General features: G+C 58.2%; 60 protein-coding genes (1 of these 60 cut by a window edge). 25 read left to right on the top strand and 35 right to left on the bottom strand.

All coding sequences use genetic code 11. The features are described 5' to 3' along the window. Positions 1-7: 7 nt before the first annotated feature. The 5 genes from RA27_RS15885 to RA27_RS15905 are packed head-to-tail and all read left to right on the top strand — an operon-like array spanning position 8 to position 5017. Complete coding sequence (locus tag RA27_RS15885; protein ID WP_052265321.1) at positions 8-694, top strand: lytic transglycosylase domain-containing protein; 687 nt, start codon at positions 8-10, stop codon at positions 692-694. Between the two features lie 9 nt (positions 695-703). Continuing rightward, positions 704-2788, top strand: coding sequence for a flagellar biosynthesis protein FlhA (gene flhA, locus RA27_RS15890; protein ID WP_039541089.1), 2085 nt, complete (start codon positions 704-706; stop codon positions 2786-2788). Beyond that, on the top strand, positions 2785-3558 hold the full coding sequence (locus tag RA27_RS15895; protein ID WP_082025157.1) for a flagellar biosynthetic protein FliR: 774 nt from the start codon (positions 2785-2787) through the stop codon (positions 3556-3558). The genes flhA and RA27_RS15895 overlap by 4 nt, the downstream gene beginning before the upstream one ends. After that, positions 3555-4643 (top strand): flagellar type III secretion system protein FlhB, encoded by a 1089-nt coding sequence (locus RA27_RS15900; RefSeq protein WP_039541091.1) that lies wholly within the window; start codon positions 3555-3557, stop codon positions 4641-4643. The genes RA27_RS15895 and RA27_RS15900 overlap by 4 nt, the downstream gene beginning before the upstream one ends. Further along, entirely contained in the window at positions 4640-5017 is a 378-nt protein-coding gene (locus tag RA27_RS15905; protein ID WP_039541093.1) for a hypothetical protein, read from the top strand. The genes RA27_RS15900 and RA27_RS15905 overlap by 4 nt, the downstream gene beginning before the upstream one ends. 41 nt (positions 5018-5058) lie before the next feature. On the opposite strand, the gene RA27_RS15910 is transcribed toward RA27_RS15905, so the two are convergent. From RA27_RS15910 to RA27_RS15950, 9 genes are read right to left on the bottom strand one after another with little or no spacing between them, the layout of a single operon-like run. Beyond that, a complete protein-coding gene (locus RA27_RS15910; RefSeq protein ID WP_343294163.1) occupies positions 5059-5553 on the bottom strand; it encodes a flagellar basal body-associated FliL family protein in 495 nt (164 codons plus the stop codon). Between the two features lie 11 nt (positions 5554-5564). Beyond that, the gene (gene flgH / locus RA27_RS15915; protein ID WP_039541336.1) at positions 5565-6296 is read right to left on the bottom strand and encodes a flagellar basal body L-ring protein FlgH; all 732 of its coding nucleotides are present in this window, start codon (positions 6294-6296) and stop codon (positions 5565-5567) included. Beyond that, positions 6296-6709: a flagellar basal body P-ring formation chaperone FlgA gene (gene flgA, locus RA27_RS15920; RefSeq protein ID WP_039541096.1), complete on the bottom strand. Its 414-nt coding sequence runs from the start codon at positions 6707-6709 to the stop codon at positions 6296-6298. Before flgA ends, flgH begins: the two co-directional genes overlap by 1 nt. Further along, positions 6709-7494, bottom strand: coding sequence for a flagellar basal-body rod protein FlgG (flgG, locus tag RA27_RS15925; RefSeq protein ID WP_039541097.1), 786 nt, complete (start codon positions 7492-7494; stop codon positions 6709-6711). Before flgG ends, flgA begins: the two co-directional genes overlap by 1 nt. Positions 7495-7515: 21 nt before the next feature. Further along, positions 7516-8226 carry a flagellar hook-basal body complex protein gene (locus RA27_RS15930; RefSeq protein ID WP_193746531.1) on the bottom strand — a complete coding sequence of 237 codons (711 nt, stop codon included), beginning with the start codon at positions 8224-8226 and terminating at the stop codon, positions 7516-7518. Further along, entirely contained in the window at positions 8226-8498 is a 273-nt protein-coding gene (locus RA27_RS15935; RefSeq protein ID WP_039541098.1) for a flagellar biosynthetic protein FliQ, read from the bottom strand. The genes RA27_RS15930 and RA27_RS15935 overlap by 1 nt, the downstream gene beginning before the upstream one ends. A 3-nt stretch (positions 8499-8501) precedes the next feature. After that, positions 8502-8792: a flagellar hook-basal body complex protein FliE gene (gene fliE / locus RA27_RS15940; protein WP_039541099.1), complete on the bottom strand. Its 291-nt coding sequence runs from the start codon at positions 8790-8792 to the stop codon at positions 8502-8504. 12 nt (positions 8793-8804) lie between these two features. Further along, a complete protein-coding gene (gene flgC, locus RA27_RS15945) occupies positions 8805-9191 on the bottom strand; it encodes a flagellar basal body rod protein FlgC (protein WP_039541100.1) in 387 nt (128 codons plus the stop codon). A 12-nt stretch (positions 9192-9203) separates the two neighbouring features. Next, positions 9204-9590, bottom strand: a complete 387-nt coding sequence (locus tag RA27_RS15950; RefSeq protein WP_039541342.1) for a FlgB family protein — start codon at positions 9588-9590, stop codon at positions 9204-9206. Positions 9591-9678: 88 nt separating this feature from the next. On the opposite strand from RA27_RS15950, the gene RA27_RS15955 reads away from it, so the two are divergent. The 6 genes from RA27_RS15955 (at position 9679) to RA27_RS15980 (ending at position 16925) form a co-directional block, all read left to right on the top strand. Then, a complete protein-coding gene (locus RA27_RS15955) occupies positions 9679-11016 on the top strand; it encodes a FliI/YscN family ATPase (protein ID WP_082025158.1) in 1338 nt (445 codons plus the stop codon). A gap of 89 nt (positions 11017-11105) precedes the next feature. Further along, complete coding sequence (locus RA27_RS15960) at positions 11106-11945, top strand: flagellar motor protein MotB (protein ID WP_039541101.1); 840 nt, start codon at positions 11106-11108, stop codon at positions 11943-11945. Between the two features lie 98 nt (positions 11946-12043). Beyond that, positions 12044-13339, top strand: a complete 1296-nt coding sequence (locus RA27_RS15965; RefSeq protein ID WP_039541102.1) for a flagellar hook-basal body complex protein — start codon at positions 12044-12046, stop codon at positions 13337-13339. 33 nt (positions 13340-13372) lie between these two features. Next, positions 13373-14824 (top strand): flagellar hook-associated protein FlgK, encoded by a 1452-nt coding sequence (gene flgK / locus RA27_RS15970; RefSeq protein ID WP_039541348.1) that lies wholly within the window; start codon positions 13373-13375, stop codon positions 14822-14824. Between the two features lie 2 nt (positions 14825-14826). Further along, a complete protein-coding gene (locus RA27_RS15975; protein WP_039541103.1) occupies positions 14827-15834 on the top strand; it encodes a flagellin in 1008 nt (335 codons plus the stop codon). Continuing rightward, positions 15831-16925 (top strand): flagellar basal body P-ring protein FlgI, encoded by a 1095-nt coding sequence (locus RA27_RS15980; RefSeq protein ID WP_039541104.1) that lies wholly within the window; start codon positions 15831-15833, stop codon positions 16923-16925. The genes RA27_RS15975 and RA27_RS15980 overlap by 4 nt, the downstream gene beginning before the upstream one ends. Before the next feature lie 34 nt (positions 16926-16959). Here the strand turns inward: RA27_RS15980 and RA27_RS15985 are convergent, their stop codons facing one another. From RA27_RS15985 to RA27_RS16065, 14 genes are all read right to left on the bottom strand, one after another. Then, positions 16960-17604 (bottom strand): DUF1523 family protein, encoded by a 645-nt coding sequence (locus RA27_RS15985; protein WP_039541105.1) that lies wholly within the window; start codon positions 17602-17604, stop codon positions 16960-16962. A 10-nt stretch (positions 17605-17614) separates the two neighbouring features. Continuing rightward, on the bottom strand, positions 17615-17881 hold the full coding sequence (locus RA27_RS15990) for a hypothetical protein (protein ID WP_039541107.1): 267 nt from the start codon (positions 17879-17881) through the stop codon (positions 17615-17617). Position 17882: 1 nt separating this feature from the next. After that, positions 17883-19220 (bottom strand): DUF6638 family protein, encoded by a 1338-nt coding sequence (locus RA27_RS15995; RefSeq protein ID WP_039541109.1) that lies wholly within the window; start codon positions 19218-19220, stop codon positions 17883-17885. A gap of 662 nt (positions 19221-19882) precedes the next feature. Beyond that, a complete protein-coding gene (locus RA27_RS16005) occupies positions 19883-21814 on the bottom strand; it encodes an ATP-binding protein (protein WP_039541113.1) in 1932 nt (643 codons plus the stop codon). Between the two features lie 75 nt (positions 21815-21889). Further along, positions 21890-23008, bottom strand: a complete 1119-nt coding sequence (locus tag RA27_RS16010) for a hypothetical protein (protein ID WP_039541115.1) — start codon at positions 23006-23008, stop codon at positions 21890-21892. Positions 23009-23384: 376 nt separating this feature from the next. Further along, a complete protein-coding gene (locus RA27_RS16020) occupies positions 23385-23702 on the bottom strand; it encodes a hypothetical protein (RefSeq protein ID WP_039541122.1) in 318 nt (105 codons plus the stop codon). Next, positions 23692-24771 (bottom strand): hypothetical protein, encoded by a 1080-nt coding sequence (locus tag RA27_RS16025; RefSeq protein ID WP_039541125.1) that lies wholly within the window; start codon positions 24769-24771, stop codon positions 23692-23694. The genes RA27_RS16020 and RA27_RS16025 overlap by 11 nt, the downstream gene beginning before the upstream one ends. 338 nt (positions 24772-25109) lie before the next feature. After that, positions 25110-25541: a hypothetical protein gene (locus tag RA27_RS16035; RefSeq protein ID WP_152610717.1), complete on the bottom strand. Its 432-nt coding sequence runs from the start codon at positions 25539-25541 to the stop codon at positions 25110-25112. A gap of 225 nt (positions 25542-25766) precedes the next feature. Next, positions 25767-26234, bottom strand: coding sequence for an Hsp20 family protein (locus tag RA27_RS16040; protein WP_039541135.1), 468 nt, complete (start codon positions 26232-26234; stop codon positions 25767-25769). A 122-nt stretch (positions 26235-26356) separates the two neighbouring features. After that, positions 26357-27175 (bottom strand): trypsin-like serine protease, encoded by an 819-nt coding sequence (locus tag RA27_RS16045; protein ID WP_039541138.1) that lies wholly within the window; start codon positions 27173-27175, stop codon positions 26357-26359. Continuing rightward, positions 27172-27915 (bottom strand): trypsin-like peptidase domain-containing protein, encoded by a 744-nt coding sequence (locus RA27_RS16050; RefSeq protein WP_241484091.1) that lies wholly within the window; start codon positions 27913-27915, stop codon positions 27172-27174. The genes RA27_RS16045 and RA27_RS16050 overlap by 4 nt, the downstream gene beginning before the upstream one ends. Positions 27916-28074: 159 nt before the next feature. Continuing rightward, positions 28075-29391 carry a glycolate oxidase subunit GlcF gene (gene glcF / locus RA27_RS16055; RefSeq protein WP_039541144.1) on the bottom strand — a complete coding sequence of 439 codons (1317 nt, stop codon included), beginning with the start codon at positions 29389-29391 and terminating at the stop codon, positions 28075-28077. Between the two features lie 3 nt (positions 29392-29394). After that, positions 29395-30489, bottom strand: a complete 1095-nt coding sequence (locus RA27_RS16060; RefSeq protein ID WP_039541147.1) for an FAD-binding protein — start codon at positions 30487-30489, stop codon at positions 29395-29397. 46 nt (positions 30490-30535) lie between these two features. Next, the gene (locus RA27_RS16065; protein WP_039541150.1) at positions 30536-31975 is read right to left on the bottom strand and encodes an FAD-linked oxidase C-terminal domain-containing protein; all 1440 of its coding nucleotides are present in this window, start codon (positions 31973-31975) and stop codon (positions 30536-30538) included. An 81-nt stretch (positions 31976-32056) separates the two neighbouring features. Here RA27_RS16065 and RA27_RS16070 point away from each other — a divergent pair, with 81 nt between their 5' ends. Together RA27_RS16070 and RA27_RS16075 are read left to right on the top strand one after the other, a co-directional pair. Beyond that, positions 32057-32767, top strand: a complete 711-nt coding sequence (locus tag RA27_RS16070; RefSeq protein ID WP_039541152.1) for a DUF599 domain-containing protein — start codon at positions 32057-32059, stop codon at positions 32765-32767. Positions 32768-32802: 35 nt separating this feature from the next. Beyond that, on the top strand, positions 32803-33150 hold the full coding sequence (locus tag RA27_RS16075) for a hypothetical protein (protein WP_039541155.1): 348 nt from the start codon (positions 32803-32805) through the stop codon (positions 33148-33150). A gap of 3 nt (positions 33151-33153) precedes the next feature. Here RA27_RS16075 and RA27_RS16080 read toward each other — a convergent pair whose 3' ends face one another. From RA27_RS16080 to RA27_RS16095, 4 genes are all read right to left on the bottom strand, one after another. Continuing rightward, positions 33154-33639, bottom strand: a complete 486-nt coding sequence (locus RA27_RS16080) for an NAD(P)H-dependent oxidoreductase (RefSeq protein ID WP_039541158.1) — start codon at positions 33637-33639, stop codon at positions 33154-33156. 1 nt (position 33640) lies between these two features. Further along, on the bottom strand, positions 33641-34111 hold the full coding sequence (gene rlmH / locus RA27_RS16085) for a 23S rRNA (pseudouridine(1915)-N(3))-methyltransferase RlmH (protein WP_039541162.1): 471 nt from the start codon (positions 34109-34111) through the stop codon (positions 33641-33643). Positions 34112-34155: 44 nt separating this feature from the next. Beyond that, on the bottom strand, positions 34156-34515 hold the full coding sequence (gene rsfS / locus RA27_RS16090; protein ID WP_039541351.1) for a ribosome silencing factor: 360 nt from the start codon (positions 34513-34515) through the stop codon (positions 34156-34158). Between the two features lie 164 nt (positions 34516-34679). Then, entirely contained in the window at positions 34680-36047 is a 1368-nt protein-coding gene (locus RA27_RS16095) for a mechanosensitive ion channel domain-containing protein (protein WP_039541165.1), read from the bottom strand. A gap of 224 nt (positions 36048-36271) precedes the next feature. Here RA27_RS16095 and leuC point away from each other — a divergent pair, with 224 nt between their 5' ends. The 5 genes from leuC to RA27_RS16120 all read left to right on the top strand — a co-directional run bounded on the left by leuC (position 36272) and on the right by RA27_RS16120 (position 41095). Next, the gene (leuC, locus tag RA27_RS16100) at positions 36272-37675 is read left to right on the top strand and encodes a 3-isopropylmalate dehydratase large subunit (RefSeq protein WP_039541168.1); all 1404 of its coding nucleotides are present in this window, start codon (positions 36272-36274) and stop codon (positions 37673-37675) included. 37 nt (positions 37676-37712) lie between these two features. Next, positions 37713-38267 carry an HdeD family acid-resistance protein gene (locus RA27_RS16105; protein WP_039541169.1) on the top strand — a complete coding sequence of 185 codons (555 nt, stop codon included), beginning with the start codon at positions 37713-37715 and terminating at the stop codon, positions 38265-38267. Positions 38268-38309: 42 nt separating this feature from the next. Beyond that, positions 38310-38915: a 3-isopropylmalate dehydratase small subunit gene (gene leuD / locus RA27_RS16110; RefSeq protein WP_039541173.1), complete on the top strand. Its 606-nt coding sequence runs from the start codon at positions 38310-38312 to the stop codon at positions 38913-38915. A 330-nt stretch (positions 38916-39245) separates the two neighbouring features. Further along, positions 39246-40076: a hypothetical protein gene (locus RA27_RS16115; RefSeq protein WP_039541353.1), complete on the top strand. Its 831-nt coding sequence runs from the start codon at positions 39246-39248 to the stop codon at positions 40074-40076. Further along, positions 40073-41095 (top strand): endonuclease/exonuclease/phosphatase family protein, encoded by a 1023-nt coding sequence (locus tag RA27_RS16120; RefSeq protein WP_039541177.1) that lies wholly within the window; start codon positions 40073-40075, stop codon positions 41093-41095. Before RA27_RS16115 ends, RA27_RS16120 begins: the two co-directional genes overlap by 4 nt. A 55-nt stretch (positions 41096-41150) precedes the next feature. On the opposite strand, the gene RA27_RS16125 is transcribed toward RA27_RS16120, so the two are convergent. Continuing rightward, entirely contained in the window at positions 41151-42056 is a 906-nt protein-coding gene (locus tag RA27_RS16125; protein WP_039541355.1) for a sugar nucleotide-binding protein, read from the bottom strand. Between the two features lie 83 nt (positions 42057-42139). Between RA27_RS16125 and RA27_RS16130 the strand changes: the two genes are divergently transcribed. Then, positions 42140-43033: a LysR family transcriptional regulator gene (locus tag RA27_RS16130; protein ID WP_039541179.1), complete on the top strand. Its 894-nt coding sequence runs from the start codon at positions 42140-42142 to the stop codon at positions 43031-43033. Between the two features lie 6 nt (positions 43034-43039). Here the strand turns inward: RA27_RS16130 and RA27_RS16135 are convergent, their stop codons facing one another. Next, positions 43040-43567 (bottom strand): redoxin domain-containing protein, encoded by a 528-nt coding sequence (locus RA27_RS16135; protein WP_039541182.1) that lies wholly within the window; start codon positions 43565-43567, stop codon positions 43040-43042. A 91-nt stretch (positions 43568-43658) separates the two neighbouring features. On the opposite strand from RA27_RS16135, the gene leuB reads away from it, so the two are divergent. After that, a complete protein-coding gene (gene leuB, locus RA27_RS16140) occupies positions 43659-44762 on the top strand; it encodes a 3-isopropylmalate dehydrogenase (RefSeq protein ID WP_039541184.1) in 1104 nt (367 codons plus the stop codon). 57 nt (positions 44763-44819) lie between these two features. On the opposite strand, the gene RA27_RS16145 is transcribed toward leuB, so the two are convergent. Beyond that, positions 44820-47009, bottom strand: coding sequence for a PBP1A family penicillin-binding protein (locus tag RA27_RS16145; RefSeq protein WP_039541187.1), 2190 nt, complete (start codon positions 47007-47009; stop codon positions 44820-44822). 258 nt (positions 47010-47267) lie between these two features. On the opposite strand from RA27_RS16145, the gene RA27_RS16150 reads away from it, so the two are divergent. From RA27_RS16150 to RA27_RS16160, 3 genes are all read left to right on the top strand, one after another. Beyond that, positions 47268-47606, top strand: coding sequence for a P-II family nitrogen regulator (locus RA27_RS16150; protein ID WP_039541190.1), 339 nt, complete (start codon positions 47268-47270; stop codon positions 47604-47606). A gap of 33 nt (positions 47607-47639) precedes the next feature. Continuing rightward, on the top strand, positions 47640-48962 hold the full coding sequence (locus tag RA27_RS16155) for an ammonium transporter (RefSeq protein ID WP_039541195.1): 1323 nt from the start codon (positions 47640-47642) through the stop codon (positions 48960-48962). A 159-nt stretch (positions 48963-49121) separates the two neighbouring features. Beyond that, entirely contained in the window at positions 49122-49487 is a 366-nt protein-coding gene (locus RA27_RS16160; protein WP_039541197.1) for an STAS/SEC14 domain-containing protein, read from the top strand. Between the two features lie 58 nt (positions 49488-49545). On the opposite strand, the gene RA27_RS16165 is transcribed toward RA27_RS16160, so the two are convergent. The 4 genes from RA27_RS16165 to RA27_RS16180 all read right to left on the bottom strand — a co-directional run bounded on the left by RA27_RS16165 (position 49546) and on the right by RA27_RS16180 (position 52519). Further along, entirely contained in the window at positions 49546-50730 is a 1185-nt protein-coding gene (locus RA27_RS16165) for an amino acid aminotransferase (RefSeq protein WP_039541200.1), read from the bottom strand. Beyond that, on the bottom strand, positions 50730-51584 hold the full coding sequence (gene sseA / locus RA27_RS16170; protein WP_039541202.1) for a 3-mercaptopyruvate sulfurtransferase: 855 nt from the start codon (positions 51582-51584) through the stop codon (positions 50730-50732). Before sseA ends, RA27_RS16165 begins: the two co-directional genes overlap by 1 nt. 93 nt (positions 51585-51677) lie before the next feature. Then, positions 51678-51947 (bottom strand): hypothetical protein, encoded by a 270-nt coding sequence (locus RA27_RS16175; RefSeq protein ID WP_039541205.1) that lies wholly within the window; start codon positions 51945-51947, stop codon positions 51678-51680. Then, positions 51944-52519, bottom strand: coding sequence for an XRE family transcriptional regulator (locus RA27_RS16180; RefSeq protein WP_039541207.1), 576 nt, complete (start codon positions 52517-52519; stop codon positions 51944-51946). The genes RA27_RS16175 and RA27_RS16180 overlap by 4 nt, the downstream gene beginning before the upstream one ends. Positions 52520-52623: 104 nt before the next feature. Between RA27_RS16180 and ilvD the strand changes: the two genes are divergently transcribed. Beyond that, entirely contained in the window at positions 52624-54456 is a 1833-nt protein-coding gene (ilvD, locus tag RA27_RS16185) for a dihydroxy-acid dehydratase (protein WP_039541209.1), read from the top strand. Between the two features lie 164 nt (positions 54457-54620). Here ilvD and RA27_RS16190 read toward each other — a convergent pair whose 3' ends face one another. Continuing rightward, positions 54621-55439: a sulfotransferase family protein gene (locus RA27_RS16190; RefSeq protein WP_039541212.1), complete on the bottom strand. Its 819-nt coding sequence runs from the start codon at positions 55437-55439 to the stop codon at positions 54621-54623. Positions 55440-55583: 144 nt separating this feature from the next. On the opposite strand from RA27_RS16190, the gene RA27_RS16195 reads away from it, so the two are divergent. Then, a protein-coding gene (locus RA27_RS16195; RefSeq protein WP_039541215.1) for a DUF5928 domain-containing protein crosses the window boundary here: on the top strand, positions 55584-56105 show its start. 1056 nt of this gene lie beyond the right edge of the window; 522 of the gene's 1578 nt are visible here — the first part of the coding sequence; the start codon lies at positions 55584-55586; its stop codon lies beyond the right edge, outside the window.

A 56105-nucleotide genomic window follows, 5' to 3' on the forward strand; every position in this document is an offset into this window, starting at 1 on the left:
CGGCAGAATGCCAATACAAAAACTCCTGAGTGCGGCGCTTGTGGCGCATGTCTTTCTGGCGCAGGCCGGATACGCAACGCCCAACGGCGGGACCGCGACGCTGTGTGATCGCGCAGCGCGACGTGCGGCACAGGCCGAGGGCGTTCCGCTGGACGTTCTCCGTGCCATCGCTCGCGTGGAAACAGGTCGCGAACTGGATGGAAGGCTTGAACCCTGGCCCTGGACCGTCAATCGAGAAGGTCAGGGATACTGGTTCACCTCAGAGATCGAGGCAAAATCATACGTTTTTAACATCTTCAAATCCGGTGCGCGCAGCTTCGATGTCGGCTGCTTTCAGATCAATTACCGCTGGCATGGCCAAGCCTTCCGCTCTATCGACGCGATGTTCGATCCTGACGAGAACGCGGCCTACGCGGCGCGGTTTCTGGCCCAGCTTTACGCAGAGCTCGGATCATGGCCCGCCGCTGCCGGAGCGTACCATTCACGCACCCGGCACCATGCGGCCGCGTATTCCGACCGCTTTCAGACCGTATTGGCACAGCTGGACGGGCCACACGAAAACCTTGGACGCGACCCTTTCACCGCCTCTGCACGCCCGCTTATCCCTCTGAACGCCCATCCCGCTGGCAAGAACGCATTGGGATCGCTGGTTCCCGACAGCGGCACCGCCACCGCGTTCATCGCCTTCAACTAGGAGCAGACAGTGCCCCGCATCGATCCCCGCACCCTGTTCTCTCCGACCGTCCTGCTGGCTTTGGCGCTGATGGCGGTCATCGTGATGATGATCCTTCCCATGCCCGCCTGGGTGCTGGATGTGGGGCTGGCGGCCTCGTTCGCTCTGGCGATCCTGATCTTCACTTTGACCCTGTTCATCGAACGGCCGCTGGATTTCTCATCCTTCCCGACCATCCTGCTGGCCTCGCTGATGCTGCGCTTGTCGCTGAACGTGTCTTCAACCAAGCTGATCATCGGTCAGGGGCATACCGGCACCAATGCGGCTGGCGACGTGATCGAAGGCTTTGCCCAGTTCGTCATGGGTGGCAGCATCTTCCTTGGACTGGTGGTATTCGGCGTTTTGCTGATCGTGAACTTCATGGTCATCACAAAGGGCGCGGCCCGCATGGCCGAAGTCGGCGCCCGGTTCGCGCTGGATGGGATGCCCGGCAAACAGCTCGCCATCGACAGTGACATGTCCGCCGGGGCCATCGATCACCAGCAGGCCAAAGAACGGCGTGAGCGCGAGCAGCAGGAAACCACCTTTTTCGGCTCGCTCGATGGCGCGTCGAAATTCGTCAAAGGCGATGCGATCGCCGGGCTTCTGATCACGCTGCTCAACCTCGTGATGGGATTGGTGATGGGCGTTATCGTGCACGGGATGCCAGTGTCGTCCGCCTTTGAAACCTACGCCATCCTGACCGTTGGCGACGGGTTGGTTTCCCAGATCCCCGCAGTGATCATCTCGATAGCCTCCGCCTTGCTCTTGGCACGCGGAGGCACGCAAGGCGCGACCGACAACGCAATATTCTCTCAGCTCGGACGACACCCCGCGGCACTGGGAACTGTCGCCGTTCTGATGGTGTTGTTTGCACTGGTCCCCGGGCTGCCATTTCTGCCCTTCATCCTCGGGGCCGGGGTGCTGGGCTATGCCGCTTATTCCGGGCTCAGGAAGCGCGAGGCCGAAGCCGAGGCCGAGCCTCCTGCAGCCGACGCCGACACGCCCGTCTCGCAGGCCATCGGTGACATTCTGGACCTTGATGACGTACATCTGGAGTTCGCGCCTGACCTTGTCAGCATGGTTTTGAACCCCGGCACCGGCCTTGATGCGCGGATCGCCAATATGCGGACCTATGTCGCCTCTAGTTTTGGCCTGATCCTGCCCGAAATCCGCCTGACTGATCGTGCCGATCTGCCAACCGGAACCTATGTCATCAAGGTGCAGGGGGTCGAACAGGCGCGCGGCGTTCTGAATTCCGAACTGGTACTGGCGTTGGTGCAGGACGGGCATGACTTTCTGCCGGACGGCACCGACGTGACCGAGCCGGTCTACGGTGCACCGGCACGCTGGATATTGCCCAAGGATCAGGAAACCGCCGCGTTGAACGGTGCCACCATCGTCACACCTCCTGAAATTCTGGCGACCCATCTGCTTGAGATCATCAAACAGAATTTCTCGCGCCTGCTGACTCTTAAATCCCTGCGGCGGCTGTTGTCAGAAATGACCCGGCTCAGCGATCCGACCCGGGCCGAAGCCAACCGCAAATTATTGGATGAGCTGATCCCCGACAAAGTGCCGATCGATACGCTTCACGCGATCCTGCGGTTGTTACTTGATGAAAGGGTCTCGATCCGCAATATGGCGCTGATCCTCGAAAGTGTGGCCGAGGCACGCCTGACCACAACCCAGCCCGAGGGGATTTGCGAACTGGTCCGCCAGCGGCTGGGCTTTCAATTGGTCGCGGACATGAAACGCGAGGACGGCTCGATCCCCCTGATCCAGCTTGCGCCGGAGTGGGAGGACACCTTTGCCACCTACCAGATAGATGCGCCCAACGCCGGCATGGATGTGGCCTTACCCCCCAACCTATTCAATAAGCTGGCTGATGGTGTCGTCGAGAGCGTGTCAAAGTCAGCCGATCACGGGTTGTTCCCGGCTGTCGTGACATCGACCCGACGACGCCGGTTGTTACGAACGATCATGCACGCACGCGGCGTTGCAAACCCAGTCCTGTCCTTCGAGGAGATCGGGCTCGAAGCGCGGCCTGCATTGGTCGGGACAGTGCCCGCGTGATCTCGGTCCCCGCAGAGCTTTTGCCGTATCTGGGCCACAACATCTGGCATCTGTTTGCCGTATTCCTTCGGGTGTCCGCGCTGGTTTCCCTGCTGCCCGCATTTGGTGAACGCAGTATCCCGGTGCGGGTCAAACTCGGGGTGGCGGTCGCTTTCACGATGATCGTCGTTCCAGCCATCCCTGCGGCAGAGGTTCTGCCGGATTTCTCCGGCATGATCGGTTTGATCGGTATCGAAATCCTGATCGGCCTGATGCTTGGCATCGGTCTGCGCCTGTTTGTCCTTGCCTTGCAAACTGCGGGCTCGATCGCAGCACAGGCTACATCCTTATCTCAGATTCTGGGCGGAGCGGCGGCCGAGCCCGTTCCGGCTATGGGATATCTTCTGACGCTGGCCGGGTTGGCGCTGGCGGTACTACTGGGCCTGCACATCCGAGCCGCGCAATTCCTGATCCACAGCTATACGCTGTTTCCCATCGCAATGCTTCCGTCCGCGCCGGACCTTTCGTATTGGGGTATCACCCAAATCGCCCGCAGCTTTGGGTTGGCCTTCGCACTGGCAATGCCCTTTGTCATAGCATCGCTGATCTACAACCTCGCACTGGGCGTAATCAACCGGGCCATGCCTCAGCTCATGGTCGCCTTTGTCGGTGCCCCTGCAATAACATTCGCAGGCCTTTTCCTGCTTTTCGCGGGTGCACCGCTGATCCTGTCAACTTGGTCTGACGCTCTTTTTGTCTTTCTCCAGAATCCGCTCGGAGGTCTGAGATGACTGCATCGGACGACGACAGCGACAAGTCCTTCGAGGCCACTCCGCAAAAGCTGGAAAAAGCCCGCAAGAAAGGCGAGGTGGCAAAATCCAATGACCTGTCGGTCGTGGCCGCCTATTTGGGGCTGCTGGTAGCGCTTCTGGTCGCAGGCCAATACATGGCGGAGCATCTCGGAACCCTGTTTGTCGTGCTGATCGATCAGTCAGACCAATTTGCGATTTTACTCACCGCCGGACCAGCGGCACCCACCGTGGCTGGCATCTTGACATCGGCGCTGGTTCCAATCGCCGCACTATTCATTGTCCCGGCCGCAGCAGTATTGCTGAACCTGATTGCCCAGCGCGCACTGATCTTTGCACCGGACAAACTGAAGCCTCGCGCTTCGCGTATCTCGATCCTCTCGAACGCAAAGAACAAGTTCGGCCGGGGCGGCCTGTTCGAATTCGCCAAGAGCTTTGTGAAACTGCTGATCTACGGCACCTGCCTTGCCCTGTTCTTGCGCGCGAACCTGCCCGAGATTCTAACGGCCAGCGCTGCACCCGCACGATCCTCTATCCTGTTGATGATGAATTTGCTCACGCGCTTCCTCTTCATCGTCATTATGATCGCATTGGCTATCGGTCTTATCGACTATCTGTGGCAGCAGGCTGAACACATGCGCAAAAACAGAATGTCGCGCAAAGAAATCCAGGACGAGACCAAGGATTCCGAAGGCGATCCGCATGTCAAACAGCAGCGCCGGCAGCGTGCGCAGGACATTGCGACCAATCAGATGATGGCCGATGTCCCCAAGGCTGATGTGGTGATCGTCAACCCGACGCACTATGCGATCGCACTGAAATGGTCACGCGCGACCGGAAGCGCACCGGTCTGCGTTGCCAAAGGGGTTGACGAAGTCGCTGCAACCATTCGCGCAACCGCCGGAGATGCGGGCGTTCCCATTCACTCTGACCCGCCTACGGCGCGGGCTTTGCACGCTACGGTCGAGATCGGGCAGGAGATTGCGGAAGAGCATTATCGCCCCGTCGCCGCGGCTATTCGGTTTGCCGAGGCCATGCGCAAGCGGGCCAGAGGGCAGATCGGATGACACATGACCGCATAGACGATCTTTCGACAGTGGCCGAAGCCGTGTTTCAGCGGGAACACCAAAAGCTACACCCCGTATTGCAGCGTGAAGCCCGACTTCTCCAGCAGCTGGCGCGTCTGGATTCTCAGTTAACCGAGGTGAGGTCGACCAGCACACAGGCGGATGGCTACCACGTTACCGGAGCTGATTTGTTGTGGCACAGTTGGGAATCGGCGACGCGGCGGACCCTGAATATCGAACTGGCCCAACTGCGATCGCAGAAGCTTGAGGCAATGGAACGGCTGCGCGAGGCATTCGGGCGCAAGCAAGCCGTCTCTGATCTGTCGCGCCGTCTACAAGATCACAAACGACGCGGCGCAATCCAAAACCCATGAACCGTAGTCAAAAGCGTCTGCTTGAACGCAAGCGAACCCGCTCAGGTATCCTGACGGCTAACGCTCATTATCAGGACCTGCGAGACATCCTGACCCAGGTCCTTTCTCGCCACCTCCAACAATGCCTGGCGTAATGCCGCAAGATTGTCTGACCGCGTGAAAGCGCCATCAAACCCGCCGATATTGGCATAATCGAACAGGACCTGCAGGAACCGGTCCCTCAGCTTCGGTTCAATCTCATAGAAGGCTTCGGTGATCCCCGGACGCACTTCAAGGCTGAGGGACATGGTGACCAGCGCCGATATCTCATCCTCGGTAACGACGGGGACAACAAACTGCTTGGTGAGTTTCAGATACTCATGAACCTCAGAGCCATCGCCTTTGTCGGGCTTGGACTTATCCGTCTTGTCAGCCTTGGTTTTCGGCGTAACCTCTTTATGATCCTCAGGTTCTCCGGACGGGGCCAGTATGATCCGGGCCCCCACACCGGCGGCCAGGCCGGCCATCAGAAACACGATTGGTAACAGCTTCCCCATCATCCCGGCCCTCAGAACGGCAGCAACGTATCAAGTATTTGCTGGCCATACCGCGGTTGCTGCACATCCGTGATCTGCCCCCGGCCGCCATAAGACACACGCGCAGAGGCGATCTTGTCATAGGTAATTTCATTCTGGCGTGAAATATCCTCGGGCCGGACATACCCCGCGACCAGCAGTTCTCGAAGTTCGAAATTCACCCGCAATTCCTGCGAACCCGAAATCGAGAGCACGCCGTTTGGAAGAACGTCAATGACTGTTGCCGCCACGCGCAGCGTCAGTTTCTCTTTGCGTTTGACAGACCCTTTGCCTTTGCTGACCGAAGCCGAGTCGATCGATACAGCCTCGTCAAGCGAAGCCCCTTCCGGCAAACGTTCGCCCGCGCGCTGTGGCAGGCCAAACAACTCTGGCACGGCAAGGCTTTCAGATCCGGCACGCGATCGATTGGTATCGTTGGAAATCTCAGCTTTTTCGTCCAGTTCGATCACGACGGTCAGAATATCACCTTTCTTCATCGCGCGCTGATCCCCCAACAGCGAATTCTGTCCACCGCTCCACAAAGAAGACTGATCGACCGCTCGCTGTGGTTGGCTGTGTAGCGGTAGCCCAGGCCATAGCATCGCCACATGTTCAGGGGATTCCGTATTTGGCGTCAGGCTGGGAGGCTTGCCCAGATGGTCAAGCCGACCACAGGCCGCGACGCTCAGAACAGCGAATAGAAAGGGTTTTGAAAGGCTCGGCATCATTTAACCTCGATTTGACCATCCGGACGGATAACGCCCGTTACTGTTGTGCGAGACGCCAGGTTCATGACGCGGATACGCTCGCCAACTGCGCCACGACCCAGCGCGCGGCCTTCAGCGGTGATAGAGAGCGCAACGCGATCAAATACCAGCGTCACCAGATCGTTTCGGTCCACGATGGCGGGCGGACCGATATCAGCAGGGCGGATTGGCCGACCCGGATAGAGCGCTACGCGCGCCTCCTGACCGACAAGCATCTCGGGATTGCGAACCGCGCCGGCAACGTCACCAGCTTTGGTTTCCAAGTCCGATGCCGCGATAACCTCTTTCGCACGAATCGTACGGGTCGGCACGGTGATCTCGGCCAGAGTCGCCAGCGGCGTCAAACACAGTATCAGGGTCAAAAGCCGCATCACCGCACCTGTGTGGTTGCGCCCATCATCTGATCGACGGCAGAGATGACCTTGGCGTTCATCTCGTAGCCGCGCTGAGCTTCGATCAGTTCCGTGACCTCACGCACCGCATCGACCGAGCTGTCCTCGAGATACCCCTGCCGCAACGTACCCAGCCCATCCTCGCCCGGGGTACCGACAACAGGAGCACCCGACGCTTCGGTTTCCCTGAACAGATTGCTGCCTACCGCCTCAAGACCCTTGGCATTTGAAAAGCTGGCCAGCGTGAACTCGCCCAGCAACTGCCCCTCGGCAGTGTCGTCGAAATAGGCATAGACCTCGCCCGCAGCATTGATCGATATCGATCTGGCATCGTCCGGAATGGTGATTTCGGGCGCGACAGCAAAGCCGTCCGATGTCACAATCAGGCCCTCGGCCGAACGCTTCAGACTACCGTCGCGGGTAAAAGCAGACTGCCCATTGGGCATCGTCACTTCGAGATAGCCGCGCCCTTCGATGGCAACATCCAGATCACTGCCCGTCGCCGAAAGCCCGCCCTGTTCCAGTTGAACGGTAACCGCAGCGGGCCGCACGCCCAAGCCAAGTTGAATACCGGTCGGAAGGACCGTCCCGTCCGAGGCATTGACCGCGCCGGCACGCGCAATCTGCTGGTAGTGCAGATCCGCAAACTCGGCCCGGCGGGTGTTGTAACCCGTTGTGTTCATATTCGCGAGGTTGTTCGAGATCGTCTCGACCCGCATCTGCTGAGCAGTCATGCCGGTTGCCGCGATTTTCAAAGCACGCATATCGTGTTCTCCTTCAGGTGATCAGCGCATCAGCGCCTTGAGCGCGCCACGCACGCGTTCGTCCTCGGCTTCGAGAAAGCTCTGCCCAAGCTCATATGCCCGCTGAATCTCGACCATCCGGGTCACCTGGCCGATGGCATTGACATTCGACCCCTCAAGAAACCGGTGCAGTACCACCGGCTCGTCCACCGGATCGACCTGACCACCGGGGCGGAAATGCGTATTGCCCTCGCGCACAAGACCTTTGGGGTCGGCGACGTTGTAGACCCCGATCTGACCCAGAAGCTGGCCATCGACGCTCATCGTACCATCGCTGCCGATATCGATCGTTGCGGCATCCGGCGGGATGAAAACAGGTGCCCCGTTGCTGTCCAGAACCCGATGCCCATCCATCGTCACCAGGTCACCCTCGGCATTGGGGGAAAAGCTGCCTGCCCGGGTCAGCCGGTTCCCCGAGGGTGTCTCAATCATAAAGAACCCGTCACCTTCGATGGCAAAATCGAAGGCCCCTCCGGTTTCGGTCAGCACTCCCTGCTGCAGCGAGGTATTACGCGCCTCGGCCCGGGTGAGCGAAAGCGAAGGGTTGCCGGGTATGTCCCGAATAAACTCGGAAAACACCACACCCTGCTGGCGGTAACCGCTTGTGTTGGCGTTGGCGATATTGTTGGCAACCATCCGCATCTCGTTCATCAGACCGGATTGGCGGGACAGGGTGACATATGCGGTGTCCATCAGCGACCTCCGGCGATAAGCGGGATCAGCGTCCCGGTGAAGAATGTGACGAGTGTCTGGGTCATGAACCCCATCGACATCCAGAACACGACAACGATGGCGATCAGCTTGGGCACGAAGGTCAGCGTCATCTCCTGCACCGAGGTCAACGCCTGAAACAGACCCACGGTGAGACCCGAAATCAGCGCCACCGCGAGAATCGGAACTGATGTGATGACCGCGACCCAAAGCGCCTGACGCACGATATCGTAGAACAGACCTTCGCTCAGCATCGCTCAGACCGGCATCCGCAGGATTTCCTGATAGGCCTCAACGACCTTGTTACGAACGATGACCGCCGTTTCCACCGCCAGTTCGGTCTGCGCTAATGCCTGTACCAGAGCATGTGGATCGGCCTGTCCGACCATTGAAGATTGCGCCACCTGCTCGCTGTGTTTCAGCGTTGCGGCAAAATCCTGAAAGGTAGATCGCACCCCTTGCACCGCTCCGTGATGATCCGGGTCGGCCTGTGTAGCGGGGCGCGCACCGGCATAGCTTTGGGCGGCGGTAAGTGATCGGATGTCCATTCTGGCTTTCCTTTATTTGCGAAGTAGATCCATCAGGCTCGACGACATTTGCCGGGTCTGATCGAACATCTTAAGATTGGCTTCGTAGCTGCGCTGCGCCTCGCGGGCGTCGGCGATTTCAATCATCAGATCGACATTGGAGCCCTGGTAGTAGCCGCTTTTGTCTGCCATCGGGTGGCCGGGATCGTAAATCTGGGGCAGGTTACGGCGGTCAAGCCTGACGCGTCCGGCCTGAACCATTTCCTTGCCACCACGCTCGACCGTTTCAAACGGAACCGTTTTGCGGCGATAGCCCGGAGTATCCGCGTTCGAGATATTCTCGGACACATGACGCAGCCGCGCCGCCTGCGCCCGCAGGGCACTGGCCGAGGCCGTCAGGGAATTGGAAAAATCGCTCATACCGATATCCTCTTATGCCCGGCCCAGGCCGCTACGCAGAATTCCGATAGAAGACTTGTAGATCGCCAGAGCGCGATCATGCTGCCGCTTGACCTCGACGGCTTTCAGCATCTCCTCCTCCAGTGAGACACCGTTGCCGTTTGGATCGCCCATCTCGGTGGCTGTGTATTCGGCCCAGGGCTGAGGACGGGCCTCCCCATGCAGATGCCCCGCACGCGTCGCTGTCATCGCGACCTCGCGGCCCGGGTTTTCGAAGGCTTTCTGAAAGGCCTCGATATCGCGGGGCTTGTATCCCGGCGTATCCGCATTGGCCATATTACGCGAGATGACGGCCTGCCGTTGTCCGGCATGGGTTGCCATTGCGTACGCTGTCTTAAAGACGTTCAGGTCAGAGAACATCGGGGCTTCTCCCTCGATCAATTTCAATCAAGGCTTAACCCCGATTCCTTTAGAAACCGTTTTCAGCAAACCAATTGGAGGACCTGCGATGCATGATCTCGATCCGATGCGTCTGAAATGCGAATTCGACAGAATGTCCGCGGTGCGGCACATCGGGCGCGTTACCAGCGTCGCGCGCGGGGTGATCGAAATCGACGGTCTGGCCGCGCGGGCCCGAATCGGAGATCATCTGACCTTGCACCGTCAGAGCGGCCCGGACCTGCAGGGTGAAGTGCTGCATGTCGAATCGGACCAGATTCATATGCTGCCCGCGACTGCCCCCGATGGTGTCTGTCTGGGTGATCGGGTCTCTCTCGAACAGATGCCTGCCTTCGCGCCCGGATTGCATTGGCTTGGGCGGGTGGTCGACCCGTTTGGCAAACCTCTGGACGGCAAACCCTTGTTGCCGGGTACGCATGATCGCGATCTCATGCAAGCTCCTCCTGCTGCAGTTTCGCGTAAACCGCTGGGTGCGCGCATGGAAACCGGGCTGGCCATACTGAATACCATGCTGCCCATTGTTCAAGGTCAGAGAATCGGCCTGTTCGCCGGGTCAGGTGTTGGCAAATCAACCCTGCTGGCAACGCTTGCCCGTTCAATGCAGGCAGACGCCGTGGTCGTCGCTCTGGTCGGTGAACGCGGGCGCGAGGTGAACGAGTTCGTAGAGACAGCATTGGGCGCAGAAGGCATGAAACGATCCATCGTCGTGGCGGCAACATCGGACCAGTCCGCACTGGCGCGCAGGCGTTGTGCATGGTCGGCCATGTCGGCGGCTGAATATCTGCGGGACCAGGGGATGAATGTCCTGTTTCTGGCCGACTCGGTCACGCGCTTCGCCGAAGCCCATCGTGAAATCGCCGCCGCCATGGGCGAGGCCCCCTCGCTACGAGGGTTCCCACCGTCGGTCACGCCGCTGATTGCGAACCTGTGCGAACGCGCGGGCCCGGGCACTGCCGATCAGGGCGATATCACGGCCGTATTCAGCGTTCTGGTGGCCGGGTCCGACATGGATGAACCCGTCGCCGATATCCTGCGCGGGGTGCTGGATGGTCACATCGTGCTGAGCCGCGAGATCGCCGAGCGCGGTCGGTTCCCCGCCATTGACCTGAGCCGATCTGTATCGCGCAGCCTGCCAGCCGCTGCGACGGCAGACGAGAATCAGATGATCGCGGAAACCCGCAAACTGGTCGGCAGCTACGAACAGTCTGAGGTCATGATCAAGGCCGGCCTCTATGCCGAGGGCGCAGATCCATTGCTGGATCGTGCCGTTCGGGTCCACGAAGAATTGGACAGCTTCTTCGCCAAGGCCGACCCGGACGGAATCGACAACAGCTTCAAGCGGTTATCACTGATTCTGCGGCGCGCAGGTGCGGGCCCCGGGCGGTAGCCGCTGAATTCGGAACAGTTTTAGATGTTAAGCCCACCTTAAGACCTGCCCTGCTACGCCGGTAGACGGGTGAATAGAAGGTGGTGGAGATGGGTGCGCAATCCAATGCGGCGCCAATCATCATCAAGAAGAAACGAGTGTCGGGTGGCGATGGTCACCACGGTGGTGCGTGGAAGGTCGCGTATGCGGACTTTGTCACCGCCATGATGGCTTTCTTCATGTTGATGTGGCTGCTGAATGCAACGACCGAGAAGCAACGCAAAGGTCTGGCGGATTACTTCTCGCCCACGATTCCGGTCAATCCGGTCTCGGGCGGGGGTGATGGGGCCTTTGGCGGAGACAACATGTTCTCGGAAAAAACCATGGTGATGGATGGATCGGGCGCAAGTAACCGAAACCCCACCGAGGCGAAGCAGGCGCGCGGCTCAACCGGTGTGGACGCGCAAGGCGGCGGTAAAGGCGCGTATGAAGATTTCTCGTCGCTCGAAGCGCGATTGCTGGGTCGCGCAGGGGAAAGCCTGGTGTCCGACAAATTGCTCAAACACATCGTTACCCGTGTCACCGACGAAGGATTGGTGGTCGAGCTGTACGCCACGGAAGATCAACCACTCTTCGAATCGGGCACGGACAAGCCGACACACATGATGCGTGCGCTGGTACTGCTTGTGGCAAGGTCTTCGGACCTCGTGACAAACTCGATCTCGGTGGAAGGACATGAGCGGTCTTCCCCCGTGGTGCTGGCTAACAATCCGGTTTGGGACCTATCCACCGCCCGGGCGCAACGCACGCGCCAACTGCTGCAGGACAAGGGCGTCCAACCACTGCGGCTGGACCGTGTGACCGGACATGCAGACCGTGAGTTATCGGTCGAAAACCCGATGGACGCGCGCAACGATCGAATCGAAATCATTTTTCTGCGCACCCCATGAGAGACAAAGGATAGACTGCATTTTACCTGTTAGCGCGATGTTAAGGGCCAGTGCGGTACGTGTTGCATCAATGATTGACGCAACAAAAGGGCGTGCCGATGACCATTTCCTCTTCGCTGAATGCCGGTGTGGCGGCGTTGAAGGCCAACGCCAACAGGCTGGCCACGATCTCTGACAACATCGCCAATTCCTCGACATTTGGTTACAAGAGGGTCGAAACCGATTTTCACTCCATGGTCACGTCGGGCCAAGGTGGCAGCTATTCGGCGGGCGGCGTCAGAACCACCAGCCAGCGCCTGATCGATCAGCGCGGATCGCTGGTAACCACCAACAATTCGACCGATCTGGCCGTGCGTGGCCGGGGTATGCTGCCGGTCCGTCCAAGCTCGCAGATCGCATCGGGCTCGAACGAGATGTTGCTGACCACGACAGGCTCGTTCCGTACGAATGAAGAGGGGTATCTGGTTACCCAATCCGGCCTTGTCCTGCTGGGCTGGCGCGCAGCTGCGGATGGGTCGATCCCCAGCGTACCACGTGACACACCGGCGGCGCTGGAACCCATTCAACTGAGCGTCAATCAGCTGTCAGGAGCCCCGACAACGTCGATGAACCTGCGGATGAACCTGCCCGCGACCGCAACCGATGCGGGGGCTCCGGGCGACACGCAGCCGCTGTCGGTCGAATACTTCGACAATCTGGGCAAGTCCGAAAGCGTGGATATCGAACTGGTGCCAACGGTGCCCGCAACCGGCACCAGCAATGAATGGACCATGACATTGCGCGACTCGGCATCCGGCGGCGCTGTCATCGGAGAATACACTCTGACTTTCACAGATAGCCGCACCGCCGGTGGTACGCTGGCTAGCGTCACCGCCGTATCCGGCGGTGCCTATGATCCGGCAACCGGCAGCGTCGTTGTCAACGTCGCCGGTGGACCGATGGAGGTCAATATCGGGCTGATCGGTGATGCAGATGGAATCACGCAGCTTTCGGATACCTTTGCGCCGGTTTCGATCACGCGCGATGGCTCGGCCGTTGGCACGATGACTAGTGTGCAGGTCGACGAGAATGGGTATGTCTATGCGTTTTACGATACCGGCGTCAGCCGCCGGATGTTCCAGATTCCTCTGGCGGATGTACCCAATCCAAACGGCCTGACAGCATTGGATAGTCAGACCTATGCCCCCTCACGTGAAAGCGGGACCTTTTTCTTGTGGAATGCGGGTGAGGGGCCGACGGGCGATCTCGTATCCTTCGCCCGCGAGGAGTCGACCACCGATGTCGCCACTGAACTGACGTCGATGATCCAGACACAGCGCGCCTACTCCTCAAGCGCTAAGGTCATTCAGACCGTGGATGAGATGTTGCAGGAAACCACCAATATCAAACGCTGATCTGATGACTGACCAGCCGAAAGGATGCGCCCGATGAACATGTCGACAGCACTGAACAATGCACTGGGCGGGCTCAGCGCGGCGAGCCGAGGCGCGGCGGTGGTCTCGGGAAACATCGCGAATGCGCTAACCCCGGGTTATGCCCGCAGATCGCTTGAACTGGCGACCAGCCCGATCTCGGGCAATGGTGTGCGTGTGGTCGGAATCACGCGACATCAGGACCCGGTGCTGATCGCAAACCGTCGTGTGACCGATGCGGATCTGGCTGCTGCCAGAACCGTGTCCCAGTTTCACTCAGGCTTTGAAAAACTGGTGGGAACTGCCGACGACGCCACTTCAATCGCCGCCAGACTTGCCCAATTCGAAAGCAGTCTGATTACGGCAGCCAGCCTTCCCGGTTCAGCCCAACGACTGGATCAGGCAGCCCGCGCGGGTGGTGATCTGAGCAGCGCCCTCAACACGGCGTCCGAGGGGTTGCGGCAAATGCGCTCCGATGCAGATCGCACGATCGGAAAACAGGTTAACACCCTGAACCAGACGCTGAAAGATATCGAGAAACTGAACGCGCGTATTCCCGCAATACGCAATGCAGGCGGTGACACTGGTGCCTTGCTGGACCAACGACAGATACTGATCGATCAGGTCAACGAGCTTGTACCCGTTAATGCCATCGCGCGCGAGAATGACCAGGTTTCTCTCTATTCCGACGGCGGGCTCATCCTGCTGGAAGGAACCGCCGCCGAATTCTCGTTCACGACCACCGGCGATACGATGCCACATATGACGGTCGGCAACGGATTGTTGTCCGGGCTCGAAGTCAATGGACGGCCCGTACGCGTCAGCGGAGAATTTGCGCAAATCAAAGGCGGCGCGTTGATGGCACAGTTCGCCGTCCGGGATGAGCTTGCCGTCGAAGCACAAGCAGATCTGGACGCCGTTGCGCGCGACCTGATCGAGCGGTTTGAAACCGCAGGGCTGGACCCGACAACCACGGCCACCGACGCAGGTTTGTTCACCGACGATGGCAACCGCTTCGACCCCGCCACACAAATCGGCCTTGCGTCGCGCATCTCGTTGAACGCCGCAGCAGACCCGGATGCAGGAGGTGACAGCTGGAAACTGCGCGCAGGCCTGGGCGCTTTGGTCCCGGGCGCTCCGGGAGACGCCAGCCAGCTGCAGGCGTTCGGCGCAATTCTGACAGACACGCGCCCGGGCCCCGTAGCTGGATTCGGGACCGGATCGATGCGCGCCGCCGAGATTGCCGAGGCACTTTTGTCCAAAGCCGGCTCCAATGCCCACGCTGCGGACCAACGCAGCAGCTTTGCCGCAAACGCTCAACTGGAGATGCAGAAAATTGTTGCTGAGCAAGGCGTTGACAGCGACGCAGAACTGCAACGCTTGATGCAGATCGAACAAGCCTATGCCGCAAACGCACGCATCGTCGCAGTCGTCGATGAACTGATGGATACTCTGCTGAGGCTATGAACATGACACTGAATTCAATCGGCGATCTGGCCCGCGGCCTGACCCTGCGGTCCCGCAGCACTGAAATCAAATCACAGATTGAGACCCTGTCCTATGAGATGTCCACTGGCAAGGTGCAGGATATCTCGGGTCGCTTGGGCGGCGACTATTCGCATCTTCTGGATCTGGATCACAATCTCGAACGGCTGGATGCCTTCTCCATCGCTACCGCCGAGGCGCAGCTGTTCACCGATGCAATGCAGCTGAGCCTGACAACTTTCGCAGACTCTGTGGCCGAGATGTCGGCGTCCCTGCTGTCATTTGGAACGGCGAACCAGACAGTGACACACGAGCAAGCCTCGGTTCAGGCCAGAAATGAGCTTGATACAATGATGTCAGCGCTGAACACGCGGGCGGGTGGGCGCAGCCTGTATTCGGGGACTTCCACCGACCTCTCGCCGCTGCCCTCAGCCGAAACTCTGCTGGGTGCATTACAAGCAGAGTTAACCGGCCTGACCAGCGCGACAGATATCCGGCAGGCCGCCCTGGACTGGTTCAACGACCCCACCGGATTTGACGCAATCATATATCAGGGCGGCGCAGACCCATTGGCCCCGATGCAGATTTCCGAAAACGAACGGATTACTCTGCCGATCACCGCAACCGATCCTGCGTTAAAGGCCGCATTGCGTGATGTCGCCGTCGCGGCATTGGCCTCGGACGATTCGCTCGGATGGCCACCGGGTCTGCGAACTGCCCTGTTTAAGGAGCTTGGCGTAGATCTGGCGAATGCGCAGGATGCGACGGTCAATCTAAGGGCTCAAGTCGGCGCAGCGGAAGCGCGCGTAGAACAGGCCGCGACCCGCAACGCAGCCGCAAAAACCAGCGCCGAGCACGCCCGGAATGCGTTGATAGCAGCAGATCCCTACGAAACTGCGGCGCGGTTGCAAACCGTGCAGTTCCAACTGGAGAGCCTGTATTCCGTGACCGTTCGCAACGCCAACCTTTCGCTGGTGAATTTCCTCAGATGAAGCTTCTCGCATTCCTTTTGATAGTCTTGCCGTGCATCGCCAGCGCTGGTGCCATCCGCCTGAAAGATCTGGTGGATTTCGACGGAGTACGCGGCAACGATCTGGTCGGCTATGGCCTTGTCGTTGGCCTGAACGGTACCGGCGACGGCCTGCGCAACTCTCCGTTCACAGAAGAAATCCTGTCCAACATTCTCGAACGGTTGGGTGTGAACGTGAATGGCGAAGATTTTCGCCCCAAAAACGTGGCCGCGGTATTGGTCACGGCGACCTTGCCGCCGTTCGCACGCGTCGGTGGCCAGATCGACGTAACGGTTTCCGCCATCGGCGATTCCAAAGGCCTGCTTGGGGGAACGTTGATCATGACGCCACTGAATGCGGCAGACGGTCAGATCTATGCGGTAGCGCAGGGTACAGTGCTTGCCGGTGGCACTGCGGTAGAGGGCGATGCCGCCTCGGTCGTAAGCGGCGTGCCGACATCGGGTGTCATACCCTCAGGCGCGCGGGTTGAACGCGAAATTGACTTTAAGCTTTCCGATTTGACGCAACTCAGGCTGGCGTTGCGAGAACCGGATTTCACGACCGCAATCCGTATTGAAGCGGCTATAAACACTGAATTCAATCGAGCCGTGGCGCTGATGCGTGATTCAGGAACAGTGGAGTTGAGCATTGACGCAACGCGCGCAATTTCAACTGCCCATGCCATCGGTCGGATTGAGAACATTCTGGTCGAACCAGAAAGCAAAGCCCGCGTTGTCGTGGATCAGAGATCCGGCACTATTGTCATGGGGCGGGATGTCAGGATTTCCCGCGTAGCCGTATCGCAGGGCAATCTGACCCTCACGGTTGAAGAGACCCCGATTGCCGTCCAACCCAATCCATTCGCCCGGGGTGAAACCGTCGTGGTTCCGCGTACCGTCGCCGGAATCGAAGAGGAAGAAGGAACCGGGTTGGCAGAAATCCCCGAGGCGACCACCTTGTCCGAAGTGGTCGCAGGACTAAACGCCCTGGGCGTATCTCCGCGCGACATGATCGACATTCTGAAAACCATCAAGGCCGCCGGTGCGCTTCATGCAGAGTTCATCGTAAGATGAGCGGCCGATCAGTTCCAGCCATCGTCCCGGGGATTCACTTTGACTTCCAACTGTCCAGCCAGCGACGGAAACCTTTGCGCTTCTCATCAATCGCATCTCCGGCGGCATAAAGACCGTCTTCCATGTTTTCCAGGACGGGATCGATCTTCTTTTGCCGGAAACGGCGCCACCGAACCCAAATGGCCCAAACCAGTGCGGCAAACACAGTCAGGAAGATAATATTGAACCAGGGAATTATGCGTACATCAGGTCCTTCGACATGCCGAATGAAGATGGCGTTTGGAAAGATCGACATGAACTCATTACGCCAGCCGTAATGCGTTACGACCACCCAATCGGGGTTGTCTTTTGTCGACTTGGCATCGTTGGCCTCGGTGTAAAGGTTTGCTGTGTCGAACTTGAAATAGGGCGGCCAGCCCCAGCCCGTGTCTTCGTTGCGATACACAATGGGCTTACCGTTGGCGCGCACCGCCTGAATGAACTGTACATCGCGATTTGACAGGCTTGTGGACTGATCTTCGGGCTCGGACCAGAAAATCCGAGTCCAGTCCGTCAGGTCCTGACGCTCTTCATAGGTGTTGACGATCCGCACAACGTCGTGCTGCGGCAGGGAATATTGCAGGATCACGGCAATCGTGCCCCAGAAGATGATAATGAACGCCCATTTCACATAGGCCATGCCTTAACCCTCACATGTAATTCACGATGTAGATCAGCGCGCCAATCGCCACCCAAGGCACAATATAGACACCCAAAATCAATTTACGCCGGAACGAATTGTCGTAGACGTGCAAACCGCGCGCGACAAACGCTTCTTTGTTGCCGGTTTTGCCTTTTTCGTCCCACCATGTCTCCAGTTTTTGCCGCCTAACGCTGCGCGAATAGAAGGACAACGCGAAATAGGCGATTGTCTGGACAACCAGCAGGATCAGGAACAGGCGCATTGCTCCGAACATCTCAATCCCTCCCGACCGCGCCCCAGGGGCCGACCCGCGCAATCACCGTTTCGCTGACCCAGTCATTGCCGCTCATATCCGGCTCATGGCCAAACAAGGCCGCACGGGCACCAGCCTTGTCCACCTGATACTCGCGCGCAAGGAAATCAGCAACATAGGCTTTCTTGGACTCGGGCCAGTTGGAGTAGGTCTTGTAGAACAGCTCCTTGTGGCAGATGAACAGCTGGCGCGGGTCCAGCGGGGCAAGCTCTGCCAGCAGCATGTTCACCAGATCGCGGTTTGGCGTATCCGCCGCCCGCAAGGTATAGAAATAGGCCGGATGGTCCGAGGTTATACGCGGCCAGCGCCCGCCATCCGTCGCCCAGCGCAGCAGTTGCGCGAGGCCGTGATACGCTTCGGGTAGGCGATCCGCGTGATTACGGGCCAATCGGCGCATATCGCCGCGGTCCAATCCGCTCAGATCAACATCCGCGTCAGCAGCCGCAGCAATGGTCAGAAAGTCCATTTTCTGTTGTAGGATCGCGGCAGCATCCACGCCGCGTGCCTTGACGATGGGTTCGACCAAATCGTTGTAATCCAGAAACTTGGCAATCTGGTTTCGCTGCGATGGGCCAAAGACGTATTTGATCGGCATATCGTCAGGCTTTTCGCCCATGCAAATCGCCGCCGGGTGATCCATATCCGGGAACAGGTAGAGCCCGCCAAAGTGTGCTGTCCAGAAATTACGCTGCTCGAACGCGGTGTGGCGCAGGTGGACGGGGTTGCGGGTGACGTCGCCGGTTTCCTTTGCCGTTTCGATCATCTTGGCGATCAGCACGTCGTCGAACCAGGCGTCCTCTTCGGTTTTGAAGCGTTCGACCATGCCCGCTAGCTGCTGGGCCTTGCGCAGGGTGCCGCCTGCGGTGTCAGCCTCAATCTCGATCTTTTTGATATTCAGCAAATCGCCCGGCGTGGTGAGTTTGATGACCGAGTTCACCAGCTCTCCGGCCACCGCATCGGTGGCAGTCAGGGCGAAAAGCTGCGCCTCGTTCATCTCGATAAATTCGCGCAGAATATCGCGAGAGGTCGAAAATTTGACGCTCAACAGCGGCGCGCGTTTCTGCTCGGTCGTCAGCAGGATGAACTGCCGGTTAACCCCGTTGGGGTTGAGGTAGAGCTCATCCTCCAGCTCAATCCCCACCTCCGGCGAATAGCCCGAGATATCGACATGGAAATCCGTCAGCGCCGTGGTCTTACCCGCCAGATGCCGCAGCGCGCGGTTATACCGCTCGACCAAAGCCGGGCTGGAGATGTGGACGAGGTTGCCGAACATCAGGCCTTTTTCGATGAGGCGGATCATGACATTTGCCTTTTCGCACAACGGTAGCGATGCGCCGCGCCTACTGGTTTACTCAGAATTAGGTTTGTCATTTCGAAACCCAACGAAAAAACTGGTACAGTGATATCGCAATCACGCCAATAATTGCTCCAATCACCAGAAAACTAACAAATACCTCGCGTGGCGGGTCGGTAACAGAACATGTACGAACAACGCTAAAGTGCTCAGACGATAAACCCTCCCAGCCGCAAATTGTAACCGTCATGAAAATCGCCGGAACGAATGCAAATACCGCAACGAAGATGGCCAAGCGAAAAACAGTCACCCTATGCTCTCCAAACATTTGTCTGTACCATCCCGGGAATTCACGATACGCACGCGCGTCAAGCCGAAACTCGTTGCTGCTATGAACATCGCTGGAATGAACCAGGTAATTGCGCTTTGCAGAAACTGAGTTGGCATCTGACCGGGACCAAAAGCGTGCAGCAACGACTCCGGGTTGTCTAACGAGGCACCGTTTATCCAAATCTGAAACAGTGAACTCCACACATAACAGATTGCAAAAATGATCAGACATAGTGTGGCGAACGAGCCAAATGTGCCCGGCCTCGTGCGAGCCACAGCGATCCCGAAAAAGATACAAGCCGCAATCAAAGTGGCTAGGATAAGAAAAAGCCCTCCAGTCACCCCTTCCCCTCCAGATACCGCCGCTTGGCCTCTTCCATCCGGCCCATCTCACGCACCGCGTTTTCGATAGCAACCTCATCGCTCTTGTCGGCATAGCGGAACTCGCTGTCGGCGTAGCGGTTGATCTCCTGCATCACCATTTCCACCGTGATCGGCTGGCGCAGATTCTCAATCATGGCCTTCTTGGTGTCGTAGTCGCGGAACAGGAACAGGTCGGGGTTTTCCATCCACTCGTCGGGCAGTTCGAAATCCATCGCGCGGACCTTGACCGCGTCGGTGATGTTCTTGATCGCGCGGCCTGTAAAGCGCTCATCCGCCTGTTGGATCGCCTTGAGGTAGGTGCCCAGCTTGGCAATCGTATCCATCTGGCCGATATCGCCTGAAACACGGTCATAGACCTGCAGCAGGGCGTCTTCATGCGGGCGGGAATGGCTTTCAAAACTGGCGGCGACGGCCTTTTTGATTTCCTGCGCGGCATAGGCTTCGTGTTCGCCCAGCGGGATGTCGTGGTTGCGGCCCATCAGCAAGTGCAGGATGTCGATGTAGTCCTCGCGCGTTTGCGGCCCGTCCACCAGAAACCGTGCTCCGGCACGCTGGCGCAGGGCATCGTCCACATTCTCGGGGTAGTTCGAGAACATGCCAAAGGTGCAATTGCCGCGCACGACGGTGTTGGCACCGGCAAAGCTCTCCATCAGCACGGCGGTGATTTCCAGTTGTCCCGCGCTGGACTGCCGGTCGCCGCGCTTGCCCGCCAGTTGGTCGATATCATCGATGGTGCCGAAGCCGATGACCGAGGGGTCGATGATCGTGTTGATAAACGCCTTGGCGTTCTGGCCGGATTTGCCTTGATAGCTGTCGATATTGTCGGTGCTCAGGTTCTGATAGCGGAACGGGTAGCCCGCATTCTGGCAATAGTCGTTGATCAGCCCGGCCATCATCTGGATCAGAGTGGTCTTGCCGGTGCCCGGTTTTCCGTCGCCCATGAAGGTGAAGATGAACCCGCCGAGCTCGGCAAACGGGTTCAGGCGCCGGTCAAAATCATAGGCCATCACCATCTTTGCCAGCTTCATCGCCTGATATTTGGCGATATGGTTGCCGACCACTTCGTTCGGCTTTTTGAACGTCATGGTCAGGGTGGTGGACTTCGCCTTTGAGGCCGGTTCAAAGCCTCGGATCGTCAGGTCATCAGCCTCGATATGCCAAGCGGCGTTCTGGAACGGGGCCAGATGGCCTGCGGACTGGGCACGCAGGGCGGCTTTCTCCATCAGTTGTTCGGCATATGCGCTGGTGGCTGCGATCAGATGGGCGTCGTCGGGGGCGTGCTTGGCCAGCGTTTGGTCCAACTCCCAAAGCGCGCCATGCAGGGCGAGTTGGCCGTTGTCGGTCAGAACCTCTTCAATCTCGCCGATATCGACGGTGGTTTCGCCCAGGTGGGAGGAGATCAGATAGGCCAGCGCATTACCGAAGGTGTGCGAGGTGATCAGAGCCTCCGCCGTAAGCAATTCTGAAAACTCAGTCTTGCGCGCGGCAGGTAGGTCTCCAGCCAGGTTGGCGCGTTTCAGGTCGGCCAGCGGGGTCTGTTCCGCATAAGCCTCAGCCACGGCCAGAGCGATGGCGATGGCGCGACGGATGGCCTGCTGCGTTGTGGCCTGAGGCGGCGAGACCAGAGTGTCGCCATCGTCCGAAGCCTCAATCCGATCAACCAGATGCACACCATCGGCCCGCACGGTTCGGCGTGTCACCAGCCCCGGAGTTGTCGACCGGAACCTCCGGCCCGTAGACACACCCGGAGAGCGTTCAACGGTGGCCTCAACAGCCTTCGCAATCCGCGGCGCATGTTCGAAACCGTTCAGCAAGGTGGTCGCTGCCGGGTAATGCTTGCGAATGTCGTCTTCGCGCAATTCCATCTGATCTGATGTTAGGCTCATCTTTTTCCTCGCAATGCCGGGCTGAAGCCCGGCCTACTTAAATTCTGTAGGGCGGGCTTCAGCCCGCCACTGGTGTCAATATCTCAAGACCTGCCCCGCCTTGCTGACCACGAACTTGCGTACGTCGGCAAAGCCCGGGGGGTTGCGTTCGGCCAGCACCTGAAATGGACGCTGCGGCAGGATGATCGAGCGCTGCGTCCGCGTGGCCCCAGTCTCGGCGCCCTGCCCGCCAAACGGGTCGAGGGCAAAGACCTCTCGATCCACCGTTCCGAACCAGCCAGACCGTTCCTGAACCACTTCCTCGCTTTCCAATTCCTCGGTGGTCCAGGCCAGCGCCCAGTCCTGACCTTGCGGAGACTGCGCATCCTCCAGCACCTGCCGCAGAGGGCCGGATTGCTCGGTATAGGCCGAGGAATACATCGGCCCCACATGGATGCGGCGCAGGTGTTTGGGGTGCAGGTCGTCGAAATCCTGATCAAAGCCCTTAGCGATGGTGACCAGTTTCAAACCGCCCAGTGATTGAGCCATCAGATGTGCCTGTACCTCGGGCCAGCGGCGTTGGTCCTTGGGCAGGGCGGTTTTGCCGCTATCCTCCAGTTGCATCAGATAGATGACCGGCAGGTTGATCTGGCTGTCATAGACGGCCCAGTGGATCATGAACTTGCGCCGCTCGCCCTCATTCCCGATCCAGTGGCATTCGGGATCGTTGCGGGCCCAGAACAGCTGACCTTTCAGCAATTCCTCGTAATAGAGCCTTTGGGACAGCGCGAATTGCAGCTTGGTCGGGATTTCCTGATCGCCAATGATCGTCCGCACCATGTCGGTTTTCAGATCATCTTCCGAGGGCATATTCGCCAGATGCACCTGTGCCTGTTGCGCATCGTTGGCCATGGTCAGCAACTCGGCCGCCACCGGAAACCCGCTGTCGCGCTTGTCCATCGCGAGACTGCCAAAGAACCGCCCCGTATCGCGCCCGACCAGCAGGTATTTCATGGACAGCGCGCGGAAGGTGTAGAGCAACCCTGAAAGGTAGCGTGAAACGATCCGCACCTCTTGTTTGCTGATCGCACCCTCCGCCTCCATCGTCGCGGCCACCCGCAGGAGGTGTACGGTGATCACCTCGAATTTGCGGAAATAGCGGCGCGAGGCGAAGGTGTCGGTCAAGCCGACATGGTCTTGAGTGGGGTCAGTCATTTAGTCATTTAGTCCGTCGACCAATAAGTTTGTCGATGAATGAAAGATACACGTCGAATACCAACCAAACCATGCCCCAGATTGCCATCATTGCTGAGAACCCCAAAAGACCGAGAACAAAGACCAGAGGAACCATATACAAGGTCAAACTCAAATCGGGGCCAAGGTATACCGGAAGCAATTGAACCAGATTCCCGAATACAATGAGAAGCCCTCCGATCAGGGCAACGCAAACCGCTGATCCAAGCATCTTTAAAGGCGATCGGATTAAACTCTCATTCGCCATACGAATTCCTATCGTATACCTCTACAGTCGCAGCGAATCGGCGCGAGGCGAAGGTGTCGGTTAGGCCCACATGGTCTTGGGTTGGGTTAGTCATGAATCACCGCCACCAAAACCGCCTAGGTCCGGGCCAGGAGACTGACTGCCGTCGCTTTGGGCATTAGTTGGCACGCTGTTAGTTCCTTGCGACCTGCGAAACATTTCCAATCGATGGGCCGACCACAGCGCGCCGAGAAAACCAACGCCACTCAACAGGAAAAACCCATTCGCCATCATCGTCATAAAAAAGATGAGGAAAACGAGACCAATTGCACCCCAAACAAGCTCACCGTTCCGTTCTACCCAAGTCTTGTCTTTGTCTTGCTCTAAGAAAAATGGCATTCGTCGCAAACACTCTTTTTTAACCGCCATACAAATTCTTATCATGCTTCTCGACAATCGAGGCAAACCGGCGGGCAAAGCGTTCATCCGCCTTGGCCTTTTTCTCCAGCACGTCGCGGGCAAAGACCATGTGGTCCTCATGTGCTTCAAGCATGTCGGCCATCTTCTGGTTGGTCGCGGTGCCGATGGCGGCCATGGCAGTCTGCGCCTCTTGGTCGGTCTGCACGCCAATCTCGTTGATGCGGTGGGCCACGTCCTGCTGCTGCGCGGTTTTCAGCGATTTGGTCAGGGCGTCATACAGCACCACGCGCTGTTGCGTGTCTGTCTGCAGCTTGTTGATCAGCACCATCTGCGTTGCGGCCTGGTTCTGCAGTGAATCGACCCAGGTCTTGCCCTTTTCGATATAGCGCTCCAGCGTCTGCGATTTGGCCAGCTTGACCTGCTCTTCTTGAACCTTGGCGTTGTATTGCTTGTTCAGCTCGGCCAGTTCGGTTTCAAGCTGCGTGCGTGCGGCGGCGTCCTGTTCGACGCTGATCTTGTTCTCAAGCGTGATAATCGTCGGGTCCATGCCCTGAATTTCGGCGCGCAGAGCCTCCAATTCGGCCACCGTCGCCTCGCGGTCGTCCAGCGTGACGGTCAGGTTGTCCTCGACCTTCACGCGCTGTTCTTCCAGCACCGACAGCTGGCCTTCCAACAGTTTCACAATCACGTCGGATTTGGCGATCAAGTCCTGCAGTTTGTCGTCGATATTGGCAGTGCGCATCCGCTCTTGCCGCATCGATTCGGATTTGGCCTTGGCGAATATGCCAACAAACGACTCCCACCCGGTTTTCGAACGCATCTCGTCGAAATCCTTGGAAAAGGCGCTGGTGACGTCGTCCAGACCCATGATCAATTCGGCGATATTGGCGTTCATCACCTCGGTATGGGCGTGCACATCCTCAAGCGTGGCGTTTTCGATGTCGATATCCGCCTCCGCCGTCCCGATCTTGGCACGAGCGGCCTCGATCCGTGAGGTCAGGCTTTCGATCTGCGACTGGCTTTCGCGGACCTTGCTTTGCGTTTCCTGTATCAGAGCTTCGAATTGCTGGTTCGACATCTGTCCTATCCCTTTTTTTCTTATGTACCCAATAACATAGGTAATGTTACGTCTATTTACATCCCCGCGGATGCTAAATTCCCGCAAAGATTGGCAAATTCAGGCGGGAAAAGATAGGTCGGACAACTTCCGGGCGATCTTGCGCAGCCGATTGAGTCTCAGTTGCAACGCCCTGGCCAAACTTGATACCAAACTGAATCATAGCCGCCTCCATCCCACGTGCGTCCGAGTCGGAGCGGATACCAGCCGCTGTCATCGAGCGCGACCGGCGGGCGCGTTCCGGACAAGATCGAAGGTCTTGCCATCCTGCCCTCGGACGAGGCGTTGCAGGATCGGACTCAGTAGTTCGAGTATCGGAAGTTAACCACTGAATCGTCCTGAATTGCACAATGCGCCTTGATGTAGCTACGTGCGTCGTTGCTGTCCTTCGAACGCGCGACTTCCAGATCAATGAGATCAATGCCATCGGAATTCGTCGTGTAGGAAAGTGTCCTCTCGAAATCGACGGCATAATAGCCCTGATTGCTCATCGCGGTATGAGTCCGATGCATACAAAGCCCGATCGCGTTCTCTTCGGGCGAAACATGCGGGTGCTTTTGGTATTTCGATCCGTGTTTGTGATGGTGTTTGGCGATTGATGCCCCCAGCACACCCAGCGCGACCCCGGCGATGAGCGCTCCGGCATCGTCGGCGCGGGTCGGCGTCGCGGTCAGCGTGGTCAATGCAACAGCGGCGCAAACAGTAGCAGCGAAAACGGATTTCATTCGCATCGGTTTCGTCTCCCTCTCAAAGCAGTGAACATAATTCCGATCAACAGCGTGTTCCGGGAAAGACTAGCCTGAGGGCCCAAGATATTGCCAGATTTTAATAAAGATGTGCAGCCGTCGATGCCGGGAGCGACCATTAAAACGACTTCGCCCCGCGCCTGGAGGAACGCGGGGCGTGTGGTGCGATAACCCAGAGAGGAGAAGATTATCGCAAAGTGATCAACAGCCTCAGTTCACGGCTTTGGCGTCAACCACATCCTTTTCGATGGCGTTGGCCGAAGAAATCTCGATCCGGCGCGGTTTCAGTGCTTCCGGCACTTCGCGTTTCAGATTGATGTTCAGCATACCGTTTTCATGGCTTGCGCCGGTCACGCGGACGTGGTCAGCCAGCGCAAAGCGGCGCTCGAACGCACGGGTCGCAATGCCACGGTGCAGGTAGCTGCGCTCCTTGTCTTCCGAAGCTTTCTTACCCGCCACAACCAGCGCGTTTTCTTTCACTTCAACCGACAGATCCGCATCGGAGAATCCGGCAACGGCAACCGAGATGCGATAGGTATCAGCATCTGTTTTTTCAATGTTGTAAGGGGGATAGCTGGGTTGAGCCACATCGTTGGTCAGAACCCTGTCCATCATGTCTGCGATCTGGTCGAAACCGATGGTGGCGCGGTGAAGTGGTGCAAAGTCAAATGTACGCATGTCGTGATCCTCATCATTGAGCGATTTACGAATTTGCCCTCCGTATGGACGGGCGATGATATGGTCCGAACCCCAACTCTGGCGATCCGGTAGTACTCAGATGGGAAGTGGCGGGATCAGGTTCAAGACCCGCCCGAGCTTATGAATTTTGCACCCGAACCGGACTTGGCCGATCCCGGCTGCAATCTGCGGATTGTTGCAACTGGCCGGGGCGCGTCACGACGCAAAATCGCCTTCAGTTCCGCAACGATGCCTGCAAGCTCCATCCCATACCCGACCTTGTATCGACCGTCCGTGGACATAGCCGAAGTCACTGACAGAATCTGCCAACGAGGTCCGCTCCTGGCGAGAATGGCGGACCCCGACGATCCGAATGTCACGTCGCAGTTGAATGAGATTATGCCCTCGGCACGCTGCAAGATACGGCATGAACGCTGACGCGTGATAGCGTCGGCCCTGCCACGACCATATGACGCCACGCTGATCTCGCCATCTGGAACACGGCCATTGTGCAGGGCAAATGGATCGGCAATCGAGTAGGGTATCGGCTCTTCCAGCCGCATCAGAGCCACATCGATGCGAATACGTGGGATCGAAACTGGTGCATTGGCAACAAAATCCGGATGGACCGCGATCTGGATGACCTTCCGATCCGCCAAAGCCTCACCGTCGCTCAATCCGGCGCGAAAAGTCACCTCGCCGGGGGCATAGGGCTTGCCCGTTTTCTTGTCCAAAGCGCAATGCGCCGCTGTCAGCACGGTATCCTGCGCGATCAAAGTACCGGTACAGAAGCCCTGATTACCGATATCCAGACGCCCGACCGCCTCCCATCCGTACAGATCATCCCGATCTGTCAGCCGGCGCTTGCCGCTGTTCTGAGCCTGCAGTGAGGATGCCAGAACAGAAAAGAATAAAACAACGCAAAGAAAAATCCGGGTCATGGCTTTATGAATTTTGCTCCGAGGTTTTTGGTGTTGTTGTCCAGTGAAGCGTTCATGCCTCTCCCTTGCGAAAGTTCAGCCTGCAGCACCTCCAGCGACTGATCCAGCGCAGTGCCCAGCGCGACACGTTGACCCTGCATTTCGGCCTTGGCTGCAACGACCGAAACGATACGGGGGCGTTCACCTTCGAACGAGAATATCGGCGCTCCGGACGCTCCGAAATCCACGTTGCAGGACATCACCAGGATACCTGCCTGCCGCCCTATGACCGAGCAAACCTCTTGCAGCGACGGCGCTTCGGCCCGGTCATGAGCGTAGGAGACAACGCCCACATCTTCGCCCCGGGCGGGGCGACGTCCGGTTTCAAAGGGAATGACCGATGTGTTGCGGATCGGCTGCCACAGCTCGATCAACGCGATATCGTGGCGCACCCGCGTGGCCGAAGCATCGCCATCGTATTCATATTCCGGATGCACCACCGTTCGGCGCGCAGGCCGATAAGCCGAGGCATGACCCAAGCGCCATCCGGCCAGAAACTCGATCCGCGCAGGATCAATCCGTTGTTTGGTGGCCTTGTCAAAAAGGCAATGGGCCGCTGTCAGAACCAGCGTAGGGGAAATCAGCGATCCGGTACAAAAGCCGGTTCCGTCGATATCCAGCCGACCAACCGCCATCCACTCCCGCCCGGCATCGGTGGTTTCCAGGCGTTTCAGCCCTGTATCCTGCGCCAGCCCTGCCATTGGCAGCAAGCTAAAAACAAAAGCTGTAATCCAGTCGCGCACGCGGGTCTCCGGTCGTGAGGTCCGACCAAAAGTCATACGGCGCGGGTGGGGCGAAAATAGGGCAAATACCATTCTGGCCAAAATCACCCGGATTTGCTGCCAGCTTGCAGCAAAACGCTATCGCAGTCGCGGCACCCCGTTCAGTCCATCGCGCAGGGCCCTAGGCTCTGGTCCGCCGGTGGCCCAGTCCAGCAATTCGACCGTATGCACAATGGGCGTCTCGGTGCCTGATCCGATCTGCATCATGCACCCGATGTTACCGGCGGCGATCACATCAGGATTTCTGGCTTCAAGCGTACGCACCTTGCGTTGTTTCAGTTGACTCGAAATCTCGGGTTGCATCAGGTTGTAAGTACCTGCACTGCCGCAACACAAATGGCTGTCAACAGGCTCTAACACGGTAAATCCGGCAGATCTCAGAAGGGATTTAGGGTGGGAGGTCACCTTTTGCCCATGCTGGAGGGAGCAGGCCGCGTGATAGGCGACAACCAGTTCATTTTTCAGATCGCTTTTCGGGAATTCCAACTGCACCAATAACTCAGTGATATCCACCGCCAAGGCCGACACCCGCGCAGCATCCGCCGCCATGGCGTCGTTGCGGAACATGTGTCCGTAATCCTTGACCGTGGTCCCGCAGCCCGACGTATTGATAACGATTGCGTCCAGGCCATCGCCATCCATTTCGCGCACCCAGGCCCGGATATTGGCCCCGGCGGAGGCATGGCTTTCGCGCGTTCTCCCCATGTGGTGGGTTAAGGCGCCGCAACACCCTGCCCCCTCGGCCACCACCACCTCGCACCCCAATCGGGTCAGCAGACGAATCGTCGCGTCATTGATATCGGTGTTCAGAGCCTTTTGCGCACACCCCGTCATCAACGCCACGCGCTTTTTCAAAGTGCCTTTCGGTGCGAAACTTTGGGGGTCATCGTTGCGGCTGACCGGCGGAACAAGCCTCGGCGCCATGTCCAACATCGCCTTCAATCGGGCATCCGGTATAAGCGATCGGAACGGACGGCCCAGTTTTGCACCGATCAGCGCCCAGCGAAAGCGTATCGGGTAGGGCAGAATTCGGGCCAATATCCAGCGTAACGCACGATCCGAGAACGGGCGCCTGTAGTTCGCCTCGATATACTCTCGCGCATGGTCGACCAGATGCATGTAGTGCACACCTGATGGGCATGTCGTCATGCACGCAAGACAAGACAGGCACCGGTCGATATGCCTGACGGTCTTTGCGTCCGGCACCCGCTCGTTTTCCAGCATATCCTTGATCAGGTAGATGCGCCCGCGCGGGCTGTCCAACTCATCGCCGAGGACCTGATAGGTTGGACAGGTTGCGGTGCAGAACCCGCAATGGACACAGTTACGCAAAATCTCATTGGAGCGCTGTATCGCAGGGTCCTGCAGCTGCTTTTCGGTAAAGGTTGTCTGCATTGCCTACCCCATGAGCCCCTGATTGAATACGCCCCTTGGGTCGAATTTCTTCTGAATTCCCTTTGTTAGAGACTGAATTGCGATATTCTCGGGTTGAAATCGGCCCAGTTCCTCCATCGTCGGCGCATCAGCACGCAGAAGCGTCGCATGACCTTGGAAATGACCCAGACGCTCGCGCACATCTGTGCCTTTCGGCACCGACGCCCAGATCAACCCGCCACCCCAATCAAACAGAAGCCGATCCGCGCTGATCCGTGCGGCAATATCCGGCGCGTCGCCAGGTTTGACCGATAAACGCCAGACGTCCCCGTCATGATCATGAAACGCACGGACGTCGCGCAGTTCCCCCCATCGCAAGGCCGAATCCTCCGACCCGATACTCTCGCCCCCAACAGCTTCGCGCAATCGATTGTCCCGATAGGCAACCGAGTCGGAAAACCCCTCGATCCGCAACAAAGCCCGACCGGTCGACGGATCATACGCCGCGCCACTGACTTCATAGGGAGATTTCAGCGCCGCCGACATAACCTCAACCGCCGTTCGTACATCCGGGGCCCCTACGGCGAGTGTCATCTGAGCCTCAGGTTTAGGTAGAACCTTAAGTGAAACTTCGGTCAGAACGCCCAGCGTGCCCCATGAACCAGCCATCAGTTTCACCAGATCGTAACCGGTGACATTCTTCATCACCCGCCCGCCATTTTTGATGACCCGCCCCAACCCATCGACATAATGTACGCCCAACAGAAAATCCCGGCACGCTCCGGCCTGAATTCTACGCGGTCCCGAAATATTCGCGGCAACGACTCCGCCGATCGTCGGTTCGCCAGAGGTCCCAAGCAATCCGCGGTAATCCATCGGTTCAAACGCCAGTTGCTGGCCTTCGGCCTCCAACGCAGCATCGATCTCGGCCAGGGGCGTACCAGCCCGCGCCACCAGCGTCAACGCACCGGGTTCATACAGAGTAATGCCGCGCAGCCCTGCAGCACTCAGCACAGGCTCAGGCCCAGCTACGCCACGCGTACCGCCACCGGCGATACGCACCGGGCCGTTCAGCCCAGCCACGATTTCAGCAAGTTCAGCCTCGGTTTCCGGTCTCATGATACTTTATCTTTTTGCAAATACTCTGGGGGCCGGGGCAACGCCCCTACTCCGCCGCCACCCTTCGTCCGGCTGACACTTCTAACGGAAATACCTTGGCCGGGTTCAGCAGCCAGTTCGGATCGAACACATCCTTCACCGCCATCTGCGCCTCAAGATCGTGGGTCGCGTATTGGTGGTTCATAAGGTCTCGTTTTTCGATACCGACCCCATGCTCTCCGGTCAGGCAGCCACCTGCATCCACGCAGAGCTTCAGGATTTCCGCCCCGAACGCCTCACATTTCTCAAGATCGCCGGGCTTGTTCGCATCGAACAGGATCAAGGGGTGCATGTTGCCGTCACCGGCATGGAACACGTTGCCGACGGGTAGGCCGTAGTCTTCGCTCAGTTCTCCGATCCGGCGCAGGACAAAGGGCAGCGATGACACCGGGATCGTGCCATCCAGACACATGTAATCGTTGATCTGACCCATTGCGCCAAAGGCCGATTTCCGCCCCAACCAGATGCGGGCGCTTTCGTCAGCCGACTGGCTTTCGCGCAGCTCTACCGGATTGTGGCGTTTGGCGATTTCAATGATCTTTGACAGCTGGCTGTCAATTTCGGCCTCGGACCCTTCGACTTCAACAATCAGCAAAGCCTCGCAATCGGGATAACCGGCATGGGCAAAGTTCTCGCAGGCCCGGATGCACAGTCGGTCCATAAATTCGATCGCGACCGGTAAAATGCCCGATTTGATAATGTCCGAGACACATTGACCCGCCACTTCGTTGTCATCAAACCCCATCAAAACCGGCCGAGCCCCTTCGGGTTTGCGCAAAATGCGCAGGGTCGCCTCGGTCACGACACCCAGCTGCCCTTCAGAGCCGCAGATGACGCCCAGCAAGTCCAACCCTCCAGCATCCAGATAGGCACCCCCGATTTCGACCACGCTGCCATCCATCATCACCATGGTGACGCCCATCAGGTTGTTGGTGGTCACCCCATATTTCAGGCAATGCGCCCCGCCAGAATTCATCGCGATATTCCCCGCTATGGCGCAGGCGAGCTGGGATGACGGGTCGGGGGCGTAAAAGAAATCCTCTTCCTCGACAGCGCCGGTCACGCTCAGATTGGTCCGGCCGGTTTGCACTTTGATGAACCTGTTGTCGTAGTCGACCTCCAGCACGTCATTCATCCGGGCAACACCCAGAATCACACAATCCGCTGTCGGCAAAGCACCACCCGCCAGAGACGTGCCCGCGCCGCGTGGCACTACGGGTACGTTCAGGTCATGGCAAATCCGCAGGACGTCGGATACCTGCTGTGTGGTCGAGGGCAGCACCGCCAGTAGGGGGGGGCATTTGTAGGCAGTCAACGCGTCACATTCATAAGCCCGCGTCTCAGCCTCATCGTGAATGACGGCGTCGTTGGGCAGAACCTGCTGCAGCCGCGCGACCAAAGCGCGCTTGCGCGCGATGACATCCGGATTTGGCCTGGGCATTTCCATCGCTGATCCTCCATTTGGTAAAATTATATTACCAATTTATCAAGCTGGCAAGTTGCAACGACCGGACGTACTGTCGCGCGCATGACCTGGATAGACCGAACGCTGTTGTTTACCCCAACCGACTACGCCGCCATTCTGCTTTTGATCGCAGCCTGGCTTTTTATCAGCTGGCGGATCGAGAACCCCGCGCAGGCGCGCCCTTCGGTATCGATGATCATGGATCAATACCGCAGGGACTGGATGCGCGAGATGGTGACCCGAGAACCACGCGTTTTCGATGCGCAGGTGATTAACGCCATGCGGCAGGGCAGCACCTTCTTTGCGTCAACCATTATGATCGCAATCGGTGGCGCACTGGCACTGCTGGGCAATACCGAGCGTCTTGCCGGAGTCGCAAAAGACCTTGCCATCGGCAGTGCACCGGCAATGGTCTGGGAGATCAAAATCCTGATTATCATCTTGTTTCTGTCAAATGCCTTCCTGAAATATGTCTGGGCCCACCGCCTGTTTGGCTATTGTGCCGTTCTGATGGCCGCCGTTCCAAATGACCCGGACGATGAGCAGGCCTATTCACGCGCCGCGCAGGCTGCCGAGATTTGCGTGACTGCCGCGCGCAGCTTCAACCGTGCCCTGCGTGCCACCTACTTTGCGCTCGCCTCAGTCGCTTGGATTCTGGGGCCCGTGGCCCTGATGCTGGGAACCGCGATTACATTTGGCGTACTCTATCGAAGAGAGTTCACGTCTCATTCCAGAACGGTGCTGCTGACACAAACATCGCGCACACAGACGTGAACACCATGACAATAAACACGCACTAAGGTCCTGCCATGCGATACCTGATTCTGACCGCCCTGCTGACCACCCCCGTCTTTGCGGACTCGCCCAAGATCGAGAAGGTCGCGACCTCTCAATCCGGCGACGCCTGGAGTTTCGACGTCACCATCCGCCATCCCGATACCGGATGGGATGACTATGCCGACGGCTGGCGCGTTCTGGATATGGACGGGAAAGAACTGGGTATGCGGGTCCTGCATCACCCGCATGTCGATGAGCAGCCCTTTACCCGTTCACTGGGCGGGGTTGTGATTCCGGATGGCACCACTCAGGTGCAAATTCAGGCGCGCGACAGTGTCGGTGGTTGGAGCGAAGACACAACAGTGATCGACCTGAACTAAGGGTCAGAACACTCCAAGACTCAATCCTGCAGCCAGGGCAGCACCGATCTCGCGGCATTTCTCAAGCTGCTCATCGGGAATGGTCTTTTCAGCCAGGATCGCCTCGGGTGTCTGCGCATGGGTGCAGATGATCAACGGAGGCTGCACCTCTTTCAATCGCCAACCTGTCGCGATCCGGGCGATCTGGCGCGCCGCATTCTCTCCGTCCGAACCGGCACACACCGTTTGAGCATAGGGACGCCCTTCGATCTTTCCCAATACGGGATAGTAACAACGATCGAAAAACTCCTTCATCAGACCCGATATTGCTGCCAGATTCTCGGGCGCGCAAAAGATATAGCCATCGGCGGCCAACATATCCTCGGGCCCGGCCTGATCAGCAGGTTTCAAGACAGTCTCGGCTTCACCCCGCGCCGCTTCAGCAGCAGCCTCAGCCATTTGCCGCGCGCCGCCCGTGCGAGAGTGATAAACGATCAGAAGCTGCGCCATGTCAGACCCGGTGATAGGGGCCGCCCGACAAGATGGTTGCGGCCCGGTAAAGTTGCTCGGCCAGCATCACACGGACTAGCATATGAGGCCAGACCATCGATCCGAATGAGATGGAAAAATCGGCCTCGGCCCGCAATTCAGGGTCTATTCCGTCCGCGCCGCCGATGATCAGCGCCAAATCGTGCCGCCCGGCATCGCGCCAATTCCCAAGCTTCTGTGCAAAGTCGGGCGAGGACATCACGCGCCCGCGTTCGTCCAGCGTACAGACCACAGCGCCTTTGGGCAGCGCCTTACGCAACAGTGCGGCCTCGGCTCCCATACCTGCGTTTTTCTTGTCCTCAACCTCGATCACCCGTGCGGGACCAAGGCCAAGGCCTCGGCCGGTCCGGTCAAATCGGGTCAGATAGTCATCAAGCAGGGATTTCTCCGGTCCGGCGCGCAATCGCCCGACCGCAACGATGCTGATACGCATGTCTCTCTCGCCTCCGGTCCCTCAATACGGGCCGGGATGGCGCCTCAGTTGGCTGAGGCGCTGCCGCCCTGAGGCAGCCACATCTTTTCCAGCTGATAGAATTCACGCACTTCGGGGCGGAAGATATGAACGACCACGTCGCCCGTATCGATCAGCACCCAGTCGCCGGCATCCTTGCCTTCGACCTTCGAGGTGAAACCGAATTCCTGCTTGATTCGATCTGTCAGTTTTTCCGCCATGGCCGAGACCTGACGGGTCGACCGACCCGAGGCAATCACCATGTGATCCGCGACGGACGACTTGCCCTGCAGATTGATCTGCACGACATCTTCGGCCTTGTCATCGGAAAGTGAGGAAAGGATACGTTCAAGCAGCTTATCGCTGATTGACTGAGAGTGGGCCATTACACCGGCCCCATCATCGGCGGGCAAACCCGCCTGTGTATGTAGAGACAGGACATAGTCCTCCTTTGCTGCGCGCCGTGAAACCCCGGCGCCGGGGTACTAATAAGGTAGCAAGGGGATTGCAACATTTCAATGAATGGGCAGAGGGCACGCCCCACATACGCTCACTCTTTGGAGAGATGTTGCACCTCAGTGTCGCCCAATACGCGAATTTCACGCTGCGGGAAGGGGATTGAGATACCTTCGGCCTTGAACGCATCCCACAGCGCCAGAAAGACATTGCCCCGGATGTTGGTCAGACCTTTGTTCGGATCGCTGATCCAGAAGCGCAGCACATAGTCCACACTGCTGTCACCAAACCCGGTGATATGACAGACGGGTTCATGTTTACCGCCACTCAACACGCGGCCAACCGTTTTGACGGCTCGGATCGCTGTCGCGCGGACGTTGTGCGGGTCGTCGTCATAGCTGGTGCCGAAATCCAGATCGAGCCTTACGAAACGGTCGGAATGCGACCAGTTGACCACCTGATTGGTGATCAGGTCCTCGTTCGGGATCAGGTATTCCCGCCCATCCCGCGTAACGACCGAAACATATCGCGCGCCCAGCGCATTGATCCAGCCGAAGGTATCCCCCAGCGAGATCACATCACCCGGTTTGATCGACCGGTCCATGAGGATGATGATGCCCGAAATCAGGTTCGAGACCACTTTTTGCAGCCCGAAACCGATCCCCACGCCGATCGCACCGGACAGCAGCGCGATGCCCGTCAGGTCGAACCCAAGCGTACGGATCGCGGCCATGAAAACCGCGCCATACAACAGGACCTGAATGCCCTTGGCCAACAGCACCTGCATCGATGGCGTGATGTCATCATTTCTTTTGAGGCCCCGTTCCGCCGCGCGCGTTCCGATCCGGGCCAGAGTCAGCAATACACCGATCAGCAGGACAGCTTTGATGATCCCAAGGAATGACAAATGAAGGTCACCGATGGTAATCGCTACACCATCGAGAAATTCGGCCACATCATCTGTCAGCCCCAAAGCGATCAATGTTGCGTAAATCCACATCGACCACTTGAAAATCTGCCGCAATGTTCGGTTGCGCACCAGCCGCGACACCAAAGCGATGGCAAGCCATGCGGCAGCCAGAGTCGCTATGACGCCGATGATATAGCTGTGAGAGGGCCAGGTCGTGTTTTGCATCACCCAGTAGAGCAACCAGGACATCAGCACGAAATAGACCAGCGTCAGGCGCCGCATCAGTTGGATCAGGATGCGCAGCCGCCATTTCGGCCATCCCGTGCGCGCACGGGCCCATGACTCCCAGCGGTTTTGGGTCAGGAATTTCAGCGAAAAGGCCAGAACCCATAAAATCAGGATGATGATCAGTTGGTATTGCCGCCAGCCCGGCGTGACGATCAGCTCGATCAGGTTCTCAAACTGCGCTGAAAAGGCCGCCGTCATGTTTGCGTAAAGCTCGGACAGCGTTTCCGGTAGCAAATCCTGGTTCATGCTTGCCAGCTTGACCATCCGCGTGAAGGGATGCAAGCCCGCAGCCGGATTGAACCTTGATTGACGGCCAACCCCGTTATATCTGGGGCGCATGAGACTCAATGTGGCCCAAGAACAGAATCTAGAAGACCGCGCGCGGTTGCGTGAACGGTTCTTTGGGGCTGCCCGCACGGTTCTGGCCCGCCTATCCGCGGCCTAAGCCACCTCGCCAGCTATTTCTCATTACATACGGGAGAGGACCGATGTCCCCCAAAACACTCTATGACAAGATCTGGGATGCCCATGTCGCGCACGAAGCCGATGATGGCACCTGCCTGCTGTATATCGACCGCCACCTGGTGCACGAAGTAACCAGCCCGCAAGCCTTCGAAGGTCTGCGTATGGCCGGTCGTCAGGTGCGTGCACCGGAAAAGACCATCGCTGTGCCGGATCACAACGTGCCCACCACACCGGACCGCGTAAACGGGATTGAGAACCCGGAATCGCGCATTCAGGTCGAAGCGCTGGACAAGAACGCCAAGGATTTTGGTATTCACTACTACCCGGTGAATGATGTTCGTCAGGGCATCGTTCATATCGTCGGCCCCGAGCAAGGCTGGACCCTGCCGGGCATGACCGTTGTCTGCGGCGATAGCCACACGGCCACCCATGGCGCGTTTGGCGCTCTGGCGCATGGCATCGGCACGTCCGAGGTTGAGCATGTTCTTGCGACGCAGACGCTGATCCAGAAGAAATCCAAGAACATGAAGGTGGAAATCACCGGCAAATTGCAGCCGGGCGTGACCGCCAAGGATATCACTCTGGCCGTGATCGGTGAGACGGGCACAGCGGGCGGCACCGGCTATGTCATCGAATATTGCGGTGAAGCAATTCGTGACCTGTCGATGGAAGGCCGTATGACCGTCTGCAACATGGCAATCGAAGGCGGCGCACGCGCTGGCCTGATCGCACCGGACGAGACCACCTTTGAATACGTCAAAGGACGCCCGCACGCGCCCAAAGGTGCACAGTGGGAAGCGGCTCTGAGCTGGTGGAAAACGCTCTATACAGACGAAGACGCGCATTTCGACAAGGTTATCACCCTGCGCGGCGAAGACATCGCGCCGGTGGTGACATGGGGCACCAGCCCCGAGGATGTACTGCCGATCACCGCGACGGTCCCTCAGCCCGAGGACTTCGAAGGTGGTAAAGTCGAAGCGGCCCGCCGGTCTATCGAATATATGGGTCTGGAAGCCGGACAGAAGCTGAGCGATGTGGAAATCGACACAGTGTTTATCGGGTCCTGCACCAACGGGCGCATCGAAGACCTGCGTGCTGCAGCTGAAATCCTGAAAGGCAAAAAGATCAAGGACGGGATGCGTGCCATGGTCGTGCCCGGCTCGGGGCTGGTGCGTGCACAGGCCGAAGAGGAAGGCCTGGCCGAGATCTTCAAGGACGCCGGGTTCGAATGGCGTCTGGCGGGATGCTCGATGTGTCTGGCGATGAACCCCGATCAGTTGCAACCGGGTGAGCGCTGTGCCGCGACCTCGAACCGCAACTTCGAAGGGCGTCAGGGACGCGGCGGACGCACCCATCTGCTGAGCCCCGCGATGGCTGCCGCGGCGGCAATCACAGGACGGCTGACAGACGTGCGTGAATTGATGTAAGGTCCGCTCATATCTAGATATTTGAGGGATCAAAAACATGAGTGACTGGATCAAATGGCTTGCGCTGGGACTGCTGTCCATTGCGTTTGGCGTCTTTGCGCTGGGGAACGCTATTGCGGCCTCACTTGCCGTGACGGTGGTAACAGGTGTGCTGCTGCTTATTGCGGGCGCATTTCAGGTCGTCGGCGGTTTTACCGTTGAAGGCGCCGGCAACAAGATACTGTCGCTCATCATGGGTGCGGTCATGCTGTTTCTGGGCTGGTCCTTTCTGGATCACCCGCTGCAAGGCACGCTGACGCTGGCGACCGTGATGCTGATCCTGTTCATGGCAGGCGGCATCGCGCGGATCATTCTGTCGTTCCAGATGAAAGGAACGCAGTTTTTCTGGCCCACAATAATCTCGGGCATCTTGTCGATCGTCCTCGCCGGTATCATCTGGACCTATGTGGGGCAGGAACCGCAGGCTTTGCTGAGCATCCTGGGGATCTTCCTGGGCATTGAGATGCTGTTCAACGGGTTCGGATTGGTCTTCATGGCGTTCTTTGTCAGGAACGCACCCAAAGACGAAACAACAGAAGCGAAAGAAGCTTAAACGCGAGGCACGGGCGCGGCCCTACCCCGCAGGAGTGTAGACATGGAAAAGTTTGACAAAGTCCACGGGGTGGCCGCCCCAATGCCGCTGATCAATATCGACACCGATATGATCATTCCCAAAGTGCATCTGAAAACCATCAAACGATCCGGCCTTGGCGTCGTACTGTTTGACGAGATGCGCTATCACGATGACGGGCAGGAGAACGATGACTTCGTTCTCAACAAGCCAGCCTATCGTCAGACGGAGATTCTGGTCGCAGGCGACAATTTCGGCTGCGGTTCGTCACGTGAACACGCCCCTTGGGCAATCAAGGATTTCGGCATCAAGGTCGTGATCTCGACCAGCTTCGCCGACATCTTCTTCAACAACTGCTTCAAGAACGGCATCCTGCCCATCGTGGTCGAGGAAGAGCATCACGCGATCCTGATGGATGACGCGCATAAGGGCGAAAACGCCCGCATGACCGTGCATCTGGAAGATCAGCAGATCACCACATCGGATGGTGTGGTCATCGAATTCGACATCGACCCGCACCGCAAGCATTGCTTGCTGAACGGTTTGGACGATATCGGTCTGACCATGGAAAAAGATCACCACATCGACAAGTTCGAGGATCACGCAAGCCAGGCACGCCCCTGGGTATGATTCCGGGGACGAATCTGTTGATACTCAACCAGACGGGGTCGCAAGAGCGGCCTCGTTCGCATTTTTGGGGTTGATTTTTCCGAAACCACTACATTTAGGTCTCATTTTGAGATACACGTCGGATTTGCGTCAAAAATGATGCAATCCCGCACCAGTTGCGCCATCATTTTGCCCGAAATTCCATGTTTTCTGCACATCGACTTGAGCGAAATACCGCTTATCGGCAAAGTTGGCTCCCATGAGGTAACCGCCAATGAACGAGCGGTGAGCACAAGTTGGACGATAAGTCGACATAGAATCGACTACGCCGGTTTGGAAAGGGTTCGGATTGTGATTGCACGCACAACGGGGGCGGCGATACGTGGATTATTGGTGGCACTGATGGTGCTTACCCCCGCGTTGTACCTGCCTACATCGACGTCTAACGGGACTGAGATTGTCGTCTTTCTGGCGATCCTTGCGTTCATCCTGACCTTCTCTGAATACAACTCTGCGTTTCCCAGCTTTATCGAATTCCGCGACGCTCCGCCGGTGAACAGGCTGCGCTTTGTAGGTCTCATGTCGATGGTCACCTTCCTGACACTGATCTGCAAGAACGCATATGCCCCAACCGATCTGACGGGCATATTCTATTCAATTGGCCTGATGGTCGCGAGTGTGGCTGATTTCCCCTATTCCCCGGTGCGGCTGGTGGTCCTGATGCTGCCCGGCGAAGCTGCGCAACCATTGATCGAACTTGTACGAATTTCCGCCAGTATCGCCTATGTTGCTGCGTTGGTTACCATCGCCAGCTTTGCCTATGCCGTGAAGCTGAGGGGTTGGCCGACAGGTAACGGTGCGTTCAATGTCTGGACCAATCTGCCGCTGTTTGACCCAACCAAGGGCGGTGATGTGGTCACCCGCCTGCAGCGCGACGGACGGCTGAACATCGCAATCGGGGCCTTGCTGCCTTTCCTGATCCCCGCGCTGATCAAGCTGACGGCTGCATTCATTACCCCAATAGCACTGGGTAATCCCCAAACCTTGATCTGGACGCTGTGCGCGTGGGCCTTCCTGCCTGCCAGCATGATCATGCGCGGTATGGCAACGCTGCGAATTGCGGGCCTGATCGTCGAAAAACGCCGCGCCTATTCTACTGCCGAGACAACTCAAATCGCATGATCCGCGTACTGGCCCTGCTACTGCTGCCCATCACGGCGCAGGCAGAGACGGTGCGCATTGCAACCTTCAACACAGAGCTTAGCCGAGACGGCCCTGGTCTTTTGCTGCGTGATATCCGCCGTGGAGATCCGCAGGTAAACGCGGTGATCGACGTGTTGGTGACAAACCGCCCCGACATCGTTGCTCTGCAAGGTATCGATTGGGATTTGGACGGCCTCGCCCTCGAGGCTCTTGCCGAGGCGTTGAATGACAGCGGGCTGGATTATCCGTACAGTTTTGCAGCACAACCCAATTCAGGAATTGAAACCACTCTGGATCTGGACGGGGACGGTGAAACCGGTGGCCCCGGCGACGCGCAAGGCTGGGGCCGTTTTACGGGCCAGAACGGGCTGGCGGTGCTGTCCCGGTACCCCATCGAAACAGACGGGGTCCGGTCTTTTTCCGAGATGCTGTGGCGCGACCTGCCAGGGGCGATCCTACCGACCGAACAAGCAGAGCCGTTCCCCTCCGCGCAGGCACAGACCATTCAACGGCTGTCTTCGACATCGCATTGGATCATCCCGATTGACACCCCCGGCGGTCGCATCAACCTGATGACCTTTCACGCCAGCCCCCCGGTCTTTGACGGTTCTGAAGATCGGAACGGGCTGCGCAACCGGGATGAAATTCGGCTTTGGTCTCTGCTGTTGAACGGTGATCTGGGCCCGGCTTATTCCGACCGGTTCGTCATCGCCGGAGATGCCAATCTGGACCCTTATCAGGGGGAAGGCCACAAGAGTACGATCAGAGGTCTGCTTGCGGACCCTCTGATACAAGATCCGGTACCTGTCGATCCCGCCGGGTCGGCCTCGACGGTCAGGTGGAAAGGCGTCGGCGAGATGAGAGTGGATTACATTCTTCCCTCGGCCGATTGGCGCGTACGCGACGCGGGAATCTACTGGCCTGATCCCCCGGACCGCGAAAGGGCTGCCACAGCCAGCCGCCATCGGCTCGTCTGGGTCGAGCTTTTCGACGAATAAGGCAATGGCGACTTCGCGCAGCCGGAACGCCCCCTGTTCGGCTAACCGCGCATGACTAGGATGACAGAGGTGTACGGCGTCTCTGAGGAAACTGGGCAAGTACGGTTTCGGGAATTGCATTCCTGAGTGCCCCGGTGAGGTCGGTCTGCGCAAAATCCGGCAATAGCTCTGCAAAAAAGCTACCATCCAGTTGGTGTGGTGTGTCCCACAAATACCTCATCTCAAGCAGGTGAGGCGCCATACGCCAGAACGGGCGGGCCAAATGCAGAGGCCACCACGCCATTTGTTTAAGGGCAAGGTTCTGCCCGGTGACCTTCGACAATGCCTGCGCCAGTTCTTTGCCGGTCAACGTATAGCCGGAAAAGGGGACATCGCAGAAACGCGGAAGTTCGCGGCGCATTTCAGCCAATGCCACGGCAGCGCGTGTCAGATCGGGCAGATAGGCCCAGGCATGGGGAATATCGGATTTCCCGGGATACACAAACTGCCCACGCCGCAAGTGTTTGATCATGATCTGATCGAACCAGTTGCCCGAGGCCGAGGTGTCGATGAAATCACCCGCGCGCAACATTATCGTTCGCACGGATGACGCACGATATGCTTCTTCCAACTCGATCCGTATGCGTCCCAGCGGGTTGCGCGCAAGATGGGGCGTATCCGTTGACCAGGGGCCCGGTGTGTCTGCGCCGAATACATAGACATTCCCCGGCACAATGACTGTCAGATCACGCCCTGACGCGGCTTCAATCACTTGACGATGCAGGTCAGGGACTTGCTGCGCCCAGTCCGGATAGGGCGGGTTCCAGGCGTTCACAATGACATCCGCATCACGCGCGGCTATGCGCAAATCACCGCCGTGACGATCAAACCGGTGCACGGACCAACCTGCATCGGAAAACGCCTTGACGGCATTACGGCCAAAGCGACCCGTAGCCCCGAGAATAAGTGCTGTCTGTGGCATCTGTCCCTCCATTCGAGGTCAGACTATTCATTCATTGATCTTTGGAAATTGCCAAAAACCGCAGATCATGTATTCGTTTTTGAATGGTTAAAGCACTCCAACTTTCCGACTGGTCGCTAATTCAAAGCTTTCTGGCGGTCGCTGAAACCGGCTCGCTTTCAGCCGCAGCAAAGCAATTGCGGCGCAGTCAGCCGACGCTTGGACGGCAAGTGCACGCGCTGGAGGAAGAACTGGGAGTATCTCTGTTCGATCGCCACGCACGCGGGCTGACGCTGAGCGAAGTGGGACAGCAGGTGTTGCCGATGGCGCAACAGATGAACGCCGCAGTCAATGCGCTTGGCTTGACCGCGGCGGGGCAGGCACAGCAGCTGGAAGGCTCGGTCAGGATCACCGCCTCGGTCTTTGTCTCACACCACCTGTTGCCACCGATTCTGGCCGCAATCCGGCAGGCAGAACCGGCGATTCAACTGGATCTGGTCGCCTCGGATGCCAGCGAGAACCTGTTGTTCCGTGAGGCCGACATCGCGGTGCGTATGTATCGGCCAGAACAGGTCGATATCGTGGCAAAGCACATCGGAGAGGTTCCGCTGTGTTTCTGCGCCTCGCGGTCCTATCTGGATCGCGCCGGATGGCCGACAACCCCGACAGAGCTGATGCAGCACGACCTTGTGGGGTTTGACACCAACGAAGACATCATCACTGCCATGCGAAACAAGGGCTGGCCTGCCAGCCGGGACAGCTTTGCCACCCGCTGCGACAACCAAACCGCCTATTGGGAGCTGATCCGCGCGGGATGCGGGATCGGGTTCAGCCAGCTCAGCATCGTTCGCGCCGACCCGAGTGTCGAGGTGCTGGACATCGATGTCGAGATACCGGTGTTGCCTGTATGGCTGGCCGCCCCTCAGGCCATGCGGCAGACCCCGCGTATTCGCAGGGTCTGGGATCTGCTCTCAGATGGGCTAAAGGCCGATCTCTGAGCCGGACTACAGCGCGCCGGTATAGGTGCCGCGCGCAGGATAGTTGTTGGCGAGCGTGAATTTCAGCCCGCCGACAATGTCCGACATCGGGGGCCGCGCAAAGGGCGTTGTCTGTTGCCAAACGTAATAGAGGGTCTGATCAGGCTTGATATAGAAATGCCCCGGTTCGGCAAATAACGCGGGCTCGGCACTACCTTCACGAGCCACGGAGATGTTCAGACCCCAGACATCCCGTGCATTTGCCATGGACAGGCCGTACCCAACGCGCAGCTTCGAGACCCCGGCTTTCTCCACCGTTTCCGCCGCTCGTTCGCCAGTATCCGTGGTGATCATGATCACCTCGACCCCCAGTTCGGCGAAATCACCCAGTGCGGCTTCGACTTCACCCATCTGGCGAATGCAGATCGGACAGTGCAAGCCGCGATACTGAATCACCAGCGTTCCGTTTTCGCCTGCGTCACGCTCAAGATCAAAGGTGCCATGGCCTACAGTTTCGATTTTTAGCGATGGGGCCGGATTTCCGGGTGTCAGCATGTGGTTTCCTCGTGATTTGACGGGTTCGTCTCATTGACCCGATGCGCCGCAAACGCTAGGGCCTGTGCGACAAAACGCAAGGAGACTGTCGATGTCCAACCCCTCGCTCCTCATCCTGCCCGGAGATGGAATTGGCCCCGAAGTTATGGCCGAAGTGCGCAAAATCATCGATTGGTTTGCCACCAACCGCGGTCTTCAATTTGACGTGAGCGAGGATCTGGTTGGCGGCGCTGCCTATGACGCACACGGCAAGCCCCTGTCGGATGAGACCATGTCCAAGGCACAAGAGGTCGACGCCGTTCTGCTGGGTGCTGTTGGTGGCCCCAAATATGACGATCTGGACTTCAGCCTGAAACCCGAGCGCGGACTGCTGCGCCTGCGCAAAGAAATGGACCTGTATTCCAACCTGCGCCCGGCACAGTGCTTTGACGCGCTGGCCGATTTCTCGTCGCTGAAGAAAGACATCGTTGCAGGTCTCGACATCATGATCGTGCGAGAGCTGACCTCGGGCGTCTATTTCGGTGAGCCACGCGGCATCTTCGAAGAAGGTAACGAGCGCGTTGGTATCAACACTCAACGCTACACCGAATCCGAAATCGAACGCGCCGCGCGTTCCGCGTTTGAGCTGGCGATGCGCCGGAACAAGAAGCTGTGCTCGATGGAAAAAGCCAATGTGATGGAGTCGGGCATCCTGTGGCGCGAAGTCGTCGAGCGCGTGTCCAAGGACTATCCCGAGGTCGAGCTGTCGCACATGTATGCCGACAACGGCGCGATGCAGTTGGTACGCGCACCCAAGCAATTTGACGTGATCGTCACGGACAACCTGTTCGGCGATATTCTGTCGGATTGCGCCGCCATGCTGACCGGGTCTCTGGGTATGCTGCCCTCGGCCTCGCTGGGCGCACCGATGGCCAACGGCCGCCCCAAGGCAATGTATGAACCGGTCCACGGATCGGCCCCCGATATCACCGGTCAGGGCAAAGCCAACCCGATTGCGTGTATCCTCAGCTTCGCGATGGCGCTGCGATACAGCTTCGATCAAGGCGCCGAAGCCGATCGTCTTGAAGCAGCGATCGAGAAGGTTCTGGCCGATGGCGTCCGCACGGCAGACCTGTTGGCCGAAGAAGGCGTCACGCCGGTTTCGACCAGTGAAATGGGCGACGCGATTGTGGTGGCGCTGGACGAAAGCGTCTGATCGCACCACCCACCGGACATCAAAGGCGGTGCCCAGCGCATCGCCTTTTTTTGTATGTCAGTTTCCGAAAATGTTGTTCAGCAGATTGTTGATCGCCTTATCCAAGCCGGTCTGTTTCTTACGGCGCTGTTGCTGCGGCTGAGCGGTTTTGACTGGTGGGTCCGGCGCCAGCATCGGCAACGGGGTGGGTGTCATTCCCTCGGTGACGCGCAGCATCGTCTCTTTCCAGATTTCTGCCGGCAGCCCACCGCCCGTCACGCCTGACAACGGGGTATTGTCATCATACCCCATCCAGACACCCGTCACGTAATCCGCTGTAAATCCTATGAACCAAGCATCCCGCGCAGCCTGAGTTGTTCCGGTTTTGCCCGCCACCTGCCAACCCGGCAACTTGGCGCGCCCGCCTGTGCCTTCCGAGACCACGCGCTCCATCATCCAGGTCAGTTGCTTGGCGGCCTTGTCATTGATCACCCGCTCGCCAATCCCGGTTGTCGTGACCATAACCGGCTCGGATTCACCCAACAGCTTCAATTCGGTCAGGCCATAGGGCTCCACCGCCGAGCCACCGTTCAGGATGCCTGCGTACGCACCGGTCATCTCGATCAGCGTGCTTTCCGATGCGCCCAGCGCCAGCGCAGGACCTTCCGCCAGATCGCTGGCGATACCAAAGCCGCTGGCCACGGTACGTACATTGTCCAGCCCTGAAATCTCGGCCACCTTGACCGCCGGGATGTTCAACGAGTTTTTCAGCGCATCCGCGAGCGTCACCCGGCCATAGAACTTGTTGGTATAGTTCTTGGGGCACCATTGGCCCGAGCCGGGAATATCCACGCAATAAGGCTCGTCCATGACGGTATCCAGCGGCGAATACCCCAGTTCCAACGCGGTCGCATAGACAAACGGTTTGAACGACGACCCCGTCTGACGCAGCGCCTGCGTTGCCCGGTTGAACGCGCCTGATACGCGGGTCTTGCGCCCGCCAACCATGGCCCGCACCGCGCCATCGGCAGACATCACCACAATCGCGGCCTGCGCTTTGGAACCTTCGCGCACTTTTTCCTGAAAGATGAACTTCAGCGCCTCTTCTGCCGAGGTCTGGATGCGCTGGTCCAGCGTTGTGCGGATCACCACATCCTCGGTCGTGTTGCGCGTGAAAAATTCTGGCCCGCTGGCCATGACCCAATCGGCGAAATACCCGCCCGCGCGGGCCGCTGCGGCTTCGGACAATTGCGCTGGACGGCTGCGCGCCTCGCTGGCTTGTGCGCTGGTCAGATAACCCTGATCCTCCATCAGACCGACGACCAGCCGCGCCCGATCCTGAGACCGCTGCAGGTTGTTGGTGGGGGCATAGCGCGTCGGAGCCACCAGAAGGCCCGCCAGCATCGCGGCCTCGGCCGGGGAAACTTCGGCGGCGGAGATTCCGAAATAGCGTTGGCTGGCAGCCTCAAACCCACGCGCGCCTGCGCCCAGGAAGGCGCGGTTCAGATAGATGGTCAGGATCTCATCCTTGGAGTATTTCACCTCCATCGCGATGGCATAAACGGCCTCTTTTGCCTTGCGCCACAGCGAGCCCTGACGGCAATCGGATTCATAAGCGGCCTCTGACTCCCATTCGCTGGGAACGTAAGGCACGCCCAGACAAAGCAGTTTCGCCGTTTGTTGGGTGATGGTCGACCCACCATGGCCCGACAACGGCCCGCGCCCTTCGCTCAGGTTGATGCGCACCGCGCTTGCCACACCACGCGGGCTGACGCCGAAATGGCGATAGAACCGTTTATCTTCGGTCGCGATCACGGCGTTCTTGAGATGCGGCGAGACCGTATCGGCCGTGATCACACCACCGAACTGATCGCCGCGCCAGGCAAAGACCTTGCCATCGCGGTCCAGCAGAGTCACCGATCCACGGGCGCGTCCATCCAGCAACGAATCCACGTCCGGCAGCGACGTGTAGACCACACCCACGGCCAGCGCCAGAAGAAGTCCGGCAATGGCGCCAACACGCCAGGTGATGCCCCAGAAAAGCCGCCATAGCCAGCGGAACAGTCGGCGGAAAATTCCGCCACCCTTACCTCCGAAGGAACTGCGGCGTGTTTTCTTCCGCGCCGTCTTGCGCGGTGCAGCTTTGTGGGCGGTCGATTTTTTGCCCGCCGGCTTTGCTGACCTTTTGGTCGCCGCAGGTTTACGGGTTTTCGACGGGTACCTTTTGTCCGCGACAAGTCGCGGTTTGCGGCGCTTGGACTCAGTCATGCTCAAACTCTGCCCGGTTATGCTTTTGGGGCACCATACCCCGCTAGACCGGTCATGTAGAGGTGTGAAATTCCGGTATTTCCCCTCTCAAATTCGCCCATAATTTAACCATATTGTGCAATTTGTGCAAAAAATGTGCAAATTCTCTGAATTTTCACCCTCAAGGCCCCTTGGGAAACGTTCCTTCTCACGCTCTGTCGCGCATTTTTTCTGCAGGTGCAAAATACCCGATCATCCGGGGAAGCAGAGGGGAAAGACGTGAAACTGATCATTGCGACAATCAAACCGTTCAAGCTTGAGGAGGTGCGCGAGGCGCTGACCAACGCGGGCGTGCGCGGCATGATGGTGACCGAGATCAAGGGCTTCGGCTCGCAATCGGGTCACACCGAGATTTATCGCGGCGCCGAATACGCCGTGAATTTCGTACCCAAGATCAAGCTTGAGATCGTGGTGCCTGCCACCATGGCCGACCAGATCGTTGAGACCATCACCACCACCGCCAAGACCGGCAAGATCGGTGACGGCAAGATTTTCGTCCTCGATGTCGAGCAGGCCCTGCGCGTGCGGACCGGGGAAACCAACGAAGAGGCGCTTTAAGCGCGCTCACTCACAATCACTCGAGGACTGACAATGAACCTGATGAAATCTCTCATCCCTGCCGTCGTGATCGTCGCACTGCCGCAGGTGGGTCTTGCACAAGAGGCTGCCAGTGGCGAGCCCGCGCAACACACTCAATACATTTTCACCACGCTTCTGTTCCTGATGGGCGGCTTCCTGGTGTTCTTCATGGCCGCAGGCTTTGCCATGCTCGAAGGCGGGCTGGTGCGGTCCAAGAACGTCGCCATGCAGATGATCAAGAACATCGCGCTGTTTTCGATTGCCGCGATCATGTACTGGTTGATCGGTTTCAACCTCATGTATCCCGGCGATGGCTGGACCATCTCGGGCTGGCTGGGCCCGTTCTTCTCGACCACCGTGCTAGATCCGGTGGGCGTCGGCGCAGATGCAGCTGCGCTTGACTATGCCTCGATCGGTTCGGATTTCTTCTTCCAGTTGGTCTTCGTCGCGGCAACAGCCTCTATCGTATCCGGCGCGGTGGCTGAACGGATCAAACTGTGGCCGTTTCTCGCCTTCGTGGTTGTCCTGACCGGCATCATGTACCCGATTTCGGGCTCGTGGCAGTGGGGCGGCGGCTGGCTGTCCGAGGCTGGATTCTCTGACTTCGCGGGTTCGACCATCGTTCACTCGGTTGGTGGCTGGGCCGCGCTGGCAGGTGCCATCATCCTTGGGCCGCGTATTGGTAAGTACAAAGACGGCAAAGTACACCCGATGCCCGGTTCGAACCTGGCTTTGGCCACCCTGGGTACGTTTATCCTGTGGCTGGGCTGGTTCGGCTTCAACGGTGGCTCGCAACTGGCAATGGGCACAGTCGGAGACGTATCGGACGTGTCACGCATCTTTGCCAACACCAACATGGCCGCCGCATCCGGTGCCGTTGCAGCCCTGATCATGACGCAGGTCATGTACAAAAAGCCTGACCTGACCATGGTGCTGAACGGTGCGCTCGCCGGTCTGGTTTCGATCACCGCTGAACCGCTGGCACCGACCCTGTTCGGTGCTCTGTGGATCGGTGCCGTGGGCGGTATCATCGTGGTCTTCGCTGTTCCGATGCTGGACAAGTTCAAGATCGACGATGTCGTCGGTGCGATCCCGGTTCACCTGTTCGCCGGAATCTGGGGCACCATCGCAGTTATCTTCTACGGCGAAGCGAGCCTTGGGACTCAACTGATGGGGATTGCGGCATATGGTGTCTTTACCTTCGTGGGCGCCATGAGCCTCTGGACTATTCTCAAATCCACGATTGGTATCCGTGTCAGCGAAGAGGATGAAATCAACGGTCTCGACATGGCAGAATTGGGGATGGAAGCCTATCCCGAGTTCTCCAAGGGCTAATACCCCAAAATCACAGCATTGGAATGGTCCGGCAATTTGCCGGGCCATTTTAACTTTTCTTAAACTGCTTGAATTGGGCATTCTGGTGCATAGCTGCAATACGAAACTTGATCGCCTAACCATCTATCGAAAAACAATAAATATGAACTGGGGAGAGCTATGTACAAGGTACTGGACCAAAGCGAGGGCAATGTCCTTGGCCTGGAGATTTCGGGCAAGATTGACATCACGCAAGAACGTGAACTGATCGCCAAAGCCGAGGCCATTCTCAAGGACCACGACAAGATCCGCCTGCTAGTGGTCGTCGATAAAGGTCTGTCTGCCACGTTTGAAGCGGCAAAGACCGACATGGCGTGGGTCATCAAGAATGTGAAGAAGCTTGGAAAGCTGGCGATTGTCGCGGACAATGCCTTTCTGGGTCATTTGGTTGAGATCGATGCGAAATTCGCATCCATGCTCGACATCGGTGAAAAGCACTTTACCACCGATGAGGTCGACGAGGCGTGGGCTTGGATCAAAGCCTGATTACGTTGATCCCATTACAAAAAAGCCGCGAAATTCGCGGCTTTTTTTATAACCAGGTTTAGCAACCGACGTCCACAATCGCCTTGGCCAAGGTCGGGACCGTCTCCGCGTTCAGGCCCGCTATATTCAGGCGGCTGTCGCCGACCATGTATATACCATGTTCGACCCGCATCTTTTCGACCAGCTCGGGTGACGCCCCAAGGCGTGAGAACATGCCGCGGTGCTGTGCGACGAATCCAAACCGATCCGATCCGCTGAGGCGTTGCAGCTCATCGGCCAGCTGCTGACGCAGGCCGAGCATGGACAGGCGGACCTCTTCCAACTCTGTCGCCCAGTCAGCGCGCAGGGCATCGTCATTCAGGATCGTCGTCACCACCCGTGCGCCGTGATCGGGCGGGAACGAGTAGTTCTGACGGTTCAGGAATGCCAGCGTGGACTGGTTCAGCGCCGTCTGCGCCGGATCATCGCTAATTGCCATTAGCAGGCCGGTCCGTTCGCGGTAAACGCCGAAATTCTTCGAACACGACGCTGCGATAAGGCAACGCTTGACGGAAGAGGCGACCAGACGGGTCGCTTGTGCATCCTCTTCCAGGCCATCGCCAAAGCCCTGATAGGCAATGTCGATCATTGCAACGAGACCGCGCTCGTTGATCAGTTTCACGACCTCCTGCCACTGCACCATGTTCAGGTTGGCACCGGTCGGGTTGTGGCAGCAGCCGTGCAGCAGCACCACGTCGCCTGCATTGGCAGACTTCAGGTCCTCAATCATTCCGTCGAAATCGACACCACGGGTTTCACCATCGAAGTAACGATACTGAACCGTCTCCATCCCCAGGTAGTTCAGGATCGACAGATGGTTGGGCCAGGTCGGGTTCGACACGAACACACGCGCGGAAGGATTGGCCATGCGGATCATCTCGAACGCCTGACGACACGCGCCGGTACCACCGGGGGTGGCTACAGCGGCGATATTGCCGCGCGGCACCGCCTCCCCGAGTATCAGGCCGATCATTGCATCCGCAAAGGCCGGATCACCGGCCAGACCGGTATACGACTTGCTCTCCTGCTCTTCGAGAATGCGCTTTTCCGCAGCCTTCACCGCACGCATCACCGGGGTGACCCCCGCGGCGTTCTTATAGACACCCACACCCAGGTCGATCTTCTGATCGCGCGGGTCGTCGCGGTACATCTGCATCAACGCCAGAATCTTGTCGGCGGGCTGCGGTTTGAGGTTCTCGAACATCAGTTCTCTCCGGTTGCGACGGGCAGGGTTGGGAAGGCACCCCATTCAGCCCAGGAGCCGTCATAAAGCGAGTGGTCTTTCTTGCCCATGCGTTCCAACGCCAGGCTGAGGATCGCGGCGGTCACGCCCGACCCGCAAGAGGTTATGGCAGGTTTCGACAAGTCCACGCCTGCAGCCTCGAACACGGCGCGGCAGTCTTCGGGCGACTTCATCGTGCCGTTCTTGTTCAGCAGCGTTCCAAAAGGCACGTTGCGCGAACCGGGGATATGACCCGAACGCAGACCTTCGCGCGGCTCGGTCTCGGTCCCGGCGAACCGGGCCGCCGCGCGGGCATCGATGATTTCGTGATCGGCCAGCTTCGCGGCTGACGAAACCTGCGTCACATCGCGAACAAGGTGGTTCTGCACGCGCACCGTCATATGACGGTCACGGATCACCGGGGGCAGATCCTCAACCTCTCGGCCCTCGGCCTGCCATTTGGGCAATCCACCATCCAGAACAGCGATGTTTTCCTGCCCCATCAGGCGGAACAACCACCAGACCCGTGCCGCCGACATCAAACCCGCGCCATCATAGACCACCACCTGATGGCCATCGCCCACGCCCATAGCCCGCAGGCGCGACATGAATTTTTCGACCGGAGGCGCCATGTGCGGCAAATCCGAACGATGGTCGGAAATCTCATCAATATCGAAAAAACGCGCCCCGGGGATGTGGGCCGCCTCATATTCCGCCCTGGCGTCCCGCGCTTGCTGCGGCAGGTACCACGATCCATCCAGAATCCGCAGATCCGGGTCCTTGAGATGAGCGGCAAGCCATTCGGTAGAAACGAGGGTTTTTGGATCGTCCTGCATCAAAGCCTCCCCTAAGCGAGCTTGGTTTGTCCCTATACGCGGCGGGTTGCGGGTTCAAGGCTGGATAGCGCTAGCGTTCCTGCCATGCAGGATTTATCCCATCCGACGCAGGCGAAAGTGCTGGATGATCCCAATCACGCTGATGATGATCCAGAAGCCTTCGATCAGCATCGATGCCAGATTGAAGTTCTGCATCAGCGAAAACACGATCAGAACCGAGCCGACCAGGTTCACCACCGGAAAGGCCAGATCGTCCGAGTTCATCATACGCATCTGAGTGGCAAAATAAGCCACAACGACGATCAATGCTCCGAAAGAGCCGATGGCGTCGATGAAGGTCAGGCTGTCAAAAAATGCAGTCATTGGGATGTTCGATCCTGTTCGAAAAGTTCGGTCGATTGCGAATAGTGGTGCATGTTGAGGAAAGCCGCCCCCCGATCACCGGCGCGGTACCCGTGCGGTACGTCAGCCGCGAACCGCAACCCCTGACCGGCTTGCAATGGAACCCATTTGTCATTGCGCAGGATCTCCAGCACTCCGCTGAGCACAAAGACCTCCTCGGTCACCCCTGCGGCATGAGCCGGCGACTTGTGGCTTTGGTTCGGGGACAGCTCAACATGGAATGTCTCTGCGCCCAGTGCGGGATCAAACGGAAAAACAATCTTGACCTCGATACTGCCCGGAAACGTCACGGTGCTGAACACATCGGTATCCGTTGTGTCGCGCATTGCGGCGGTACCGATCAAAGCGCTCAGCGGAAGCTGGAAGCCCTTCGCGATCTTCCACAAGGTGGCGATGGTCGGGCTTGATTCGCCGCGCTCGATCTGGCCCAGCATGGCTTTACTGACCCCGGTCAGGTCGGCCACCTTGGACAGGCTCAGCCCAGATGCCGCACGGACATCCCTTAGTTTCAGCGTTAACTCGTCCGATTCCATACCCAAGCCCTGCGATTTGCCTTGTGCGTTATAACGTACATATGATACGTGCGCTATAACGTACACACCCAATATCGCAGCTTGGGCAATAGGGAAACAGCATCATGCCAATGTACCGATCCAGAACCTCCACCCATGGCCGCAACATGGCCGGTGCCCGTGGCCTGTGGCGCGCCACAGGGATGGGAGACGACGATTTCGGCAAGCCGATCATCGCCATCGTCAACTCGTTCACCCAGTTCGTGCCCGGTCACGTTCACCTGAAGGATCTGGGCCAGATGGTCGCCCGCGAGGTCGAGGCCGCAGGAGGCGTGGCAAAAGAATTCAACACCATCGCGGTGGACGACGGAATCGCCATGGGTCACGACGGGATGCTGTATTCCCTGCCCTCGCGCGAGGTCATTGCGGACTCGGTAGAATACATGGTCAACGCCCATTGCGCGGATGCAATGGTCTGTATTTCGAACTGCGACAAGATCACGCCCGGCATGTTGATGGCAGCCATGCGGCTGAACATCCCGGCGATCTTCGTCTCGGGCGGACCTATGGAAGCCGGAAAGATCGATATCGCCGATCTGGACGCCAAGAAAATCGATCTTGTGGATGCGATGGTTGCTGCGGCGGATGACAAGTTCACCGACGAGCAGGTCCAGCATATCGAGGAAAACGCCTGCCCAACCTGCGGGTCCTGCTCGGGCATGTTCACCGCCAACTCGATGAACTGTCTGGCCGAAGCTCTGGGGTTGGCTCTGCCCGGCAATGGCTCGACGCTGGCCACCCATTCCGACCGCAAAGAACTGTTCCTTGAGGCCGGTCGCCGCATCGTCGAGATTACCAAGCGCCACTACGATCTGGACGAGAAAGGCTTCCTGCCGCGCGAAATCGCCACGTTCGACGCGTTCGAGAACGCCATGAGCCTTGATATCGCAATGGGTGGGTCCACCAACACCGTGCTGCACTTGTTGGCGATCGCGCATGAAGGTGAAGTGCATTTCACAATGTCGGATATGGATCGCCTGAGCCGCCAGGTGCCCTGTCTGTGCAAAGTCGCGCCCAACATCGAAAACGTGCATATGGAAGACGTCCACCGCGCTGGCGGTATCTTCTCGATCCTCGGCGAACTCAGCCGCGCGGGGTTGCTACATGAGGATTGCCATACGGTGCATTCGGGCACGATGGGAGAGGCGATTGCCAATTGGGATATCAAGATCGCCAATAACCCGAAGGCGCAGGACCTGTTCAAGGCCGCGCCGGGGGGCGTGCGCACCACGCAGGCCTTCAGCCAGTCGAACCGTTACAAGGAACTGGACACTGACCGCGAAGGCGGCGTGATCCGCTCGAAAGAACACGCATTCAGCCAGGATGGCGGTTTGGCAGTGCTGTTTGGCAACATCGCACGCGACGGCTGTATCGTGAAAACAGCCGGTGTCGACGAGAACATCCTGAAATTCACCGGTTCGGCCTATGTCTGCGAAAGTCAGGATCAGGCCGTGAACGATATCCTGACCGGCAAAGTGAAAGAGGGTGATGTGGTTGTCATCCGGTATGAGGGTCCGCGCGGCGGGCCCGGTATGCAGGAGATGCTGTACCCGACCTCATATCTTAAATCGAAAGGCTTGGGCAAAGCCTGTGCGTTGCTGACAGATGGTAGGTTCTCGGGCGGCACATCGGGCCTGTCAATCGGTCACGTCTCACCAGAAGCCGCCGAGGGGGGTGAGATCGGTCTGGTGCAAACCGGTGACAAGATCGAGATCGACATTCCCAACCGCACCATTCATCTGGCGGTGTCCGACGAAGATCTCGCGGCCCGACGTGAGGTACAGGACGAAAAAGGCTGGCAACCCGCCAGCCCGCGCAAACGTAAGGTGTCGACCGCACTCAAGGCATACGCGAAGCTTGCAACAAGTGCCGCTAAAGGCGCTGTCCGTCAGGTTTGATTCAGCGATAGTAGGGCTCCTCCCGCGCCCGCTGCGCGCCATCGGCTTCGCCGATACCCCTTGCGGACTTGGGCCCGGCGCCGCGCTTTGCGCGGCGCCGGGCCCAACCAGAGGAGACGTCTCGTCAGAGACGTTGACGATGGGCGGGAGCGTCTGATCCGAGGTCAATCGCCCAGTTTCGCATGAATTTCGTCCAGATCAATCTCGCCAGTCGGCATCTTGTTTGCGGGATTTTCGAAATCGTATTTGAACAGCTCGAAATCCTGCTTGTAGATTTCATAGACCAGATGCATTGACAGATCGTCGAAGTAATCCTCAACCGGATGCGCACGTTTGGGCCCATGTCCTTCGGATTCGTTGAATCGCGGGATTTCCGACAATGTCACGGGATGCGCGGTTTCCAGATGATCCAGAACCCCCTGCATTCCATCGTTGAACTTCTCGGTCCAGAATATGCGATCATACCGGCCGCCATTTGCGATCAGGGTCGAGACATGCCCTGACATGGCCGACCAGTGAATGTCCGGGTCCATAGGTCGCCGCCAGCGGATCGTGTCACGCGCGAATAACAGGAACCGGCGAAAACTGGCGATCTGATCGAACTCACCCTTGCCGTCCTCACCCCCTACTTCGATTCCGTAGTTGTAAATCAGCGTCGGCACCAGATTGCCGCGATAGCGTTTACCATTGCGCTGGATTCCACAGATCTTGTCGAAGAAGGAGCTGAGAATTCGGGTATAGGGATTGCGCACGCAGGTAAACGTGTAAGATTCGTGCGACCGTACGTTTCTGGCGATCGGGTCCTGACTGGCGTTAAAGGCCCATTTATGCATCCCGTCTTTGGCGTCGTGAATATCGCCTTCAAAAAACCTGCCATGATCCGAGAAATACATGATCTGCCCAATCGTCGAACAGGCGCATTTCGGCACGACACGGTAGACCATGCTCTGACTTTCGGTCATCCACGTTCCGGGAAAACCCATCTGCTGCGCCTCCTCCGCCGGTCGGGACTCTGGTCGATCCCTCGGCTCTTGTCGCCAAAAAACCAAAAATATTCTGTTTATTCAATCGCTCATCCTCAGTATCACGGTTGCAAATGGGCAGAAACGGGGAATTACGAAGCGCTGATGGCAAAGATTGCCTATATTTTACTGTGTCACAAAGACCCTGACGCGATCATCGCGCAGGCCGGGCAATTGACGGCAGCCGGTGATTGCATGGCGATCCATTTCGACGCCCGCGCCAGCGATGCGGACTACGCTCGGATACGCGAAACCCTAAGCGACAATCCCAACGTCACTTTTGCGAAGAAGCGGATCAAATGTGGTTGGGGCGAATGGTCTTTGGTTCAGGCCACTCTGCATACGCTGCAAGCGGCAGTTGATCAGTTTCCGAGGGCCACCCATTTCTACATGCTGTCCGGCGATTGCATGGCGATCAAAACCGCAGAGTATGTGCACAGCTTCCTCGATGAACACGATATGGATTTCATCGAAAGCCACGACTTCTTTGAAAGCAACTGGATCAAGACCGGAATGAAGGAAGACCGGCTGATCTATCGCCACTACTTCAACGAACGCAATCAGCCGCGCCTGTTCTACACCGCCTACGAGATGCAGAAGCGGTTTGGCCTGACCCGCGAGGTTCCG

Source organism: Ruegeria sp. ANG-R (assembly GCF_000813985.1).
Taxonomy (GTDB): Bacteria; Pseudomonadota; Alphaproteobacteria; order Rhodobacterales; family Rhodobacteraceae; genus Ruegeria.

Excerpts from the sequence above, each read along its gene's own strand:
- RA27_RS16035 (WP_152610717.1), bottom strand. The coding sequence starts at position 25,541 with ATGCGAATGAAATCCGTTTTCGCTGCTACTGTTTGCGCCGCTGTTGCA.
- leuC (WP_039541168.1), top strand. The coding sequence starts at position 36,272 with ATGTCCCCCAAAACACTCTATGACAAGATCTGGGATGCCCATGTCGCG.
- flgA (WP_039541096.1), bottom strand. The coding sequence starts at position 6,709 with ATGCGGCTTTTGACCCTGATACTGTGTTTGACGCCGCTGGCGACTCTG.
- RA27_RS16020 (WP_039541122.1), bottom strand. The coding sequence starts at position 23,702 with ATGGCGGTTAAAAAAGAGTGTTTGCGACGAATGCCATTTTTCTTAGAG.
- RA27_RS15960 (WP_039541101.1), top strand. The coding sequence starts at position 11,106 with ATGGGTGCGCAATCCAATGCGGCGCCAATCATCATCAAGAAGAAACGA.
- fliE (WP_039541099.1), bottom strand. The coding sequence starts at position 8,792 with ATGGACATCCGATCACTTACCGCCGCCCAAAGCTATGCCGGTGCGCGC.
- RA27_RS15910 (WP_343294163.1), bottom strand. The coding sequence starts at position 5,553 with ATGGGGAAGCTGTTACCAATCGTGTTTCTGATGGCCGGCCTGGCCGCC.
- RA27_RS16190 (WP_039541212.1), bottom strand. The coding sequence starts at position 55,439 with ATGGGTTTTCCCGGAACGTGGATGACCGAAAGTCAGAGCATGGTCTAC.
- RA27_RS15985 (WP_039541105.1), bottom strand. The coding sequence starts at position 17,604 with ATGGCCTATGTGAAATGGGCGTTCATTATCATCTTCTGGGGCACGATT.
- RA27_RS16105 (WP_039541169.1), top strand. The coding sequence starts at position 37,713 with ATGAGTGACTGGATCAAATGGCTTGCGCTGGGACTGCTGTCCATTGCG.
- RA27_RS15900 (WP_039541091.1), top strand. The coding sequence starts at position 3,555 with ATGACTGCATCGGACGACGACAGCGACAAGTCCTTCGAGGCCACTCCG.
- RA27_RS16040 (WP_039541135.1), bottom strand. The coding sequence starts at position 26,234 with ATGCGTACATTTGACTTTGCACCACTTCACCGCGCCACCATCGGTTTC.
- rlmH (WP_039541162.1), bottom strand. The coding sequence starts at position 34,111 with ATGCGTATCAGCATCGTTGCGGTCGGGCGATTGCGCGCCGGACCGGAG.
- RA27_RS15955 (WP_082025158.1), top strand. The coding sequence starts at position 9,679 with ATGCATGATCTCGATCCGATGCGTCTGAAATGCGAATTCGACAGAATG.
- RA27_RS15965 (WP_039541102.1), top strand. The coding sequence starts at position 12,044 with ATGACCATTTCCTCTTCGCTGAATGCCGGTGTGGCGGCGTTGAAGGCC.
- RA27_RS16130 (WP_039541179.1), top strand. The coding sequence starts at position 42,140 with ATGGTTAAAGCACTCCAACTTTCCGACTGGTCGCTAATTCAAAGCTTT.
- RA27_RS16135 (WP_039541182.1), bottom strand. The coding sequence starts at position 43,567 with ATGCTGACACCCGGAAATCCGGCCCCATCGCTAAAAATCGAAACTGTA.
- rsfS (WP_039541351.1), bottom strand. The coding sequence starts at position 34,515 with ATGGCCCACTCTCAGTCAATCAGCGATAAGCTGCTTGAACGTATCCTT.
- RA27_RS16125 (WP_039541355.1), bottom strand. The coding sequence starts at position 42,056 with ATGCCACAGACAGCACTTATTCTCGGGGCTACGGGTCGCTTTGGCCGT.
- RA27_RS16155 (WP_039541195.1), top strand. The coding sequence starts at position 47,640 with ATGAACCTGATGAAATCTCTCATCCCTGCCGTCGTGATCGTCGCACTG.
- RA27_RS16050 (WP_241484091.1), bottom strand. The coding sequence starts at position 27,915 with ATGGCAGGGCTGGCGCAGGATACAGGGCTGAAACGCCTGGAAACCACC.
- RA27_RS16045 (WP_039541138.1), bottom strand. The coding sequence starts at position 27,175 with ATGACCCGGATTTTTCTTTGCGTTGTTTTATTCTTTTCTGTTCTGGCA.
- RA27_RS16070 (WP_039541152.1), top strand. The coding sequence starts at position 32,057 with ATGACCTGGATAGACCGAACGCTGTTGTTTACCCCAACCGACTACGCC.
- RA27_RS16165 (WP_039541200.1), bottom strand. The coding sequence starts at position 50,730 with ATGTTCGAGAACCTCAAACCGCAGCCCGCCGACAAGATTCTGGCGTTG.
- RA27_RS15975 (WP_039541103.1), top strand. The coding sequence starts at position 14,827 with ATGACACTGAATTCAATCGGCGATCTGGCCCGCGGCCTGACCCTGCGG.
- RA27_RS15935 (WP_039541098.1), bottom strand. The coding sequence starts at position 8,498 with ATGCTGAGCGAAGGTCTGTTCTACGATATCGTGCGTCAGGCGCTTTGG.
- flgC (WP_039541100.1), bottom strand. The coding sequence starts at position 9,191 with ATGAGCGATTTTTCCAATTCCCTGACGGCCTCGGCCAGTGCCCTGCGG.
- RA27_RS16075 (WP_039541155.1), top strand. The coding sequence starts at position 32,803 with ATGCGATACCTGATTCTGACCGCCCTGCTGACCACCCCCGTCTTTGCG.
- RA27_RS15930 (WP_193746531.1), bottom strand. The coding sequence starts at position 8,226 with ATGGACACCGCATATGTCACCCTGTCCCGCCAATCCGGTCTGATGAAC.
- RA27_RS15995 (WP_039541109.1), bottom strand. The coding sequence starts at position 19,220 with ATGATCCGCCTCATCGAAAAAGGCCTGATGTTCGGCAACCTCGTCCAC.
- RA27_RS15905 (WP_039541093.1), top strand. The coding sequence starts at position 4,640 with ATGACACATGACCGCATAGACGATCTTTCGACAGTGGCCGAAGCCGTG.
- RA27_RS15950 (WP_039541342.1), bottom strand. The coding sequence starts at position 9,590 with ATGTTCTCTGACCTGAACGTCTTTAAGACAGCGTACGCAATGGCAACC.
- glcF (WP_039541144.1), bottom strand. The coding sequence starts at position 29,391 with ATGCAGACAACCTTTACCGAAAAGCAGCTGCAGGACCCTGCGATACAG.
- RA27_RS16175 (WP_039541205.1), bottom strand. The coding sequence starts at position 51,947 with ATGACTGCATTTTTTGACAGCCTGACCTTCATCGACGCCATCGGCTCT.
- RA27_RS15980 (WP_039541104.1), top strand. The coding sequence starts at position 15,831 with ATGAAGCTTCTCGCATTCCTTTTGATAGTCTTGCCGTGCATCGCCAGC.
- RA27_RS16120 (WP_039541177.1), top strand. The coding sequence starts at position 40,073 with ATGATCCGCGTACTGGCCCTGCTACTGCTGCCCATCACGGCGCAGGCA.
- flgK (WP_039541348.1), top strand. The coding sequence starts at position 13,373 with ATGAACATGTCGACAGCACTGAACAATGCACTGGGCGGGCTCAGCGCG.
- RA27_RS16060 (WP_039541147.1), bottom strand. The coding sequence starts at position 30,489 with ATGAGACCGGAAACCGAGGCTGAACTTGCTGAAATCGTGGCTGGGCTG.
- RA27_RS16025 (WP_039541125.1), bottom strand. The coding sequence starts at position 24,771 with ATGTCGAACCAGCAATTCGAAGCTCTGATACAGGAAACGCAAAGCAAG.
- RA27_RS16160 (WP_039541197.1), top strand. The coding sequence starts at position 49,122 with ATGTACAAGGTACTGGACCAAAGCGAGGGCAATGTCCTTGGCCTGGAG.
- RA27_RS16180 (WP_039541207.1), bottom strand. The coding sequence starts at position 52,519 with ATGGAATCGGACGAGTTAACGCTGAAACTAAGGGATGTCCGTGCGGCA.
- RA27_RS16005 (WP_039541113.1), bottom strand. The coding sequence starts at position 21,814 with ATGAGCCTAACATCAGATCAGATGGAATTGCGCGAAGACGACATTCGC.
- RA27_RS16095 (WP_039541165.1), bottom strand. The coding sequence starts at position 36,047 with ATGGTCAAGCTGGCAAGCATGAACCAGGATTTGCTACCGGAAACGCTG.
- RA27_RS15885 (WP_052265321.1), top strand. The coding sequence starts at position 8 with ATGCCAATACAAAAACTCCTGAGTGCGGCGCTTGTGGCGCATGTCTTT.
- ilvD (WP_039541209.1), top strand. The coding sequence starts at position 52,624 with ATGCCAATGTACCGATCCAGAACCTCCACCCATGGCCGCAACATGGCC.
- leuB (WP_039541184.1), top strand. The coding sequence starts at position 43,659 with ATGTCCAACCCCTCGCTCCTCATCCTGCCCGGAGATGGAATTGGCCCC.
- flgG (WP_039541097.1), bottom strand. The coding sequence starts at position 7,494 with ATGCGTGCTTTGAAAATCGCGGCAACCGGCATGACTGCTCAGCAGATG.
- RA27_RS15990 (WP_039541107.1), bottom strand. The coding sequence starts at position 17,881 with ATGTTCGGAGCAATGCGCCTGTTCCTGATCCTGCTGGTTGTCCAGACA.
- RA27_RS16065 (WP_039541150.1), bottom strand. The coding sequence starts at position 31,975 with ATGGAAATGCCCAGGCCAAATCCGGATGTCATCGCGCGCAAGCGCGCT.
- leuD (WP_039541173.1), top strand. The coding sequence starts at position 38,310 with ATGGAAAAGTTTGACAAAGTCCACGGGGTGGCCGCCCCAATGCCGCTG.
- RA27_RS16145 (WP_039541187.1), bottom strand. The coding sequence starts at position 47,009 with ATGACTGAGTCCAAGCGCCGCAAACCGCGACTTGTCGCGGACAAAAGG.
- flgH (WP_039541336.1), bottom strand. The coding sequence starts at position 6,296 with ATGCCGAGCCTTTCAAAACCCTTTCTATTCGCTGTTCTGAGCGTCGCG.
- RA27_RS16010 (WP_039541115.1), bottom strand. The coding sequence starts at position 23,008 with ATGACTGACCCCACTCAAGACCATGTCGGCTTGACCGACACCTTCGCC.
- RA27_RS16080 (WP_039541158.1), bottom strand. The coding sequence starts at position 33,639 with ATGGCGCAGCTTCTGATCGTTTATCACTCTCGCACGGGCGGCGCGCGG.
- sseA (WP_039541202.1), bottom strand. The coding sequence starts at position 51,584 with ATGCAGGACGATCCAAAAACCCTCGTTTCTACCGAATGGCTTGCCGCT.